Here is a 57,671-nt window from a genome sequence, read left to right as displayed (position 1 = left end):
AATGGAACCGAAAATATTAATTATAGATGACGACGACCTGGTAGCTTCCTCGCTTAAGAAAGTCCTTACCAAACAGAATTACAATGTTACTACCTGCCTTGATGCCGATGAAGCAAAGAGTATCACGGCAGAATTCCAGCCTGATGTGATTCTCCTCGATATTTATTTAACCACTCACAACGGTATAGATATTCTTAAAATTCTTAAAAAGAATTTCAGGGAAATTCCAGTTGTAATGATAACCGGCTATGCTGATGTTAAAATGGCTGTTACCTCTATTAAGTCGGGTGCTTTTGATTTTCTGCTTAAACCGATTGATCTTGAACAGCTTTCAATCGTTTTGAATAAAGCTCTTGAGAATGTCCGGCTTAAGTCGGAGGTTAACCGGCTCAATACTCTTCTGGAACCGGATGAAATGACCCGGGACTTTTTCGGTAAGGGTTCAAAGATACAGAAGCTTTTACAGTCTGTGGAAAAGCTCGCAAAAAGCAGCGATACTACTATCCTGCTCGAAGGTGAAAGCGGTACAGGTAAAGAAGTCTTCGCTAAATATATACATCAGAAAAGTCCACGCTGCTCAGCACCTTTTATTACTATCAATTGCGCAACTATTCCAAGGGATCTTGCGGAAAGTGAATTATTCGGTCACGAAAAGGGTGCTTTTACGGGAGCTTCTCAAAAAACCAAACTCGGGAAATTTGAACTTGCCAACGGAGGCACTCTACTCCTGGATGAAATAGGGGAGCTTAGCCTCGATATGCAGGTTAAATTACTTAGGGTTCTGCAGGAACGGAAATTCTACAGACTCGGAGGCGAAAAGGAAATCTCTGTTAACGTTAGAGTACTTGCTGCAACAAACAGAAACCTTGAAGATGAAATTGAAAAAGGGAATTTTAGAGAGGACCTTTATTACAGACTGAATGTAGCCAAAGTATTAATACCCCCTCTGAGAGAACGAAAGGAGGATATTCCTTATATAGCATATCTCCTGCTTAAAGAATTTTCTGCGAAATTCGGTAAGGAAATTCATTCCATCGATTCCTCTGCAATCGAGCTGCTCAAAAAATATCACTGGAAAGGAAACGTCCGCGAACTCAGAAACATTCTGGAACGTGTAGTTCTTCTATGCGAGGATAATGAACTAACCGAACATCATTTCGGATCGATCCTGGATCCTAAAAATTCCGACAAAGCCGCAGATGATAAATTTATACTTCAAATTCCTTCACAGGGGATTAAAATTGATACAGTACTGAAAAGCCTCATTCTTAAAACACTTCAAATTACTAACGGAAATCAGGTGAAAGCCGCCAAGGTGCTGGGATTGTCACGTTCCAAACTCCGTTACAGAATGGAGCAGCTTGGAATTGAAGTAACAAAACAGATTAATTAATAAAGCGCCTTTTTTCCACGATATTATCTAGTTTTTTCCCCTTCATAAAAAATTTTTTTCAAAACCCTAAACTTTCTTTTGACCTATACGATAATAAATCAGAGAATATTGTGTTGATGTTTTACCAAAAAAATTTACCCTAAAGCCCACATAAGCCCTTCACTAAAGACCATGTCTAAAACATGGTCTTCCTTTTTAAATGAAATTTTTTTTTGATTACTTCAGTTTGAGAGCTTTATTGAGTGTATTAATGAGATCTTCCCGGTCGAACGGTTTGTGTAGATAATAATTGAATCCTTCCTGGAGGAGATATTTTTCATCTTTCAATAGTGCGTATCCGGTTAAAGCAACTAATGGTGTGAATTCGTACCCGGGCATATTTCTTATTGCCTTTGCAACATCAATTCCGCTCGGTCCGTTACCTAGATTTATGTCGATTAAAAGGGCATCGTATTTATTCAGCCGGAGTTTTTCCAGAGCCTGTGCATAACTATTAGCACTGTCTACTTTAAAAAGATTTTTCAGAAAAAGATTGACTAATTCGGAGTTTAAGAGATTATCTTCAATGCTTAATATGTATGGTAATTTTTTGCCGGGAGTAGAAATTTTCGGACTGACAGGAGTACGCCGGAATTCAATATTTTTAGGTGGTTTAACCGCAATGGTAAGATCCGACTCGAACTGGCTCTTTTTTGTTCCCGGGAGAACAATACTGAAAGTCGATCCGTTGTTAACAATGCTCTCTACAAGAATATTTCCCTTCATCAATTTAATCATCTTTTTTGCTACGGATAATCCGAGACCGCTCCCTTCAAAATTTCTTCTGATTCCTTCGCTGAGCTGCCGGAATTCCCTGAATATCTTTGATTGATCCTCAATGTTTATACCGATACCTGTATCTATTACTTTCACTATGGCCGAAGTACTTCCCTGGTCGTCCTCACCGGAAGTAACTTCAATTCTTATACCCCCTGTATTCGTAAATTTGATTGCATTATCTACAATGTGCATCAATATCTGTTTGAAAAGATTTTCATCTCCAACCGCATTAATCTCGTCGTCCTGTATATTGATTTCAAATGATAGATTCTTTTCGGATGCCGTCTTATCGTAATTTGTAAGAAAGTATCTTGTATATGTACCAAGATTGAATTCCGTTAAACTGATCGGGTAATTACCGGATTCAATTTCGGCCAGATTCAGGACAGAGTTAAGTGTAACGAGCAGTCGCTTGCTCGACTTTAATATTTTATCTGTTATTTCAACGTGATCGGTTTCGCTCAACTCATCCCGCAATAGACTTGAAAAACCGATGATTCCGGTTAGTGGAGTTCGAAGTTCATGACTCATATTTGAGAGAAGATTAAACTTGAGCTTATTAGCTTCTTCAGCACAATCGAGAGCTCTTTTTAATTCAAGCTCCATTTCCTTTTTGAATGAAAGGTCGTCTTTCATGAATAAAATATGGTTCAGGTCCCCGTTTTCGTTCATAATCGGTGATATAAACACCGATTCCCAATAGTATTCCCCGTTCTTTCTTCTGTTTCTAACTTCACCTCTCCATGAATGTCCGTTGCGGATATTGTACCAGACTTCGTTTGCCTGTACTTCAGTTACATCTTCATCTCCAAAAATATTAACCTGTTTTCCGAATACTTCTTCAAAGAAAAATCCCGTTACATCGGTAAATTTCGGATTGGTATATTCAACAATTCCCGAAGGATTTGTTATTATTATCACGGATGAGGATTTATCTAGGACGTACGATAGTTTATTTATCTGGTCCTGGAGAGATTTTTTCTCTGTTATATCGTGAAAGGTCGCGAAGATAACCGGTTTACCCGAAACAAATTCCAATTTCAAAATAACTTCGGAATCAAATTCAATAGAGTTGCATCTCAAACACTTTACATCAAAATGGCTTGTCGAGTTTTTATCCTGTACTAAATCTTTCAGTTTTGTATTGAAATCATTTATGTAATCTATTGAAATTAATTCGAGTATCGACCTGCTGGCGGATTCCTCGGACAATTTAAATCCGAATAATGCTTTGAATGCATTATTGCAAAGAAGAATCTGTTCCCCTTCAATTATCGCAATAGCCTCTGAAATATTGTTAAACGCCGAATGAAATAATTTGCTGAGATTTTCAGGATTCTTAAAAACCTCGCCTTTCTGGAGAACTATTTCTTCTGGATTTCTCATATTTTCATCTATGCTAACAATGGAAAATTCAATCTAAATGTTGTTCCTTTGCCGGACTGACTTTCAAAACTGATAGAACCGTTGTGCCATTCCATCATTTCCTTGCATAAGAGTAGTCCGAATCCGGATCCCTCTTCTTCTTCTGTCCCTTTAGTAGTCGTATGGCCCGAGGGCTTAAAAAGATCGTGCTTTATTTCTTCGCTTATTCCCGTTCCCTGATCGGCTATTAAAACTGTTGCATATCCGTTGTTTACCTCACTCGATAGGGTTATTGTCCCTCTGCGGTTGGAGTATTTTATGCTGTTCGATATAAGATTTCTGAAGATTGCATTGATCATATTATCATCACCGAGGATCTCAATATTATCTGCAATAGAATTTATTATTTGAATCTCTTTAGTCTCATATTGTGTTTTGAAGTAATTGAGAGCATTCATCATTATATAGTTCAAGTTGCATCGTGTCTGATTGAACTTAACCTGACCTAACAGAAGCCTCGTCCATTCAAGTAAACCGTCAACAAGTGAATATAATCTTTTAACAGAAGCATGCGCATATGTTGTATAAGTTTTTATCTCGTCAACAGGCAGTTCATCAAAACATGTAGTTAATGCTGAAAAAGTACCGAGTATTCCCTGAAACGGGCTCTTAAGATCGTGAGCAATAATTGAAAGCAGAATCTCTCTTTCGTTTTTTTCTTTAATCAGCTTTTCAATTTTATTCTCAAGTGAAGTATTGATATTGCTGACCATCATCGATTTTTGCTTATAAAGCTGAATCTCATCCTCAACTGTTAAGATATCCGGAATTACACCCGCGCCCGATTTTTCTGTTATATCCCAGAAGATCCACTGACGGTATATACTCTGTGAAGAAGAAAGCGGGTGAGACCTTAGGGCTATCTCTTTTTTCTTTTTAAACCTGATTATGGTATTCAGAAGCTTATCTTCAGAATAAACCAGCGAGGACAAAGAAATCTTCAGATTATTATCGAATATACTGTTGTTCTGTATATGATTTATCAAATCGAAGACATTCTGTTTTGTAAAATCAGCAAGGTTCAAATCTAGAAGTTCCAGGGCAGTATTATTCCAGTAAACAAAATCACCGTTTGAATCGGAAATTATCAATCCAATTTCTATTGAGTTCAGGATTTTTTGCAAGAATCTCACACTGTGCTGTGGCAGGACCAGGTTATCCGCAGATTGAGAAAGACTCTGTAATTCATCAGTGTTCAGCATATTCACAGCAGAAAAATTGGAAGAATAAACTGTCCTCAAACAGTCCTTATTTAAGTCCTTTTTCAGGCTTTTACTAAAGGTATTATCGGAAGGAAAAGAGTTTTTTTTAGAGTTGTTTTCAAGCGGTAATAACAAAATCCCCCCTAAACAGAAAAATAGCAGGTATAAAATACAATTTTTTGTTAAATCTTTTCATCATTCATCCGATAATAATCTGGAGGAAAATTCGCAACTGGCTAATATTAAACAAACACATTTACAATTATTAATTGTTTTCATTCAATAATGGTATACTTTTTTAGGCATACTAATTGAATTAATAACCGAGCACAAATAGAAGCTGCTATATGGAAGAAAAAAAATTGAGCAAACCGGATATACTTAATCTGCTTGCAAGTCGGTCAACCGAAGCATTGTTGGATGCACTCGATTATCTAATGAACCTGGACAAAATTGATGATTTTGTTGAATCCGTCTGTAATGCCGTAAGTAATCCTGATAAAGGAGTAAGAAATGCCGCTTCACAATTAATTCTTACTCATAAACCCGATAAAGCTCCGGTTTATCTGGTCGGCTGCATTTCATCGAAGGATATTACTCTTAGAAATCTGGCCGGAGAATTACTGATTGCCCTTGGACATAAATCGGTTCAGACCCTCATCGATTACAATTGCGAAAAGAACAGCGACGACCAGAAATTTATTATCGATATTCTTGGACTTATCGGAAGCAATAAAACGGCAGATCACATTCTCGGAATTCTCGGATCGACCGAAGACGATAACGTTATTCTTGCCTGCATAGAAGCACTTGGAAATATCAGGAACCAGGAAGCTATCGATATTCTGCAGCTTTTATACGACAGGAGCGAGTTGTACAAACCCTTTATTGTGGAAGCCCTCGGCAAAATCGGCTCGCAGAAAGCATGCAGCTTCCTTCTCGAAAAATTTCTAAAAGAAGACGATTTAACAAAATATTCTATTCTTGAAAGCCTCGGCTTTGTTGGCGATGTGGATACTTATTTCTTCCTGCTGGAACAGGTCCCGAACATTCATGGGCCTCTTGTCTGGCCTCTCATTACTTCTCTTTTTATTCTAAAAGAAAAATACAGCCTGGATATTCCTTTCGACGATAAGATGAAAAATCTCCTGATGTATACGCTGCAGGAAGGTGCCCCCGAACATAAAAAAACAGCTCTATCACTTATAAATGTTTTTAATGACAAAGACATACTTGTAGAAAGTCTTAAGTTTCTCGGGGACGATGATGAACTGGATGAAATTATACGAACCAAGATTTATAGAAATCCGGAATACTTTTTCGAGGAATATCAAAGAATTCTGAGTAATTGTACTGATAAACTGAAGCAGGTTCTCAATCTCTTCTATTCTTTATTGTCTTACCTTATTTCCGAAATTGAAACTAGCGATCTTACTCTAATTCAAAAAAGAAACATGATCCATACTACAAGTGAATTCCTGAATCACCATGACGAAGAAGTCAGAAGATCCAGCATGGAGATCCTGTTTCTTCTCGATAGCGAATCGGCTCTTTTATTTATTGAATCGATGATTAGTGATGAGAATATATGGAACCGGTTACGGCTTGTCGAACTGTTGGAATTCATAAACAACAGTACTGCTAAAGAGGCTCTGATGAAATTATCCGAAGATGGCGAGGATATGATAAAAGAAAGAGTACAGGAATTACTTAATAATCAAAATATTAATGAAATCTATCCTATTTCAAAATAACGGGCTATGAATCAAATTACAGAATTGAAATTGCCGGATTTAAGCAGGAGCATGAATCCATCTCTACCCAAGCAGATGTTTATGTCTATTTCGTTATTTCAGGAGATAAGAAAGTATATATACGACAGTACGGGAATTTATTTCCAGGATAATAAAAAATATCTGCTGGAGAGCCGTCTTCAGAGAAGGATTACATTCCTGGGTCTAAAAAGTTTTGAAGAATATTTTGCGATTTTAAAATCGTGTGGATCGGGCTTCTCTGAAGAAAAAAGGTACTTTTACGAAGCAATTACCATCAACGAAACATTCTTTTTCCGGAACCAGCCACAATTGGATGCTCTGGTTTCCCAAATATTCCCGGCCCTTATAGCAAATAGGACAATCCTTAACAGGAATAAACTAAGAATCTGGAGCGCCGCAAGTTCGTCCGGCGAAGAAGCTTATTCTATCGCAATGGTATTTCAGGATCTTGTTAAACCGAAGTATCCCAATATGGAAATCGAGATTATCGGTACTGATATCAGTTCTGCAATTATCGAAACCGCAAATCAGGGAGTTTACAAGGATTATTCAATAAGGAATACACCCCCGTACTATTTGAAAAAATATTTCAAAAATAACGGAGGCCTTTTTGAAGTTGCTCCTGAAATCAAAAAAATGGCAACGTTTAAAATTCTTAATCTGTACGATGATTTTATGATGAAAACAATGATCAATTTCGATCTGATTTTCTGTGCAAATGTTCTTATTTATTTCGATACAGCATCAAAAATAAAAGTAGTTAATCACCTTTATAATTCACTTAACAGGGGTGGTTATTTATTCATAGGGTATTCGGAAACTTTACAGGGTATCTCTAAAGCTTTCAACCTTGTTAGCTTTCCTAAAACTGTAGGATATAAAAAGGAGTAGTAAATTCAATGAAAAGGGTAATTCTTGTTGCAGATGATTCCCCCACAATTCGCAAATTTGTTTCAGTGGCATTGACTGTTAAAGGATATGAAATTATTTCATGTTCGGACGGGATGGAAGCTTTAGAGAAAATTCCTAATAATAAAATCGATCTCGTGATTACCGACCTGAACATGCCAAATGTTGACGGATTTCAATTGATCAGTTCAATCAGGGAGAATATTGAATTCAAAGATCTTCCAATAATTGTTCTGTCGTCTCTCGGCAGCACCGATGACATTCAGAGGGGGCTTGAATGCGGTGCAAATTCTTACTTAATAAAACCGTTTGATCCTAAACGAGTTATTTACGAAGTAGCTAAATATTTGAACTAGAGGTAAAAATGACACTTAAATTCCTTGTTGTAGACGATTCGGTAACAATGAGAAGAATTGTTGCCAACTCATTAAAAGCCATCGGGTACGAAGCGTTTGTTGAAGCGGGGGACGGGAAAGAAGCTCTTTCAAAACTTTCCTCCGATGAGTCGATTAACTTTATTATAACTGATTGGAATATGCCTGAAGTTTCGGGACTCGAATTGGTTAGAAGTATTCGCTCCAGCGATAAATTCGCAAAACTCCCGATTTTAATGGTTACTACCAGAGGGCTTAAAGAGGATATCGTAGAAGCTCTGCAGGCCAAGGTAAATAATTATGTTGTAAAACCTTTCACTCCCCAGATTTTGAGGGAGAAAATCGATCAAATTATGGCAAGTGCTTAAACGGAGAATCTCAATGGATAATAATTCATCAATGGATCAGGTCTTTGAAAAACTGGGAGAACTTAAATCGTTCTTCGTATTCGGGCAGAAAATTGTTCCCGTAATTCAGAGCATAATCGATTTTATGCGAGATGTAGTTCCCCTAATGGAATATGTAAATAATTCCATTCAGGACAGCGCAAGTAAAATTCCTAAAGCTGCCAGCCAGATTAACAGCGTAACCAATGCTACCGAAATTGCAACCAGCGAAATTCTGGATATTGTTGATTCTATGTCGATGGACCTCTCAAAAATTAAAAATGAACTTGCTGACCTCAAAAACGGATTTTTTAATCAGCGTGTTGCACTCGAAAATTTCGGTAATCAGTTTGCAAATATGAACGGTGAATTCAGCTCATTACAGACGGGACTAAGTATAGATGAACTTGAGACAAAAGTTACCCTTATGGAAGGCATTGTAAATAAGATCGAAACGGATTCCAATAATATTACATTATCCCTTCAGGTTCAGGATATTACTTCCCAGCAGCTTGCTTCCGTTAATCACCTTATTCAGTCGGTTCAGAAGCGTCTTTCTAAACTGATGAGCGATCTGAGCCGCAAAAGTCCTGCTGAACTTAATGATAATGAGGAAGATTCTGATTCAAACCATGATGTAGCTTTTAATCCTGATGCCAGATACGAAAAAAATACTCACAAACAGGAACTCGCTAATCAGCTTTTCGATTCAAACCTGAAAACTTCGCAGGATGAGATTGACAAATTGTTCTCAAAATAATGGATAATATTATGCAAAACCCGATGCTCGTTGATCCCGAAATGAAGGAAATTGTTGAGAGCTTTCTCCTCGAAACAAAAGAAATTCTGGAAAAGCTGGATGTAGACCTGATTCTTCTTGAGAAGAGCCCTGATGATGTCGATCTGCTTAATAAGATCTTCCGTTCTTTCCATACTATAAAAGGGACGTCGGGATTCCTGGGACTCGAAAAACTGCCCGAGGTTACTCATAAATGCGAAGATATCCTTAATAAACTTAGAAAAGGTGAAGCCAAACTTTCCTCCTCCCTGATGGATGGAATTATCCTCGGTTACGATACAATTAAAGAACTTCTCCTTGTTATTGAGAACGATAAGAATGAAGAGATTGAAGTTGAAGATGTGATTGCAAAACTTGTTTCACTTTATGAAAATATCAATTCACCCGATCAGACTGAAATCAATTCTGAGATTCAAATAATTGAAGAGGCTCAGATCGGTGAATCTGTGACACCGGATGTGACTAAATCTGTTTTACCTGTTAAAGAAAACACTATCAGGCAAGTTCACCAGGATAATAAAAAGGCTGATAATACAATTCGTGTTGATATCGACCGGCTCGATGCTCTTCTTAATATTGCATCGGAAATTGTGCTTGGCAGGAACCGGCTTGCACAGCTGAATTCACAGTATTCACTCGAAAACGAAGGAAGCGTATTTGCTAAAGATCTTGGAGATGCAACCAAACAGATCGACCTTATGACGAGTGAGCTCCAGCTTGTTGTTATGAAGTTGCGAATGATTAAAATAGGTAAGGTTTTTAACCGTTTCCCGAGGGTCGTTAGAGACATGTGCAAAGACCTTAATAAGGAAGTGGAATTGATAATTAACGGCGAGGAAACAGAAGTAGATAAAAACCTGATTGAAGAAATCAACGACCCCCTTGTGCACCTGATAAGGAATGCAATTGATCACGGAGTTGAATCACCTGACGTTAGAGAATCCAAAGGTAAAAAAAGAAAAGGAACAGTAATACTTTCGGCCGAACATGAAGGAAATAATATTGCCATAAAAGTAATCGACGACGGAAAGGGAATCGATCCGGAAATGATTAAAGAGAAGGCCGTTTCCAAAGGATTTATTTCCCGTGAAAAAGTAAAAGAACTTTCCAGACAGGAGGCATATAATCTTATTTTCCATCCCGGATTTTCAACTGCCGAAGTGGTTACTAACGTTTCGGGACGCGGGGTCGGAATGGACGTGGTTAAAACTAACGTTGCAAAGTTGAGAGGTACTATCTCTGTTGAGTCCGAAGTCGGTAAGGGAACAACAATGATTTTACGACTCCCCTTAACGCTTGCGATAATTTCCGGAATGATAGTAAAAGCACACGGTCAGACTTTTGTTATTCCGCTCCATTCTGTAATTGAAGTTCTTAGAGTGAGTGTAAGCGATATTGAAACTATCAACGGAAAGGAGGTTGTACACTTAAGAGATTCAATACTCCCTATTATTTCGCTTGATGAGTTGATTAGTAATAACGGTAACGGTCACAATGATAGCGGTTGGCAGTATATAGTAGAAGTTGGAATTGCTGAAAAAAGATTCGGAATTAAAGTGGATCAGCTGGTGGGTCAGCAGGAAGTTGTTATTAAATCCTTGGGTGATTATTTAGGGAAGATTGACGGAATAGCTGGTTCTTCTATTATGGGGGATGGTACGGTTATAATAATCCTGGACATTAACGAATTATTCAATAAGCTGAGAAAAAGAATTGAATCGTAAAATTTCTGTTGTGATTGTGGACGATTCTGCATTTATGCGCAAGTCCCTCTCTATTATGCTGGAAAGCGATCCTGATATAAAAGTAATTGGTACCGCACGTAACGGTCAGGAAGGATTAGAACTGGTCAAAAACCTGAGACCGGATGTGGCAACACTCGATATTGAAATGCCCGTAATGGATGGTCTTACGGCTCTTAAAAAGATAATGAACGAGTGTCCCACTTCTGTAATTATGGTAAGTTCTTTAACAACAGAGGGAGCCGATTCAACTTTAAAAGCGCTTGAACTCGGTGCCGTCGATTTTATTCCCAAAGAACTTTCCTACGTCAATGTAAATATTACGAAGATCAAGGAAGATCTGATCTCCAAAGTAAAAGAGATCGTTAAACAGAAAGTCATTAAAGAGAGATTAAACCGGCTCAGATCTATAAGTAAATCAGGGCAGCAGGAGGTTGTAAGAAAACCTCAAAGTCAGATTCCGCAAATCGGATTTAAAGCAGTAGCTATCGGTATATCTACCGGAGGTCCGTTATCTCTTCAGAAAATTATTCCCGTTCTTTCCGAAAGGATAAATGTCCCGATTTTCATTGTTCAACATATGCCGCCGAAGTTCACAAAATCTCTTGCGGACAGGTTAAATCTATTATCCAAGCTGAATGTAAAGGAAGCTGAGAATGGAGAGCCCGTTCAGAACGGAACAGTCTATATTGCACCCGGCGGTTTCCATATGACTATAAGAAAAAATGGAATGGCTTCCAATCAGATTGTAATTTCATCTGAACCCTCTACAACTCTTCACCGGCCTTCGGTCGATGTAATGATCAATTCGGTTGTCGGTTTGTACGGCAAACATACTCTCGGTGTTATAATGACAGGGATGGGGAAGGACGGATTTGAAGCCATAAAAAATTTGAAAAGTCTGGGCGGTTATGCAATTGCTCAGGATGAACCGACCTGCATTGTCTATGGCATGCCCAAAGCGATTGTAGATGCCGGTTTTGCTGATAATATTCTACCATTAGAAAAAATTCCAGAAATTATTAATAAGGTGGTTTAAATGGCTAATCATTTCGAAGATGTTTTGTTAAAAGATATATATACAAAAAACTCAATCCAGAGCGGCAATCTGATTAAAGCAAAAGACCTGGACCTTAAAGGGCATACCAGGATTTCACTGGAAGAGGATGAACATGATGGGGTTAAAATCTATCTTAAGAAAGACGCTGCCGATAACGTAAAAGAGATTAAATTTGTCTGTTCCTGCGGTCAAACCAAGAGCATTATCCTGGATTACTCTGAGTAATAACTTACAAGTGTTTATTATTAGCCAATCCCGGCCTCTAAAACACCCGCATTTCAACTAAATTCACCCCTTAATTGTGGCATTCCTTTTGGGTAGTTATAATAAAAAAATCCAAGAGGATTATGTCATCTGTAAAATTACTTCAAAACCTTTTAGACTATTGCGCGGTAAAGAATAAAGTAATTTCTAAGAATATCGCAAATGTAGGAACTGAAGGTTACCAGCGCGAGGATGTTGAATTCAAAAATCTTCTCGATGAAAAAGTAAATTCCGGCCTAAGGACTTCCAGTACAAAACATTTTTCAGCTCTCAATAGCCCGGTGGAAAACCAGTCCAATTTCAATGTAGTTATGGATGAAGACGGGGAAATGTCGACCGGTATCAATAATGTAAACATTGATCGGGAAATGTCGGAACTGGCCGAGAATACACTCCGATTCAGGTTCGCTTCTAAGAAAGTGGGCGATTATTACAGGGGGATTCAAAACGTAATTAAAGGAGGAGGTAGATTTTGAAAGAATTCGGAAGTCTATTCGGACTTGGAATTAGCGCCCGCGGAATGAGTATCCAGCGTAAAAAAATGGATCTTATTTCGCAGAACATTGCCAATGCGGATTCAGTCAGAACCGCCGACGGCCAGGCATATCAGAGAAAAGTTCTTAATGTTAAAGAGAACCAGAACAGCTTTGCTACTAATCTTTCTATGGAAGGTCAACTCCTTAAACTCAATACAAAAAACTCGAGCCACATGAGCGCAAATGATCCAAAATCAGTTTCTTTGCCTTCTGTATCGGGCGGTCTGGAATTAAATGAAACTGTTGATTCAAAACCGGGCGAAGTGATCTTCATGCCCGAGCATCCCGATGCCGATGAAAAAGGTTACGTCCAGATGTCGAATGTTAATGTGTTGAACGAGATGGTTGAAATGATAGCCGCCACCAGAAGCTACGAAGCAAATCTTACTGCACTTAATTCATCCAAACAAATGATCAAAGATTCACTGGAGATATAGAATGAAAATTAATACCAATTCCTTCGGTAACTACAACGCATCTTACATTGATAGAACTCAATCCAGGACAAACATAGAGAAACCTCAAAATGCTCCGATAACCGATTCCGAAAAGAACTTCTTTGCGAAATTGTATCCTGAAAAGAAGAGCGAAATAATTAACTATGAATTTTATAATCCGAAAGGTAAAGCCGCAGGTATTACGGTTGGTTCATTAATAGACAGAAGAGGATAAAATGAAAATTGAATTACTCGGCAAGTTTAACCCGGATCCGTTAAGCCAGCTAAAGAAAAATAACGCTGTCTCTGGTTTCGCTGAAACTCTTAACGACCTGGTGGGTGGCGTTAATAGTGCTCAGAAAGCTTCCGAGCAGTCGGTAAAAGATTTTGTCTCCGGCAGCGGTGTCGAACTCCACGAAGTTATGATCGCCGGCGAAAAAGCCAAAACCAGTCTCGAACTGCTTCTGGAAATAAGAAATAAAACAATCGATATGTATAAAGAATTAACAAGGATGCCTTTATAATTATGAATAATAATCCAATTCAAGTTCTGTTCGGAATCTTCAATAAGTTGAATCCAAAACAAAAGTTCATGATGGTTGGCAGTGTCCTGCTTACAATTGCATTGCTTATAATTCTCCTCTTTTTTATGAATGAACCGAGTTATTCAACTTTATATTCCGGATTATCCGCAGAGGATGCTTCAAAAGTAGTCGACTATCTGGGAGGTCAGAAAATCCTTTATAAGATCGACGATAATGGCCAGACTATCAAAGTACCTAAAGAAAAAGTTTACGAAGCGCGACTGGCGCTTGCCGGCAGGGGAATTCCAAGCTCCGGTGTTATTGGGTATGAAATTTTTGACAAGTCGACTATGGGTATGTCGGAGTTTATGCAGAAGATTAATTATAAACGCGCTATGGAAGGGGAGCTCGCACGTACCATTGCGCAGCTTGATGGAGTCTCTGGCGTTAGAGTTCATATTGTTATTCCTCAAAAAACAATCTTTAAGGAAGAAGAAAAATTTCCATCGGCTTCCATCGTACTGAAACTTAAAAATAATGCCGCCATTTCTAAGGAAAATATAACTTCTATTGTAAATCTTGTATGCGGAAGCGTGGAAGGGTTACCTGCAAGCAAAATTTCAATTATCGATACACAGGGCAGGATTCTCTCCAACGAAAGTGAGGACGGGCCGCTCGCGTATGCCTCTTCCAAACAGTATGAAATTAAACAGTCGGTCGAAAATCATCTGGCAAAGAAAGCTCAATCGATTCTCGATAATGTGCTCGGATATGGAAACGCAATGGTTCAGGTTAATGCGGATCTTAATTTCGATCAGGTCGAAAAAACAATGGAACAGTACGATCCCGATTCTCAGGTAGCCATAAGTGAACAGACTATTAAATCGAATAATTCCGGTGTTACAACCAGCGATTCGTCAGCAAATGCCAACGAGAACTCGCTTACTAATTATGAAATCAGTAAAACTATTCAGAAAGTGATTGAAGGATCAGGAAATATTCAGAGATTAAGCGTTGCCGCGGTTGTAAACGATATACCCAAGAAAATTACTAAGGATGGAAAGACCGAAACTCTCTACGAACCGCGCCCGCAGGATCAACTTAACAAACTTGAAGAGATTATTAAAAATGCCGTCGGTATTAATGTTAACAGGAACGATCAGTTCTCGCTAGTAAGTATTCCGTTCGAAGAAAAACAGGTGGACGAAATTGTACTTGATGAGTCGCATTCATTAATGCCTAATACGGATGAGTGGATTAAACTGGCGATGATTCTGTTTGCTATTCTCTCCTCTCTGTTTGTACTGAAGAGTCTTATGAAAAAATTGAAGAACGAGAAAATTGTTATCGGAACATTCAATCCAGGCGAACTTGCAGTAGCAACACCGGCACCGGTTCTTACTCCCAAGCAGGAAACTGTATTCAATCAACAGCTTAATTTACCTAAGAAAAAAATCCTTCCGCTCGGCGATATTGAAGATGAAATATCGGACGAAGCTTTATTAAAGAAGAATCAGCACGATAAAATAATTAACTATGTTGCCAAGAATCCTCTCGACGCAGCTAAACTAATAAATGCCTGGATGCACGAAGATGAAATCTAATGCAGTAGTAAAAGACGAACGATTAAAAGATATCTCCGGTATGCAGAAAGCCGCAATGCTGATGGTTGCACTCAACATTGAAGCCGCCTCCGCTGTCTTTAAGTATCTGGATCCGACTGATATCGAATCTTTGTCCGCTGAAATTACAAAGGTTAAAAACATTCCCTCTAAAACGGTGGATAATGTAATTGATGAATTCTATAACATGGTTACGGCCAGGGAATATGTTCTTGAAGGAGGCCTCGATTTTGCTCAATCCCTACTCGAAAAATCCTTTGGTATTCCTAAAGCTCATGAAATAATAGATAAAGTTAAACGGCTCACGACTTTAAAGGGTTTTGACGTTCTTAAAAAAGCCGAACCGGCACAGCTGATCAATTTCTTGAATAAGGAACATCCCCAGACAATGGCTCTTATACTTTCGCAGCTAAGTCCGGATCAGACTGCAAACGCCCTTAAAGAATTGCCGGAGGATCTGAGACTGGATGTTGCTCACAGAATCGCAACCCTTGGGAAAATTGCTCCTCAAACACTCAAACAGATTGAACACGTTGTTGATGATATTGCCGGCCTCTCTATGAGCCAGTCTGTCGGTAAACTCGGCGGACCTAAATGCCTTGCAGGTATTCTGAACAGACTTAATGTTACAATAACAAAAGATATTCTTATTAAACTGGAGGAAAAGGATCCTGATACTTCTTATCAGGTGAAGAGACTTATGTTCATATTCGATGAGATCGTAAATATTGCTGATAAAGATATTCAGAAAATTCTTAGGGAGGTTGACAGAAAAGATCTTGCCCTATCACTTAAAATTGCTGACGAGCGATTGAAAGAAAAAATATTTAAGAATATGTCCGAACGTGCAGCCGACCTTCTTAAAGAAGAACTGCAGTATATGGGTATGGTAAAATTGAAAGAAGTTGAGGATGCTCAGGCCAGAATTATCGATATTATTAAAGCACTTGAAGAAGCCGGCCAGATTTCATTGAACCTGAGAGGCGGACCGGAGGAAGTTTATGTCTAGTACTCTCCGGCTAAGTTCTGCTCCAAAACTGAATGTGAAATCGAACGCAATATTCGAAAACAGCACTGATTTTGAAGACTCCGTACCTCTGCAAAAGCAGCTTGAGGAGGCCTATAACAAAGGATTTTCAGATGGACAGCAGAAACTAAGACGGGACCTGGATAAGGATTATTCCGATAAGCTCTATAAAAAATACGAAGAGGTTTATCATCTCTTCGAAGCATACGATCAACGTCTCAAAGAATATGAACAAACTTATGAGCGGCTTGCTATCGGCACAGCCGTTGAACTCGCACGGAAAATAATCCAGAGAGAGATTAAGGAAGTTACCATAATCAATCAGGTCGTTAAAGACGCTATTGCTAAAGTTGTAGGCGCAAATGAAGTAAGAATAAAATTCAATCCTTCAGATCTTGCTCAACTCAATAGTTACAGCAGGAATCTGATTAACAGCAGCTCCTTTAATAAAATAAAATTTGAAGAGGATGAAAAAATTGAATCGGGCGGCTGCCTTATCGAAACAGAAATCGGTAATGTTGATGCCAGAATTTCAACCCAGCTTGAAGAATTAAGAAGAAAACTTGATGAAAGCATTGAAACCGGATAAAGAATGACAATTGCAGACGAAATACTGGATCGATACCAGGCTGTAATAACCGCATCGGATCCTATAAAAGTAAACGGAAAGGTTCTGGATGTTGTGGGACTTGTAATTGTTTCTGCCGGTCCTAATGCTGTTATGGGGGAGATCTGTTCGGTTATCGATCAGAACGGTAGAGAACTCTGCAAAGCCGAAGTGGTTGGTTTTAAGGATGGAAAAGTTTTATCGATTGCTATCGGCGAGGTAAACAGCATTTCGCCGGCGTGTGAAATAAAAGCTTCCGGAAGAAAATTTGTTGTTGGATTGGGCAAAGAGCTTCTCGGCCGTGTTATAGACGGACTCGGAAATCCGATCGACGGCAAAGGTGAAATCAGATACTCATCAGTTAGAGATGCACACAGGGAACCGCCTAATCCGCTCGAAAGAAAAAGAATTACTACTCCGATCCAGACAGGTGTTAGAGCGATCGACGGACTTCTCACGATCGGAAGAGGTCAGCGGATCGGTATTTTCGCCGGTAGCGGAGTGGGCAAGAGCGTTACTCTTGGTATGATAGCAAGAAATTCAAGCTCGGATGTCAATGTTATTATTCTCATCGGTGAACGGGGTAGAGAAGTAAGAGAGTTTATTGAACGCGACCTAGGCGAGGAGGGTATGAAACGTTCGGTTGTTATCGTTGCTACAAGCGATAAATCTCCTCTTCTAAGAATGAAAGCTGCCTATGTCGGAACAACCATAGCTGAATACTACAGGGACCTCGGCTTGAATGTAGTTTTGATGATGGATTCTGTTACCCGATTCGCAATGGCTCAACGTGAAATCGGTCTTACAATTGGAGAACCTCCCACTTCGAAAGGCTATACTCCCTCTGTATTTGCGCTGCTTCCTAAACTTCTTGAAAGAACGGGCAATTCCGATAAAGGCTCAATTACCGGAATTTATACTGTCCTTGTTGATGGCGACGATATGATTGAACCGATCGCAGATGCTGTAAGATCAATACTCGACGGGCATATTGTACTCTCCAGAAAATTGGCAAATAAAGGTCACTATCCCGCTATCGATACCCTTCAGAGTGTAAGCAGAGTTATGCCCGATATAGTGGACCAGGATCATTATTCGAGGGTGATGAACTTTAATGAGATTCTGGCCAACTACAGGGAGGCAGAAGACCTTATAAATATCGGCGCTTATGTTAAAGGGAGTAATCCGCATATCGATAAAGCGATTTCTAAAATCGGTCATCTTAAATCTTTTCTGAAACAGGAAATCCTGGAAAAGGCCGCCTATAACGATACTGTGGAAAAATTATCTCACATTATTGAATTAAAAAATCATTGATGCGTTGTGTCGAAATTTATTTTCAAATTCGATCAGATAATCAGAATAAAGGTAGTTCTTGAAAAAAAAATATTAAAAGAAATCTCGCTTATTGATAGAGAGATTGAAAACTCAATTAACAAAAAAAAATCTTTTATTGATAAAAAGAAAAATCTTTATGAAACCATTACCAGCGGACAGATAAGGATTTACGAATTCAAAAGTGCAAGTGCTCACATAAAAACAATTGAAAAAGAGATATCGAACATCGACAAAAAAATAATGGAACTTGAGCATAGAAAGGAACAGAAACAATCCGAACTGATTCAGAAGAAGAAAGAGCTTAAAACATTCGAAACGCTTAAGGAAAATAAAATGGAAGAGTTTTTATTCGATAGCAGCAGGGAAGAATTAAAGCAAATGAATGAAATAGCAATAAGTAATTTTATAAGGAAAGGATGATGAAAGACAAACTGATTTATGTGCTGATTTTACTGATTGCCTTTTTTATGGTAACGGGCGCAATGTATTACGGTGCTTCGACTTATAAAAATATTTTTGTACTCGATTTTACACCAGTCGATTCCGGCCTGGAACCGGCTAAAAAAGATTCTACTATTACTGATGTAACCCGGGAAGCCGAAACTCCAGAAAAACCGGCTCCTCCCGATTCTTCAATTGCAATGAATCAGACCGGAGCCTCACCAGCGGATACGGCCGACCTCAAAATCAGTGCTTCAACTATTACAGATAATACAGATGTACTTGCCGAGCAGATTAATAAACTGAAGGAACAGGTAAGTCTTTTAAGTGAAAAATCGGTTTCCCCGGATAGTCCTGAAAATATCTCTCAGTCTGTCATAAGTGTTAACGACAGTGTCTACAATAAATGGGTAAAAAACTCTGTAAAGCTATATGAAGCTATGGATTCGAAAAAAGCCGCTAAAATAATTCAGGGTTATAACGATAATATAGCCAGAGACATTATTTACTCGATGAAAAAAAAGAAAGCAGCCGAAATAATAGCAGAATTTAAACCTGAACTGGCAAATAGAATTATTAATCTAAAATGAATTTGAATCCTTTATTTTTTGATAAACTTACTAATGATGCTGGATTACTTAATGCATTGAATAGCTCAAATCCAGAGACGACTCATCTCTTTGCGGATATAATTAATGTATTTGCCGAGGAAAATTCTCCGGGAGTTAATAATTCCAACAAGTACTCACTCGATCAATTACTTGCTAATATTAACGATTTAGAAATTACCATTCCCGTAAACCATGAGCTTCTTGAAGAACTGGCCGGTATTATTCACAAATCCTCCGGCGAAAATCTTCTTTCACAGGATCTTTATCACCTGCAGGATATAAATATTACTGCCACTAAACAGTCCGTAAATGAAGAAGAACTGATCGCTTTTATAGAAGGTTTGCAGAATATCTTGAATAATAGTATTGATATTAATAGTCCCGGACAAGAGCCTCCAAAATTATCAGACAATTTAGAACAGCCGGGCGATGATGGTGATGGGGATTCAATTGAGCGGACAATTTCATTAGAAACCATTAAATCCGCTTTAATTAATCATGATGCTGTAAAATTCGTGCTGAAATCCGGCGGCGACAAAATCTCTTTACAAGTGTCGGCAATTGAAAACAACCTTATTGCAATTCCCAATAATAAATTTAATACTCCCATAAACTCAACTGAACCGTTAACTAGTCCGGATAAAGTCTCAGTTGAAAATACTGATTCGACTTTGCAAAATCAGTTAAATATACCACAAGACAGTATTCAGCCGGAAAATTCAGTATCGGAAAATCAAGTACTTAAAAGCCATGAAAATATCGAAGTAAATAGAAATCGATACGATGAATTATCTGATACTGTAAACGAAAAAGGGGAAACAGCAAGACTATACCGTATCGAAGTGATTCAATCCGAATCGAATAATAAATCAGAAACATCAATTCCTAAGCATAAAGGACCGTTTATTCTGGATATTAAAACATCCAAAGAGATCAGCAGCTTCTTGAGCAAATACAATTACGAAGAAGGGGAATTTAAGGTCCAGGGAAATCTTACTGAAAATTCAGCCGAAGAATTGAATCTCAGCAAAACGTCCGGCACAAATTCTGAAACCATAAACGATGGTGAGGAGAATTCTATAAAAGAAAGCAAGCTCATTCTAGTTGATAGCAAAAAACAGAATAAGGAAAATGATCTATTTAGAACAGAAAGAATTAATGGTGCAGAATACCTCAGGGCAATAAAAATAGAGTCTTCAGGAAAGATTACAGAACTCAATTCATACGGCTCCCAGTTACCTGAAATTAAAACCGCTTCTATTGTAAAAGATAATTCCGATCAGGTAAAAAAATCAGTCGATAATAATTTAATATTTACCGAAAAAGATTTTGTTGAAAATGCAGGAAATGTTTTCTCCGGTATCCGGGAATTCAGTTCCGGCAAAAATAATGTAAAGCCCGAACCGGTTAATAGTTCTGTAAAAAAAGAATCAAGTTTAGCAGGAAAATCCGAAAATGTTGATCCTGAAAAATTTCCCAATCCTCCAAATGAAAGTAAAACGTTTATAGAAAAAAATCATTCTGCAATGAGTGATTATCAAGAACGGGTATCCGATCCGGAAATGGAGTCAGGTGATAAGGCATTCTCCAGGCAGGAAGATAATAATTCTAAATCGACTGATACCGATCAAAAAAACAATACAACTAATAAAGTTGAAGGTAAGCAGAATTTCGAGCACATAATAAAAAATGATGCCTGTGCGGGAATTAAGCAGGAATCGATGAAATCACATGAGAATGTTAGCACAGTTGCTTTTGATAAGGGTGTTAATAAAATTGAAAATCCCGTAGGTGAAAAGATTATTTCGGAAGCAGGATTGTTTTCGGAATCAGTCAAAAAAATCAAGTCGAACGAAATCATAACAGAGATAAACAAATATCTTAATACAAACGAAAAACAGAGCATCACTTTTCATATTACACCGAAGAATCTCGGAACTGTGAAACTGGTAGTGGATTATGTGGAGAGTAATTTGCAGGCAAGTATAGAAGTTGAAAACGAGCAGGTTAAACAGGCTATTCAGTCAAACCTCGACCAGCTTAAAAATAATTTGCAAAGTAACGGTATAACAGTAAGTACTATCAATATCAATTTGGGCAGCGGTGAATCAAGAGCCCAAAAAAGCTTTACCGGTAAACGGAAAAACTATTCAGGCCAAACGGGGCCAAAGATTGAAAGTGGCGAAGACTTGTCCGGCACTAAAAAGATGGGTTATAACACATACGAGTATTTAGCATAAGGAATTTGCGATGGTTAATTCAATTATAAATACATCTGCAACAGGAACAGTTAAGGAAAATAAAGGGACGCTAGGTAAAGATGATTTTTTAAAACTGATGATTCAGCAATTGAAAAATCAGGATCCTCTTAATCCGCTTGATGGTACCGAATATGCATCACAGCTGGCCCAGTTCAGCTCGCTTGAACAGCTGGCTAACCTTAATTCTTCTATAACCAAAAGTATGGACGTAAATTATTTGCTGACCCAATCGATAAATAATACAATGGTTGCAAACCTGATCGGAAAGGAAGTTAAGATAAGTGGAAATAATATCAGCGCGGTTGGTCAGGAGAGTATCGATATCGGCTATAATCTACCGGTTCAAGCAAAATCGGTTGTAATTAAAATATCCGATAAGAATGGAAATATTGTCCGGATGATTGACGGATCTGTTGAAGCCGGCACCTGTAAAGTTTCCTGGGATCTTTCCGATAATAATGGTAACAAAGTTAATAATGGTGATTATACGTTTGAAGTTGAAGCATATAATATCGGCGGTGAAAAGATGACTCTCTCAACATACAAGCTCGGACTTATAGATGGAGTCAGGTTTACCGAAAACGGTTCGATGCTCTTGGTTGGGGGAGCCGAATATTCAATATCAGATATTCTGGAAATATTAAATAGATCAAACAATGGAGGTAATGAATGACAGAGATCAATGGGGTATCTGTCCCTTTTATCCCGATTGTTGGTAACCAGGAAGTTGTAAGAAAACAGTTCGATCCGGTCTCCTCTTCATTCGATTCTATTTTCAAAGAGGAACTGGAAAAGGTCAAATTTTCCAATCATGCCATTAAAAGACTTGAATCAAGGAATATTCAGCTAAGCGAGACAGATATTGAAAAAATTCAATCCGCTGTCGAAAAAGCCGAATTGAAAGGATCCAAAGATTCGCTGGTAATGATGGATAATACCGCCTTTATCGTAAATATTCCGAACAAAACTGTAGTTACTGCTATGGAAGTTAGCGGTTCGAATGAGAATGTTTTTACCAACATCGACAGTGTAGTATTTGCATATTAACTAAACAACAATAAACATAACGGAGCGGGACCTTCCAAGGACGCTCCAGATCCGGCCGACTGACAGACGCCGGGTCAATCCTAGGAGGAAAAAATGGCACTCTTAACTTCACTTTTCGCAGGTGTATCCGGTTTACGTAATCATCAGTCCATGATGGATGTAATCGGCAACAATATTTCCAACGTTAATACAATCGGCTTCAAGGGCTCGCGCGTAACATTCAGCGATACTTTTAATCAATTTGTTAAAGCAGGTACCAATCCGACCGAAACAACAGGCGGTACCAACTCATTCCAGGTAGGCCTTGGTATGAAAATCAATTCAATCGATCGCAACTGGAACCAGGGTACATTTGAAAGAACCGGAATTACAACTGATCTCGGTCTCCAGGGTTCCGGTATGTTTGTTCTTAAAAGCAACGGCCAGAGCTTCTTTTCAAGAGCAGGCGCATTTATTTTCGACGCAGACGGAAAACTTGTTAGTCCGCAGAACGGTGCTGTTGTTCAGGGTAAGGTTGCAAGCGCAGAAGGCGTTATCCCTCCGGGCAACAATCTTGAAGATATTGTTATCGATACTAACCTTAAATTGCCGGCAGTTTCAACTACCAACATCAAATGGGGCGGTAACCTTAAAAGTAATTCCGAATTAACACGCACTCAGAGAGTTATCCAGAGAGGAAATATCAACTCTTCAGCTCTTGATGTTGGCGATTCAACTTCTCCTATCGTTGCTACAGTTTATAACGAATACGGCAATCCTTTTACTTTCGATATCACCTATGAAAAAACGGCTGATAATACTTACGACCTGAACTGGTCATTGAAAGATGAAGAAGGTACCGAATTAGACAGCGGCTCAATTGAAGATCTGGTTTACGCAGACGACGGAACCGGTGTTTTCACTCTTAATGCCGCTTCGCTTGCTGAATTCGACGGTACAAACAACAGAGTTAATATTCCAACTTCAAATATCGACTTTGTATTCGATGCAACAACTGTAACTCAGAATTCAAGTACACAAACACTCAGCGTTTCCGCAGACAATAACAGAATACCAAACGTTGTTAGTGGTTCGGTTACGATGTTTGATTCTCTGGGTACTTCACACCAGGTAACCTTGAAGTTTACAAAGATCGACGATAATTTATGGACATGGACAGCAGGCGTACCCGGTCAGAGCACAATAGACGGAAAGCCCCTTTCTACTTCCGGAACTATCCTATTTAATGCAGACGGTACCATCGACCCGGCAAATATTTCTCCGAATAACCCGCAGTTAACATTTGTACCTAAAGGCGGTGCAAATACCGCGGTAATCGATCTCGATTTCGGTTCTGGTTTCGGCGGTGTAACTCAGACTTCCTCCAGCTCCGTTGTTAGTGCATTATCGCAGAATGGTTCTCCTTCGGCTTCTCTATCGAATATAAATATCGATCAGTATGGAAATATAGTCGGTATTTTTTCGAACGGTAGTTCAAGAAATTTAGCACAGGTAATGGTTGCAACATTCAACAACCTGAACGGTTTGATTAGCGTTGGTGATAATATGTACTCCGCCTATGCAAACAGCGGCGAACCTAGAATTACCAGTCTCGGCGAAGAGAGCGGTACTACTGTTCAGTCGGGTGCGCTTGAACAATCGAACGTTGATCTCTCCGAGGAATTCACACGTATGATCGTATCTCAAAGAGGATTCCAGGCAAATGCGAGAGTCATTACAACGGCCGATAATCTTCTTCAGGAAATCACAAACCTTATCAGATAATTCTAAATGATCCCTTAGCCCCTCTGCCGGTTTAATACCGGGAGGGGGGCTTCCTAATAAACCTCTCGAAATTCAATCAATTGTTCAATATTAGCCAGATTTAACTTCCTTTTTCGGTTTTTTTGAGGATTTTAAGGGTTTTGCTGTGGCATTATAATTGAAAAATTATGACCACTATGGAAAACACAAAAGAAGAAAAAATCGTAGAGCAGCCGGAAGAGAAGAAAATTGAAGAAGCCCCTGTTAAAAAAGGGTTTAGTATTAAATTCCTAGCCATTGGGCTTCCGTTATTTATTGTTCAGCTAGTTGGTGTTTATTTTATCACTGCTAACATACTTATACCGAAAATTCAATCACACTCAACTCCGGTTGAAACCGACTCCGTTGCGACCAGTATTCCGGCGGAAGATACAATTTCCAATCCCGATCTGGGAAAATATATCTATGTTGTCGACGACCTTATAATTAATCCCGCGGGTACAGATGGAAAAAGACTGCTTCTTTCTTCACTCGGTTTTGACCTTCCAAGTGAAAAATCCCATTCAGAATTGAAAGACAAAGAAATTCTTGTTAAAGATGCTATCATTTCCGTACTCAGCAGTAAAGATATGATTCAACTTGGGAATTCCGGATATCGTGATACTTTAAGAATGCAGATAACGCAGAAATTAAACCGTTTGATGCCTCATATAAAAATAAACAACGTTTATTTCAGTAAATATATTCTACAATAATTATGGCAGAGATTTTATCACAGCAGGAAATTGATGCGCTGCTTAATAATATTAAAAGCGGCACCGATCAGAAAACGGAAACACCGGTTGAAAAGGAAATTGTTCTGTTCGATTTCAGACTCCCCAACAGAATCTCGAAAAATCAACTCCGTATAATCAGAAATATCTGCGAAAACTTTGCCGAAAGTTTTTCCCAGTTCCTAGTTACTAAACTTCAAAACGCAGTAAGTATTAATGTTGCTTCGGTAGACCAGATCTATTATTCGGAATATATGCTTTCTGTTTCCAATCCCGCATGTCTCTTTACGTTTGATATTAAAGATACCGACGTCAAAGGAATACTTGAAATTAATACCGACCTTGGATTTCTGCTTGTTGATAAACTGCTCGGGGGAAGCGGTATCGGCTCCAAACAGTTAAAGGTAATTACTCCGATTGAACAGAAAGTACTAAGAGTAGTAGTTGACCGAGTGATGTTCGATCTTAAAAAGGCATGGCAGACCGTTGATAACCTTGAATTTGTATTCGACCGGTTTGAACAGGATATCGATTTTGCTCAGATTACATCGCAGAGTGAATCCGTCCTCCTGATCTCATTCGAAATAATGATCGGTGAACAATCCTATCTGATGAATGTATGCTTCGCTACATTCGCTTTCGATAACATTCTGGCTAAGATCAATACCCAGAAGCTGTCAACAATACGTGCCACCAAATATTACGGAGTTACTTCTAAAGAAGTGATTACAAATCATCTTACAAAAACACATATACCAATTCAGGTTGAATTCGGTACGGCAAGACTTTCCATAAAAGAATTGATGAGTCTGGAAAAAGGCGACGTAATAAGACTTGATACAAAGATTGACGACGAACATAAAGTGAAAACGGAAGGCCGTATTCTTTTCACCGGCAGATCGGGTATTGTAAATAATCATAAGGCAATTAAAATAATTCGTAAAATTTTAGAAGAAAAAAAATCATACTGAGGAAGTTATGAACGAAATCAATAACGAAAATCAATTATTGGATGAGAACAACGAAGATAAAGGGAAATTAAACGGCTCCCTCGCAGAATTTGAGGAGTTCGACAGTTCAACCCGTTCCATTCCGGGCGCTGACGAGAAACTCGGATTTCTGAAAGATCTTCAGATGAATATCTATATAGAATTGGGTAGAACCCAGATGCAGATTAAGGATATACTCGAACTCGAACGCGGATATGTGATTGAACTTGAAAAACTGGCCAGCGAACCTGTTGATGTATTCGTTAATAATAAAAAAATTGCTGAAGGGGAAGTTGTTGTTATCGATAAGCACTTCGGTATTCGTATAACCAGCCTGGTTGACCCGGCTCAAAGAATAAAGGATATCTATTAATGTCATTTATGGATATTGTAAATACGATTCTACCGCTTCTGTTAATTCTGGGCCTCCTTTTTCTCGCCCTTATAATGATACGGAAGTACTCGTTCTCTATTAACCGTAACAAGTCGAATCTTCTTAAAATCGAGGTGATGAATAATCATCTTATTCTCCCGAAGAAATACCTGTCTGTTGTGAGAGTTGAAGATAAACTACTTCTTCTCGGTATTAGCGAGGGAAATATCTCGTTGATTAAAGAATATGACTTTGATTCATCTGATGAAATTCAAGCTCCTCAAAGTGAATTAAAACAGACATTCAAAGAGATATTAAAACAGAATCTGGGAATGCGATGAATAAGAAACTGATTCTGTATTTACTTGTTTGTCTTATAGCATTTCTTTCACAGGATATAGCCGCTCAGCAGAGCACATCAATTCCGTTTCCAAAGATTGATCTTCAGGTCGGTACCGCTCAGGATGGAAATGATGTCTCCACTACTCTTCAGATACTGCTCTTGATGACTATTCTTTCGCTGGCCCCGTCGATTGTAATTATGACGACAGCATACCTTAGAATAATAATTGTTTTTCATTTTCTTAAAAATGCGCTCGGTACACAGCAGATGCCGCCGTCACAGCTCCTTGCCGGTATTGCACTCTTTGTTACATTTTTTATTATGGCTCCAACCTGGAATAAGGTGAATGACGAAGCTCTCCAACCGCTTATGGATAATAAAATTAAAGTAAGCGAAGCCTACGACAAAGGAATAGAACCGATTCGCGAGTTTATGTTTAAAAATGTCCGGGAGGAAGATCTCGAATTGTTCGTAGGACTTGCTAATATCGAAAGACCTCAGAACCGTGACGAGTTACCAACTTACATTCTTATACCGGCATTCGTTTTGAGCGAGCTGCGAACCGGTTTCATAATCGGGTTCTTTATGTTCATTCCCTTTATAATGGTTGATATGATTGTTTCGAGTATTCTTATGTCGATGGGTATGATGATGATGCCGCCTATGATGATATCGCTTCCGTTCAAGATTCTGCTTTTTATACTTGTCGATGGCTGGAATTTAATTATCGGATCATTAGTTCGGAGTTTTCAGTAATGACGGAAGAATTGATCATAGAAGTTCTTAAAGACGCATTCTACACTGTGTTTATAATTCTGCTTCCGGTACTTGGCGTTTCTCTTATAGTGGGTATTTTCGTTTCAATTTTTCAAGCAGCCACTTCAATACAGGAAATGACGCTTACATTTGTACCAAAACTGATTGCTACGGCGGCCGTTATTATTCTGCTTCTTCCGTGGATTATCGATAAACTAGTTTCATTAACCACCAGAATGTTCACACTGTTTCTTACGATTCTAAAATGACCGAAATACTGGTATACGATTTTGTGATATTTCTTCTCGTTTTTTTGCGAATTTCATCGATGCTTTTCGCAGCGCCGATATTCGGTCATAAAACCATTCCGCCTCTTGTTAAAATCGGTTTATCCCTTATAATCGCTTACATTGTTTTTTTTACAATTGATAAAAGTTCTGTCCGGTTCGATATAAATATGGCTACTATTGCAATTTACTCGATTAAGGAAATTATCACCGGTTTGATTATGGGATTCATTCTGAATTTCGTTTTCTGGGGAATCTCTTTTGCGGGTCACCTTATCGGGTTCGATATGGGGCTTATGTTTTCAGAAGTTTTGAATCCTTTTGAAGACAGCCAGAATAATGTTATTGGAGAGGTTCTGTTTTTTGGAACGGTTCTTTTATTCATTCTTATAAACGGTCACCACTATATTATCACTGGGCTGGTTGCATCTTTTTCAGTAATCCCGATTGCAAAGTATACGATCAATGAACCGGTATTCACTCTTATAACAAAATATTCGCTTGCAGTTTTTACAATAGCAATAAAAATAGCATCACCTGTTCTTGTGGCATTCTTCCTGGTTCATCTTGCAGAGGGAATTATTGCACGTGTGATACCGAATATTCAGATATTTTTTGTTTCGCAGCCGCTTAAAATAGGGCTCGGTTTTACGATGCTTATTACTCTTGTCCCGTTCTATGTTTATGCAATTAAAAATCTTTTGCAGGGATACGAGAGCCGATTAATGGAAATGATAAAAGGTATGAGCATATAGTATGGCAGAATTTGACGGACAGGAAAAAACCGAAGATCCGACCTCTAAGAAACTGATCGATGCCCGCAATAAAGGTCAGGTTGCAAAAAGCACCGAGATAAATTCTCTCGCCGTGTTCGGGTTCGGACTTCTGCTCATTTTCCTCACAAAGAATTTTACCGGTGAGCTCCTCGGGGATTTTACAAAAGGTATTTTCAGTTCTCTCAATTCTCTGGAATTATCCAAGACAATTCTGCAAACCTATGCTCTTAAGTGGGCTCTCTTCTTTTTCACTTTTATGCTTCCGATCCTTGCAGGAATTGTTATAATATCTTTAATAAGTAATATTTCACAGATCGGATTTAAATTTGCACCGAAAGCGTTTAAGCTGGACCTCTCCAAGTTTAATCCGTTTAGCGGAATTAAGAGAATCTTTTTCTCGTCTCATTCCTATGTTGAAATCACTAAATCGGTTCTTAAACTTGTAATTATTTCTCTCTTTACTTATTTCATCATCGCACAAATGATCGAAGATACTACCTATCTTATAGATTTAAGCATAGAAGATACTGTTGAGTTCATGTTCGATTCGGCCTTTACTCTCGTCTGGAAAATAATTCTTTTCTTTGCTGTTATTGCGTCGGTCGACTTTTTATTCCAGAAGTATAAGTTCAAAAAACAGATGATGATGACAAAGACCGAGGTAAAAGAGGAATTCAAACAGCTTGAAGGTGATCCGCAGATCAAATCGAGAATCCGCAAACAGATGGTTCTTGCGGCAAGAAGCAGAATGATGAAGGATGTTCCTACAGCGGATGTGATTATTACAAACCCGACCCACGTAGCGGTTGCTTTAAAATACGATATGAATAAAGACGCGGCTCCCAAAGTAGTTGCAAAGGGCCTTGATGAACTTGCCCAACGGATTAAGAAAATTGCCGCGGAAAATAATGTTCCGCTGTACGAAGATGTAGATCTTGCCCGCGCATTATATAAAACATGCGACGTGGGGGACTTTATACCTGCAAAATTATTTAAAGCTGTTGCGCAGATTCTTGCATACCTGTTTCAGGTTAAGAAAATGAAGAAAAAATCGAGTATTGTCTGATATGCAGTTAGTTGGTAAAAATAGTGATATCATTCTTGCATTAGGACTTATCCTGATGCTCGGACTTATGCTTATTCCGCTTCCACCGGGATTTCTAGATTTTCTGCTTTCGATAAACATTACGCTTGCGATATTAATTCTGATAGTATCATTATATATTCAATCGCCGCTCGATATTTCTGTATTTCCGGGTTTATTGCTCGTTACTACTCTTTTCCGGCTCGGACTTAATATCAGTTCCACCAGGTTGATTCTAATTGACGGTTATGCAGGCCAGGTAATCGAATCATTCGGCTCTTTCGTTGTTGGAGGCGATTACGTAGTTGGATTTATAATCTTTATTATTCTTCTTGTTATTCAATTCATAGTTATTATCAAAGGATCAGGAAGAATATCGGAAGTAGCAGCAAGATTTACGCTCGATGCAATGCCCGGCAAGCAGATGGCAATTGATGCCGACCTTAACACCGGATTAATATCTGAATCGGATGCCCGCAAACGGCGCGACTTAATCTCACGCGAAGCCGAATTTTACGGAGCGATGGATGGTGCTAGTAAATTTGTAAAAGGAGACGCTATTGCCGGACTTATTATTAATGGTATCAATATCATCGGCGGATTTATTATTGGTATTGCCCAGAGGGGAATGGATTTTACCGAAGCGATTCAAACATATACCATTTTAACGATAGGTGATGGACTTGTTTCTCAGATACCGGCATTGATAATTGCAACAGCTGCAGGTTTGGTTGTTACAAGAAGTGCTTCCGGTTCAGCACTCGATTTTCAGATAAAAACTCAGCTCTTCTCAAATCCTCGTGTTCTCGGTACAGTCTCAGGAGCAATATTTCTGTTCGCATTTATTCCGGGTATGCCGACGGTTCCATTCATGGTATTGTCGGGTGTTTTGGGTGCTTCGACATTTGCCGTTAAAAAAAGTAAATCTGTGGCCGAAGGTTCTGCCGCTATTGCAGAACAGAAATCCGCCTCAGCGGAACCGGTTGAGGAAAAAGTTGAACAGTATCTTCAGGTTGATCCGATCGAAGTTGAAATCGGGTATGGACTGGTTAGTCTTGTCGATGAACAGCAGGGCGGTAATCTTTTTCAGAAAATTTCATCTACAAGAAAAATGATCGCCCTTGAATACGGTGTATTAATTCCACCTGTTCGTGTGAGGGATAATCTGCAGCTTTCCCCGAATGAATATATAATAAAGATTAAAGGTAATGTTGTAAGCGGTTTCGAAATTTATCCGGACCGTTATCTCGCAATGAATCCAGGCTCGGTTGGCGAACAAGTTACAGGAATACCTACTACGGATCCTGCTTTTGGAATGCAGAGCTACTGGATAATTTATGAGGAAAAGGAAAAAGCCGAGTTGCTCGGTTACACAGTAGTGGATTGCATTTCGGTTCTGGCAACTCATCTTCAGGAATCGTTGAAGAAAAATTTTGATAAGATACTTTCACGCCAGGAAGTAAAGCAGCTTCTGGAGAATATTAAAAAGGAATATCCTGCTGTAGTGGAGGATGTAAATCCGGATGTCCTAAATCTGGGAATAATCCAGAAAGTACTGCAGAATCTTTTGAAAGAGAATATTCCTATAAAAGATTTTGTAAGAATTCTTGAAGCATTGATCGATTATTCTAAAACAACCAAGAATATTGATGTCCTCACCGAATATGTACGGCATACTATTGGCGATACAATTTCGAATATTTACAAGGATGTAAACGGTATTATTCACGCTGTTACTCTCAGTGAACATCTTGAATCCCTTATTACAAATTCATTGCAGGCTCAGAAGGATAGTGTGGTTACACTCGGTTTGAGCACCAAAGTTCTGAGAGAGCTAAACACAAGCATTCAAATAGCAAATGAGAAATTCAATAAACTCGGGTATCCGCCGGTGTTAATTACTTCGGCCGCAATTAGACCGTATATCTACCGGCTGGTAAATTCAAGTTTCCCTGAACTTGCTTTATTATCTTTCAGCGAACTTCCTGCAAATGTCGAAATTGAATTCCTTGGTAAACTAGAGGTGGAAAATGCAGATTAAAAAATTTCTGGCTCCTACATTAAAAGAAGCTACTGAGCAGATGAAATCGGAATTGGGAAACGATGCAGTAATCCTCGGAACACGTGTCATTGAAGGGGACAGAAGATTTAATGTAAAGAAAATGTTTGAAATTACTGCTGGTCTGGACAGAAAAACTATTAATAAACCCTCGCCGGCTCTTACAGAAAAGCTTCAGGCAAAACCGAGTCTTGAAATAGAAATTGAAAAGCTTCAGAAAAAAATATTTAAGGATGATGAACCGGCCAAAAAAATAATTGATAAAAAATTGACCCGGAAACTTCAAGTTGGTTCGGATATTGAATTTGAAATTAAAGAGCTCGGCGATGTGCTTACTCAACACGAGGTTCAGAAAAATATTGTAAAGGAGTTGACCTCACAGCTCGAAAATTATGACGGGATTGTAGATCCTGCAAAACTTGAAGGATACCTTATTTCCGGTATGGCATCCCTTATTACAACAAAAGAGTTTAATGTAAAAAAGAATAAACTGACAAAGGTTGCTTTAGTAGGCCCTACTGGTGTCGGAAAGACAACCTGCATTGCGAAACTGGCAATTATTTCTAAGATAATTCACAAACTGAAAGTCGGTTTGATATCGATTGATACATACAGGCTTGGTGCTATCGACCAGCTCAGGATTTTCTCTGAAATAAGCGACATCGAAATGGCAGTTGCTTATGAGCCGGAAGAGATGCCGCGGCTACTTAAAAAATTCAAAGATAAGGATCTGGTATTCATCGATACGATCGGCAGAAGTCAGAGAAATGCCGATAATCTCTCCGGCATTAAAGCTTATCTGGATACCGCGGAACCCGACGAGACTGTACTTGTTGCCAGTTCAACTACCTCATCCAGGACTTTGATCGACATATCTCAAAAATTCAAGCCGCTCGATTATTCATCGGTTATCTTCACAAAAGTTGATGAGGCTGTCTCTTACGGCAATATTCTCAATTTTGTTTATAACAGCGGTGTTCCGGTTATGTTTTTAACGAACGGGCAGGTAATTCCGGATGATATAATTTCAGTTAATCCGGAATTGTTGGCTAACCTCGTTTTCTCGGGGAAACTTTACTGATGAATGAACAGATTTCCAGACTGATAGAATTAAGAAGACTGGAAGAGAAAAGCAGGAGTAATCATCTTTCCAGAATTATTTCGGTTGTTTCCGGCAAGGGGGGAACCGGAAAAAGCTTCTTTGCAATAAATTTTGCCTACCAGCTTTCACGTCTCGGAAAGAATGTTCTTGTTGTTGATCTGGATTACAACTTTGCTAATATCCACCTGTTGATAAACCACGCTTCCGACTACACATTAGCAGATTTCTTCCTGCAAAGAAGAGTATTAAGAGAACTTGTGTATAAGTATTCGGACAACCTTAGCATAATCTTTGGCGATTCCGGTACTTCGGACTCACCTAAACTCAGCAGAGACCTTCTGGAATATTTTTTTATTCACCTTTACAAAATATCCCCTCAGTACGATTATATAATTCTGGATAGTTCTGCGGGGGCAGACGAATTAACAATTGAACAAATAAAAAAATCGGATTATAATTTCATTATTTCTACTCCCGAACCAACCTCGGTAATGGATGCTTATGTTGTTTTCAAGATCATAACCGAGTATACGGAATCGAACAAGAATTATATTGTGTTCAACAAATCAGAAAGTAAGGAGGACAGCGATTCTGCCTTCCAAAACCTAAGTACCGCTGTTCGTCATTTCCTCAAATCCGACATTAATCTGCTCGGGGTCATCGGTCTGGACAGGTTGGTAAACCGTTCGGTAATGGAACAGGAATTACTTATTAAATCCTATCCCAATTCGATGTCTGCGCTTGAGATAAGCGAGCTTGTAAACAGGTTCATTAAAATTGCCCAGGTGGCTAATAATAACCAATCCCTCTTCAAGACTCGGATCTAAAACCTTCAAAACAGTACGTTTTCGAACCTTTTTGTCCAAATTAATTAAATCCTTTCTGGTATAGTGTTTGCAATTGTACCTGTAAAAAGGAGAAAGGATGAACAAAATAATTTTTCTGACCGGTCTTTTAGTCTTCTTCTTCTCGATTATTTATTTCACACAGAAGGGCGCCGGACTGGAAGTTATACTTCTTAATTCCTTCGTTATTTTCATTATGCTGACCGTACTACTAAGTCTAATAACACTCGGGCTAATCAAATCCATCAATAAAAATTCATTCGACAAACTAAACAGCTATTCAAACGATTTAGCGGGAACCAATAAAAATGAATAATGATAATATCTGGGCTTCGTTCAAAAACAATCCCACAACAGAACTGAAAAAACAGATCATAATGAATTACGTTAATCTTGTTCATTACGTTATCCACAAATCGAATTTCACACAGCACGATCTGTTCGATCGCCGCGATTATTTTCAGTTCGGCATCGAAGGATTGAGCGAAGCTATCGACCGGTTTGATCCGGATTACGGAACAAAGTTCGAAACATATGCTATCCAGAGAATCCGCGGAAAAATCTACGATGAACTAAGAAAATATTCCCCTAAGTATGAGACCGTCTGTGATTCTGAAGGCGTAATGGTTCCTGTCTCCTCATCGGTCTCACTTAACAGTCCTGTGGTTGAAGACGAAGGAATACAACTCTATGAAATGGTTTCTGGAAATTATGATGAACCGGACGACCTCCTGGAAAAAAATGAATTGAAAGAGAAACTGGTTGAATTGATAAAAGTACTGAACGAAAGAGATAGAAATATTTTGAGTCTATATTACTATGAAGAACTGAATTACCAGGAAATCGCAAAGCTCCTTAATATAACGGTATCAAGAGTATCTCAGCTCCATTCCAAAATAATTAAATCGTTAAAACAGAAACTGGTTTTATATAATGCTGGATAATACCTCGATAGAGATTAAGCAGAGGATAAAGAAACAGTTATCGGTGGTCGGGAATCTTCCATCAATTCCTCATATCATATCGGAAGTATCTGATATGCTGGATGATGAAAAGACAAGCGCCTCGGACCTCTGCAAGGTGATTTCACAGGACCAGTCGATTGCCACCAAGATTCTATCCGTTGCAAATTCTCCTATGTATGGATTGCCGCGCAGAGTTGCCACAATAGAATTTGCTATCGTTATAATCGGACTCGAGCATATCAGAAGTCTTTTACTGGCGTTATCTATGATGGAAGTCTTTAAAGCTAAGAACACACCCGACTGGAATCATAACAGTTACTGGAAGCATTCTTTGATGGTTGGAACTTCTGCTAAAAGGATTGCCGATGACCTGCACTATCCGAAGTCAGGAGAAGTTTTTACAGCCGGATTGCTGCATGATCTCGGAATTGTTGTAATGCAGAAATACATGAAACCGGAATTCAAAAAGATTATTGAACTCGTTAAAAACGAAAATGTAACACACTTGGCCGCAGAAAAAATGGTTCTCGGTTATACTCATGAAGATATAGTTGAGTTTATGTTTGAGAAATGGAATTTTCCTTCGTCAATAAATGAAGCTGTCCTTTATCATCACCGTCCCTCGTTTTCAGAAAAGAATCCGGTTCTCGCATCTCTTGTTCATCTGGTTGATTTTATGACACAAAAATCAGAAGCCGGCGTATTCCAGTGGGATTCTAATTATCAGCTCGATTTTAATATAATCAACATTCTCGGTTTCGGCAGTATTGAAAATTTTGAGCAGTTCGTTTTCAGGTACGACAATCTATTAAAAACACATTTTGAATCACTAAACTAAAACAAACTATGTACATAATGTCATTCGACCAGACCCAAAAGAAAGAGAGAACAGAACTCATAATGAAAAGAGTTACCAATCTCTCTCCGGCACCCAGAATTCTTACTGAGGTTCTCGATCTGCTAAAAGATATTAATACCAGTCCTCAAAACCTGGCTAAAGCGATATCAAAAGACCAGAGCCTGGTAGTAAAGATTCTTGCAATTTCAAACTCACCTTTTTACGGATTATCTAAAAGAGTTGCATCCATTGAATATGCTATTATGATTCTTGGATTCAATGAGATTAGAAATATTGTTACAGCTCTCTCGCTTATGGAATCGTTGAAAAACAAGAGCGACCAGTATTTAAATCAGAAAGATTTCTGGATTCATGCCTATATTACTGCTACTATCAGCAAGAAGATCGCAGACGATATGGGTCTGCGTCAGAGCGGCGATGCTTTTATAGGAGGATTGCTCCACGATCTCGGCATATCGGTTATTCACCGTTATCTCCATTCGGATTTCGTTTCTATCTGCGAATCAGTAAAGACAGGAATGAAATATAGTGAGGCTGAGAATACTACTCTCGGAATGGATCACCAGGTAATCGGTTACATGCTTCTTAAAAACTGGAATTTCCCGGATCATTTCTGCGACCTGGTTAAATACCATCATACTCCTCATCTCAACGGCAACCTGAAAGTAATCGGATCAATAATTCACTTTGCCGATTACATGACACAGCGACTTAAACTCGGATCATTCACCTGGGATGATGATTTGGTGCTCGATCATGAAGCAGCTTCAACTCTTCAGTTTAAAGACCAGGAAGGCGTGGATAAATTCATTGAGCTGTATCGCGAACCGCTCGAAGCTCAATTAGAATCTGTGAGGAACCTGACTTGAGACTATTAAAAGAAAATACTGTTGCTTACGAATCCTTTACAAATTCAGTCCAATATCTTACAAAGGGATCGTCTCCTTCCGGAGATCTGAAACTGATTAGTTTCGAAACTCACAATAACAGATTTAATCAACTCGAAAAATATAATTTCCTGATCAATAATCTTTCGGGTTTTCAAAAAAGTATCGGCGAGTTGAAAGATTCTGAAGAGATCCACAATTTACTCTCGGGCTATGTCAAAAAAATAATTGTTGCAAAGGAAGTCGACTTGTTTTTGTTTGATGAGTCTAAAAGCAATCTGATTGCTGTCAATCCAAAAGTATCCGTTGCACAAAATAATCTTGTGAGTAAGGCAAAAAGGGATGGAATTATAGATTGGTTGTTCGAATCTAAAAAACCTACTCTAATTCCCGAACTGAACTTTAATACCGGTAATGGATTAAAGCTTTGTCAGACTTTATTCCCGGTCGTATATAATAACACGGAATTCGGTATTCTTTCTCTGCTTGGTCCTGCCAATAAAGTACCGGAGGATTCACTTGAGAATCAGGCAGTTCAGGTACTTCTGGGGATCGTTATTCCTAAAATGATCCTGAATAAACAAAAGAAAGAAATCGGAAAACTATTAAACGAAGTCCAGGTATATCAGTCAAAATTGAATAACCAGTTGCGTATTTATGCCGTTGGTGAATATGCGGAGGGAATACTTCAGGATATTCAGAATGCGCTACAGATGATATTAAGCAGCGTCGATTTTATGGCAGGCGACGATAATTATGCTGACCCGCTGATAATTGAAAAGATAAAGGAAAGAATCCATCATATAAAAGAGCTTTCTCTCAGGTTGATGAAATTTAACGAAGTAAAATCGACCGGCGAAGCCCAGAATATTCCCTGCAATCTGAATTCAGCTTTAAAAGAAATTTATGGAATAGCAGAACCGACATTAAAAGGAATTCAGCTCGAATGCGAGCTCGACCTTGAACAGGAATTACCTCAGGTGGTAAGCAGTCAGAAGCATCTTAAGCAGATTACAACAAATATTTTTTCACTGATAAAAAGAAAAGCCAAGCGGGGCAGCGGATTGTTCATTCAATCAAGATCTGTTAACGATACCGTAGTACTTTCATTTTTTCTAACTGATTACTGGAAAGATATAAATACAAGTTCGGATCCGATAGTCAACCTTACCGTCCGGATTGTTAAGGAATTGATGAAGAAAAATGACGGTGCGGCGGAATTCGATTCGCTCCCGATGAAAGGGACCACAATACATCTTCTATTTCCCATAAAAAGGAAAATCAAAGGATGAATAAGATTCTAATTACAGTTTTTCTCTTCCTTGCCGGTGTTAATTCTGCTCAGGTGAATATTGATAGTGTTCTCAGTTCTATTAATTATCTGGAACCGGATTCTGTGAACATCAGCAAAATTGTTCAGGCCCAGATTGAATCCGCTAAATTGAAAGCTATTCAGGATGAACTTAAACCTGTTGAAAATAAAAATACTGAGGAAACTGGCCGGATTTCGATTCCGGTTATGAATATTAAAAAAACTGAAAAACCAGGCTTGATCGATTATTTCAACTCTCTTAAACCGGAGGTAATCATATTCATTTCTGTTTCAGCACTGCTCATTGTTGCTGTGATATCGAGAAGAATTGCAATCGGGGCGAAGAAAAAAGTTAAAAATAGTTTCAAACAAAAGATTGCTATGATTAGAGAGGAAAACTTAATTCTGAAACCTGACAGGAAAAGGAGAAAAGTCCGTTTGTTACTACGGAAAAACAAATTTGTAGAAAAACTTGCCGGACAAAATATTAGTTCACAAGCTAGAGAGCTCGAAATTTCCAAAGGGGAAATTCTTCTGGCCTCCAGAATTAAAATATTGGAATACGGCAAATAGTTGAAAGGAAAATTATGATTAAAGGAATTTTTACCATAGCAAGGAGTCTGGAACAGCGTACCAAAAATATCGATATAATCGCAAACAACCTGGCGAATATTAATACAACCGCTTACAAAAGAGAAATCCCGTTCGCGGAATATATCGATGAGTTCGGTAACGGGGAAATAAAAAAAGTTACAAGTCAGAATCAGGGTGAAACTATACTAACCTCCAATCCTCTCGATGTTGCTCTTTACGGGGAAGGATTCTTCGTTCTTAAAGGCAACGACGGTTCAATAGAACTTACGCGGGACGGAAGATTCAAACTCTCTGATGAAGGTTTCCTGGTAGATACCAACGGCAAGAAAGTAATGGGTCAGCATGGATCCATAAACCTTGAAGATACTCTACTCGAAAAAGGTGCGGTCATTAATATCTCCAGTTCCGGCGAAATTAAAATTGGCGATCAGATAATCGACTCGATGATGATTATAAAAGCCGATTCGCCCGAAACACTTGTAAGAAGCGGCGGTTCCAATTTCCTTTTACCCGAAGAAAACTACGTTTATGCTAATGAAAACGACTTTAAAATTTCCCAGGGATATCTTGAACAATCGAATACCAATCCGATTCTGGAAATGGAATCTATGATTCAGATGAATAAAGCTTATGAGACTTCTCAGAAAGTAATTGCAGCGCTGGACCAGTCACTCGACATGGCCAATCAAATTGGAAAAATTTAATAAGAGGTAAAAGATGCCAACAAGAGCATTAAGAACAGCAGCTTCCGGAATGTATGCCCAGCAGATTAATATAGAAGTAATCTCCAATAATATTGCCAATATCAGTACAACCGGATTCAAGAAAAACAAGGCGGAGTTCCAGGACCTGATGTACCAGGAAGTAAACATAAATCCGCTTTCAACTTCAACACCGGGCATTTATGAAAATTCGACTAATAAAATACAGGTCGGTAACGGTGTAAAACCTGCTTCCACACAAAAGATTTTTAAACAGGGTGATATTACGCCTACTAACAATCAGTTCGATATTGCTATCCAGGGAGAAGGTTTTTTCCAGGTAAGAAAAAGCGACGGAACTTATGCTTATACACGCGACGGATCCTTTAAAGTAAATGCGGAAGGAAAAATGGTTACTGCAAGCGGGTATATACTTGAACCCGACTTCACGCTGAACTCTGATGTTGTGGGAATCTCAATCGGAAAAGACGGCAATGTGGAAGTTTTGAATTCGGATCAGAGTACCATATCCCTCGGTTCAATTGAATTAGCACGCTTTATGAATAACGGTGGACTCATTGCATTGGGAGATAATCTCTACGCAGAAACACCTTCCTCCGGCCAGCCGATTCTCGGAACCCCGGGAAGCCAGGGTTTTGGGGAACTGCATCAGGGTTTTCTGGAATCCTCTAATGTGGATATAGTCGAAGAAATGATCTCTATGATTGCATCCCAGAGAGCATATGAAATTAATTCTAAAACAGTTAAAACTGTTGAAGAAATGATGACTATGGCAAACAATCTGAAACGCGGATAAGAAAAGTGATAGCCGCACTTCTCATATTGCTTAATATTTTCCAGGGCTCTTTTCAGTCCGGTAAAGAGATCAGGATTTATCTCGAGAAAACTTTTCCCGATTACGAAAGAATTGAATATGTAATTGATGATAAAACCGCAGGTTCGCAGAAGTATTTTATAGACGAAGAGAGAGAAGCTCGACTAAGCAAAAACCTCCTTCTCGTACCGGTAAAGATTGTGGATCGAAAGGGTAACGCGAGTAAATCCTTTATTACACTTAGAGTAAAACTCTATAAAACAGTGCTCGTTGCCAATCAGGAAATTAGCAGGGACGAGATGCTCTCTTCGATTCAATTCAGAAAGGAATTAAAAGATGTTGCGCTGCTGAACGGTACACCGGTTTCGGAAACAGATCAGCTTACAGGATCGCGCAGCAGGAACAGATTGAAAAACGGAACTGTACTTGTAAAGGAAATGATGGAAACTATTCCGGATATACTTCCTGAAGACCGGCTTCTGCTTCATGCCGGCGGAAACGGTGTAGATATTACAACCGAAGTTACTGCACGCGAAAAAGGAAATATTGGCGATGTAATCAGAGTCATCTCTGAACAGAAAAAGATATTTACAGCAAGAATAATCGATAAGTATAATGTATTATTAATCGAGTAGGGACATGAAAAAACTTTTTTTAATAATATTGTTTTCAGCAGTATTAATTAACGCCCAGGATATGAGAAGAAATGCGGCATTTTCGCTTTTCTCAGACAATAAAGCAAACCAGAAAGGTGATGCTGTTACAATTATTGTGATGGAATCCTCCCAGGCAACAAACAATGCGGAAACATCCGCAGGAAGAAGCAGCGACCTTGGTTTCGGACTTTCCGGCGGGATCGATAAGTCATCTCTTCCGAACGTTGATCTTAACATTAACAGCGGAAATTCATTCAGCGGGTCTGGTTCAACAAAAGCTACCGGTGTTGTTAGAACAAAAATAAGTGCTACAGTAGATTCTGTCCTTGCAAACGGAAATATGCTGATTAAGGGGAGTCGTAAAATTGTTATCAACGGCGAAGAACAGCTCGTTAATATAAAAGGAATAGTAAGACCCAGCGATATAGGTGCTGATAACTCGGTTCTCTCATACAATATTTCGGATGCGGAAATATCCTTCGAGGGTAGCGGTATTATAGATGATTCGCAGAAACCTGGATGGTTAACAAAATTTTTCCATTGGATTTTTTAGGAACAGATATGAAAAGAAATATTTTTATTCCAATTCTTTTATTTATTCTAATTCATAATTTAATTTCTGCACAGAGAATAAAGGATATTGCCTACCTTAACGGAACCGGGTCAGAGCAGATAATCGGGTATGGCCTGGTTGTCGGACTGGCAGGAACAGGGGATAGTTACAGATCCTCATTTACCATTCAATCGGTTTCAAGCATGCTTAAGAGATTCGGAATCACTGTTCCTCAAACAGATCTTAAAACTAAAAATGTTGCTGCGGTTATTGTAACGGCAACACTTAATTCAAGTCTGAAAGCAGGCGCTGAATTTGATATTGTTGTTTCATCGATGGGAGATGCAACAAGTTTGCAGGGAGGCACGCTGCTTATGACTCCCCTATCCGGTATTTCCGGAAGAGTCTACGGATTCGGACAGGGTCCTATTTCTGTTGGCGGGTATGATATTAATACGATTACCGGGAACCGGATCTCAAAAAATCATTCGCTTGCCGGAAGAATTCCGCGCGGTGGCTCACTTAAAGAATCGATTAATCTTGAACCTGCTTCCTTCGACGAAATCTCCATCTTCCTTAAAGATCCGGATCTTACTACTTCCAACAATATTATGCAGGCATTAAATACAAAGTTCGGTGAAAATTCTGCAAGAGCAGTTGATGCCGCCGAAATTCTAATCGTAATACCCGCAGACCGCCAGAATAATCTGATCGGCTTTCTTGCAGAAGTAGAAAATCTTGAAATTCAGGTTGATGATGTTGCCAAAGTTGTTCTGAATGAAAGAACCGGAACTGTAGTTGCCGGAAGCACTGTAAAAATTATGCCCGTGAGTATAACGCATGGAAGTCTGAATATTCAGATCCGTTCCTATCCGGTTATTTCACAACCCGGTGCTTTCTCAAGAGGAAATACAGTACTCTTTAACAATCTTATCCCGAGTGCTTACCAGGATTCAACCAATACCGTTGCTATCCAGGGTGCAACTAATGTACAGGAAGTTGCGGCAGCTCTTAACTCGCTCAAAGTTTCGCCAAGAGATATAATTTCAATATTCCAGGCGCTCAAAGAAGCCGGGGCACTAATTGCAGAACTGGTGATAATGTAACATGAAAGAGATATCCCTAAAAGTCAGTAATAACGAAAAGCATCTTTCGCAGATTACTCAAGCGAAATCGAGGTTCGATGATAAGCAGAAAGCCAAGATTGCTAATGCCGCTAACGAATTTGAAAGTCTGCTTACTTCTATGATGCTTCGCTCGATGAATTCTACTACCGGCGGTATTCTCGGTGATTCCGGTTACGGTAATGATATGTTCGATACGATATTTGAACAGCAGATTGCATCCCAGATTTCAAAAAGTAAAAATCTCGGAATTGCCGAAGCAATCTATAGAAAAGTTACCGGCGAGGAACTATCGCCCCTTCTAAATTCCATTCCGTCCCGTTCAGTTGAAAGGATAAATATTGACAAAGTTGATGCGGACACTAAAATAAAACCGAGCAGCGAAGCTTTAAAAAGATTAAATAAGTTCGATATTATGATTGACGAGGCTTCAAATGAATTCGGGCTGGATAAAAACCTGATAAAATCGGTAATTCTCACAGAATCAGCCGCCAATCATAAAGCCGTTTCTTCGGCTAAAGCCAAAGGATTAATGCAGTTAATTGATTCCACGGCTTCGGATATGGGAGTTAAAAATGTCTTTGATCCCAGACAAAATATCCACGGCGGAACTAAATATTTATCCCGGATGCTTCGACAATATAGTGGGGATTTGAAGCTTGCTCTGGCTGCTTATAATGCTGGCCCCCAGAATGTAGAAAAATTCAATGGCGTTCCTCCATTTGATGAAACGAAGAATTATATCGAAAAAGTAATCGGTTATTTAAATCATTTCAGCGAGAGTGAAATATGACAGTCCGAGATTTGATATCATCCATTGAAAATCAGCAGAAGAATTTCGACCTTCTTCTTAATACTCTGGTTCTTAAAAAAGAAGCCATTGTTGCGGATAATTATAATCTCCTCGAAGATGCAATTAGAACAGAACAGAAAGTGCTCATTGTTATTGATGAAGAAGAAAAACGGAGAAAGGGATTAATTGAGGAATTTGCAAAAGAAAATTCGGTTAGCTTAAAAAGTTTTACATTCGACGAATTGCTTGGTGCAGCACATTCCCTGTTCGAAAAAGAGAAAAAGTATCTAGATAAAGTACGGGCTGAGTTGAAGGAAAAAGCTCTGCGAATTGCTCACGTCAATTCACAGCTTTCCGTATTGATTGAAGTCTCCCGGAATATAATTAAGGAACGGATGATATCCCTTTTGGGAAATGGAAAACGAAAATTAGTCAATAAGAGAGTTTAATATGGGTATCGGCAGGTTGCTCGACATATCAGTCCGCTCTATGGCCGCTTATCAGCGTGCCATTGATGTTACTTCTCAGAATATTTCGAATGCAGGGAATCCTGAATATTCGAGACAAAAGACAGTCTTTTCAACTGAGGAGACACAGGCCGGGATCGGACTTGGAGTTAAAATTCAGGATGTTGTAAGAATAAAGAACGACCTGCTCGACAGTCAGGTCAGAAAATACCAATCCTCGCTTTCAGATGCCGAAAAGAGATCCGAACTGTTGCAACAGCTCGAATCAATTATTGCCGAACCATCAGACTCCGGATTGAGTGCCTATATCGGGGAGTTCTTCAATTCCTGGTCTGAACTTGCCGTTAATCCAAATTCTACTCAGCTTAGATCACAGGTGATCCAGAAAGCCCAGAGGTTCAGCGAAAGGTTCACCGAAATCTTTGAAGGATTCGCGAATGTTCAATCGGTACTCCAAAGAGAAGCGGTTGTTAAAACCAATGAGATGAATGGATATCTGAAAGAAATTGCCGAACTGAATCATAAAATTTATGAGTCCGAAGCACGCGGTATTAAAGCAAGTGAATTAAAGGACAAAAGAGATCTCCTTATTGATAATCTGAGCAAACTGACTAATGTGTCAGTTCAGATGAATCAGTTCGGAGCTGCTATTGTTACTGTTGGAGGTGTTCAGGGTGCCGATCAGAATGTTCATAATGAGTTTGAAGTTGCATTCGTAAATAATAAGATGAGAATAGTTGCAAAGAATGATAAGAATGCTGTTGCACTTTTAAATGGCGGCGAACTCTATTCCATAACCGACCTTTATTCCAATAAAATACCCGATTACAAACAGGGTCTGGAAAATCTTGCTTCAACCTTCATCAATCGGGTTAATCAGTATCACATGCAGGGATATACATTAACTCAGAACGGTGTTTCTTCTACGGGAATTCCGTTCTTCGGAAACCTGGATGTAAACGGTAATGTGGAAAACGCATTCGTCAATGGGGTAATTAAAATCAATCAGAATATAATCGATAACCCTAAAAACATTGCAGTATCTGATCAGGCCGGAAACGATGGTAACGGTTCGGTTGCAAATCTGATTGCATCATTAAGCGATCTCAAATTATCGGAGCTTGGCGATCAATCTATACTTGAAAACTATTCCGGTATTCTAAACAGTTTCGGAACTGACAAAGTTGTTAGTGATAACAAGGTGGAATCGAGCGGTCTTGTTCTTCAGCAGCTGATGAATCAGAAATCGTCCTATTCGGGAGTTTCCATCGACGAGGAAATGACGAATGTTATTAAATATCAGAGATCGTATGAAGCCGCAGCAAAACTGATCAAAGTAGTAAATGAAATGATGGAAACAATTATCCAATTGGTGTAATTATGAGAATAACCGAAAATTTATTGTCGGAAAGATATCTTTATAATCAGAACCGTATTAACGAAAAGAAACTCAAAATCCAGAGCCAGATTACAAATAATACCAAGCTGGAAACTTTATCGGATAATGTAGGCGACTCGCTGGAGGCGATTAAACTTCATTCCGCAATAAAAAAGATTGAGACTTATCAGAAGAATATTATTAATGCCAGGGACTATCTGAATATTACAATCGCATCGATTGAAGACATCGCCGGTCAGACACAAAAAATAATTTCTCAGGTGATGAATCTGGAAAATGCTTTGAACACCTCAAATCTTGAAACGGTTAAAGAATCGATCAAAAGTTCTATTAGCGCAGTTGTAGATAGTCTTAATGAAAAAAGAAATGGAATGTACATTTTCGGAGGAACCGACTTCAGCGATTCACCTTATGAAATAGATCCCAACGGCAGGGCCGTAAGAAATGCCACCACAAATACCGGTGAAATCAAAGTTCAGCTGACACAGAATATTAAAGATACAATCAACCTAACTGGTGATAAAATTGAAGATACGGACCTTATCGATTCATTGAATGATCTGCTCGATTCCCTCGATGCAGGCAATATTCCCGATAATACTTTGAAAGAACGTCTCAACAAAGCTTATAATTCTGTTATCGCGCTTCAGTCGCTCAACGGCGATAAACTTAACCGCATTGATGATATCAGCGAATTACTCGAAAAACAATTACTGAACACGCAGGATCTTCTTTCCAAAAAGCAGGATATCGATCCTGCTAAACTGATTGTCGATCTTCAGTATCAGGATTATGTTCTTCAGATGTCTTATAAACTCGCAGCTACCATTCTGCCAAAATCGCTATTAGATTACTTATGATTAAAAAGTACGGTACAATATCGGGTTTGATCTTAGGTGTCTTTTCGATTTTCGGGGCATTTTTCCTCGAAGGCGGATCTATTAAAGCTCTCTTTATAGTTTCATCGCTCATTATTGTCTTCGGCGGAACTTTTGCAGCTGTAATAATCGGCTTTGGGCCCGATAAATTCAAAGATATTTTCAGACTGATGTATATGGCTTATTTCCCCAGGAATTTTGAGCCTCTTAGAATTGTTGATGTGTTTATTGAACTGGCAATCAAATCCCGAAACGAAGGTTTGCTTTCAATCGAGAAGGACCTCTATAAATTCGGGCATTATTTCCCGAGGAAAATGGTAAAGTTTGTAATGGACGGAACAGATCCGGATTCACTCTATAATCTTGCTCAACTCGAAATGAAAGCAATGCAGGAACGTCACTATTCAAACATTTTTATATTTACAAAAATGGGGGGCTATGCACCCACCATGGGAATTATCGGAACGGTTATGGGTTTAATAATGACACTTGCAAATGCGGGAGCCGATCCGAATTCGCTTATTAAAAACATAGCTACTGCCTTTATTGCCACATTGTGGGGAGTATTCAGTGCTAACATTATTTGGTTACCTATTGGGGACAGATTAAAAAAATGTCATTTAGAGGAAAAGAATTTAATGGAGATCTCTTTGGAGGGAGTTCTAACTCTTCAGAGCGGAGAAATTCCGTCGGTCATGAAAGCCCGATTGCTCGGAATGCTTCCGCAAAAGGTTCAGCTAAAAAGGCTAAACCAGTAGAGACTGAAGATTCAACCTTCCATGAAGACGGGGATAAGGACCGTTATCTTATTACTTATGCGGATCTTATAACGCTCCTACTCGGTCTTTTTATAATTCTCTATACCATGTCGAATATCGATGTGAATAAATATAAAGGTGTCGTTTCGGCAATGGGAAGTATTTTCGGAAGCGAATCGGGTGTAACCTCTCTTAAGAATTCATCCCCTGTCATTCCTAAACCGAGCGATAAACTTGCTGAGGATCTTTACAGACTTGTAGAACAGTATAATTATGGTAACTCAATCCGACTGGAGCAGAATGAAAGGGGAGTCACAATTCATATACTGGACGATATTCTCTTTGCGCCGGGGAGAGCTGTTCTTAATGAAAATTCGAAAACCGTTTTGAGCAGAATTGCCGAGGTAATTAAATCTTTGCCTAACGATATCAGGATTGAAGGGCATACAGATAATGTTCCTATAAATACTTTACAGTATCCTTCCAACTGGCATCTTTCTGTCGATAGAGCCCTAAGTACCGGATATTATCTTATTCAGGAGGAAGGAATCATGGCCGATAAAGTTTCTGTTGTCGGTTATGCCGAATACAGACCGATTGCGTCGAATGATGACGCGCAATCAAGAGCATCAAATAGAAGAGTAGACATTGTAATACTAAAGAAGTGAGTAATATGAAGATCAAAACACAAAAATTCGGTGAAATTGAATTCCCTGAAGATCTGATAATCAGTTTTAAGGATGGCCCTTTCGGATTTGAGGATTTGAAGAAATTCGTTTTTATTAAACCGGAAGAGAGCGTTTTCTTCTGGCTTAATTCAATCGACCGGCCGGAAATTGCATTCCCGTTGTTCGGTCTTAGGGTGATTGATGAAAACTATCCCCAGGAGGAGAATCAGGAGGCATTCGGAATTGTTACTCTCAACCCCGATCCTCTTAAGATTACTATCAATATGAAAGCCCCGGTTTTTATCAACCAGTTTGAAAAGAGTGCCTATCAGACAATTCTCGATAAGGATAGCTACTCCCTTTACTATAACTTATTTACAGAGTAGAACATGTTAATACTGACAAGAAAAATTGAAGAAGAAGTTAAAATCGGTAGCGACATAACTATAAAAATTCTGTCGATTTCCGATAATCAAATAAAGATAGGCATCGATGCGCCGAATAATGTGCAGATTTTCCGGGGTGAAGTCTATAATAAGGTTAAACAGAATACTCTGGATGCTTCTAAATCGGTTTCTAGTTCTATTGTCGATCTGTCGAAATACAAAATCAAAAAGGTTGAGTAATGTCGGATCTTTATACTGATAAAATTACGATTCTTGTAATTGACGATTCGGATATAATCAGAAATTCATTGAGAAATTTCCTGAGCGAATACGACCTGGAGGTAATTACCTGCAACGATGGCCTTGAAGGAATTCAGAAAGCAATTGAGTTCAGACCAAAACTTATCTTCCTCGATCTTATGATGCCGAATCTGGACGGTCTGAGAATGTTAAAAGTGATTAAAATTCTTGAGGGAGTAAAGAGTATTCCGGTAATAGTAATAAGCGGGCATACGGATAAAAATAATGTTATTGCCGCTATGCAGTCCGGCGCCGCAAAAGTAATCTCTAAACCGCTCAGTAAAGAAGTCCTTATTAAGGGTATTAATGAAGTACTGGGAAAAGACTTTTTGCATAATGCTAAAAGAGCACGGTATTTAACCGATATTGAAAAAGAGGAGATTGCAAATCAGTTGAAAAAATATTTCTTCAATTCTCTTCCTCAGAAAAAAGGAACGATTAAAGAAGCCCTTATCTACCATAATGTTGATCTTCTGATTACTATTATGCACGAATTAAAAGGCTCGAGCGGAATGATCGGTTATCCGAAAATCTCGGATATGTGCCGGGAGATTGAATTGAAACTCTCCTTAATAGATATCGACTGGAGAGAGATCGAAAGTAAATGCGAATTATTAATCAATGAATTTGATGTGCTTGAAATTCTTAATTCGAAATAGGTAAAAAATGTTTGCTATTGTAGGCCTTGTTGTAGTTATTGTCTCGGTTGTCGTTGGATTTACGATGGCAGGCGGAAATCTGGTCCTTCTGATTCAGATCTCAGAATTTGTAACTATTGGCGGTGCGGCAATAGGAAGTCTGCTTATCTCTTCACCGGCAGCCCTTATTAAAAAAATTACATCGCAGATCGGCCAGATCTTTAAAAGTCACAAAAATTCAAAGGAAGATTACATAGAACTTTTAAAAGCAATCAATACTCTTTTCTTAACTGCGCAAAGGGAAGGACTTTTAACAATTGAAAAACATATTGAAAAACCCGAAGAGAGCGATATACTCTCAAAAAGCAAATTACTAATACATGATGAGATGAAGAAGAATTTTTTCTGCGATACGATGAAGGTTATGCTGGCCGGCTCAATGCCGCCGCATGACCTGGAAGGTCTTATGGAAACAGAAATTGAAACCTTTCAGATAGAAAACAAACCCGTTTCGGAAACCATCGGCAAAGTCGGCGATGCTCTCCCCGGGCTTGGTATTGTTGCAGCGGTTCTGGGAATCATAGTAACAATGGGTTCAATAAATCAGGGTGCTGAAGCTGTAGGTAAACATGTTGCGGCAGCTCTTGTGGGCACTTTTCTAGGAGTACTTCTGAGTTACGGGTTTGTGAATCCAATTGCAAGCAATCTTCACCATATCATAGAAGAAAAAGTTCAGGATCTGCAAATAATAAAGACTTTCATTCTTGGATTTGCAAAAGGAAATCCCCCGCTTGTTGCCGCTGAAATGGCGCGCCGTGTAATATTCTCCGATGAAAGGCCAACTTTCCAGGAACTCGAGACTGCTTTAAGAGGAAAAAAATAGTTGGCTAATGAAAATTTAAATAGCGGGAATAATTCGTCATCTCCTGAAATTCAATTTGATCAGGCGCCGATTATTAAAAAAATTAAAAAAGTACATGGCGGGCACCACGGAGGTGCCTGGAAGGTAGCATATGCGGATTTTGTTACGGCGATGATGGCGCTCTTTATAGTGCTCTGGGTACTCGGTCAGAATGATGAAGTAAAAGAGGCGGTCGCGGGTTATTTCAAAGACCCTGTCGGATTCTCAACCAAAGGTCAAAACCTGCTTGAAGGAAAAAGTTCTCAGCTTATCGATCTTAACATAGAAGAAGAGATCAGGAAGCAGGAAGTGGAGAAAGCTGAACTTGAAAAAATGGGGGATAAGCTGAAAGAGGAAATTACCAGCGATACCGAGTTGATGAATATTTCCGACCAGGTCAGGATTGAAATTGTTAAGGAAGGTCTTAGAATTGAACTGGTTGATTCCGAAAGGGATGTGTTCTTTGAAGTGGGTACTTCAGAACTTAAATTCGATGCGAAGAAATTAATTCAGAAACTTGGTCTGGAAATTTCCAAACTTTCCAACAAAATTATTGTTGAAGGGCATACAGACTCCCGCCAGTATAAGAACGACGGAAGCGGATATTCAAATTTCGAGTTGAGTACTGATAGGGCTAATTCCGCCAAACGGGCTTTGGTTTCCGGCGGCGTTTCAGAAAAACAAATTGATGAAGTACGAGGATTTGCAGATACACGACTCCGGGATATTGAAGATCCTTTCAGCTTTATGAATAGAAGAATCAGTATAACAGTAAAGTACACTACTAAATGAATTCCGAAAAGAATATATTGATTGTGGAAGATGATTCTATGCTTCAGGAGTTCTATAAAGTACTCTTTAAACGGCTCGGTTATAAATGCAGCATCTCGGAAAACGGTGATGAAATTATCGATAATATTGTTAACCGAAAGGTTGACCTGCTGATTGTGGATTTAAATCTTAAGAATACTTTTTTAAACTCAAAAGCAATTGATGGAGTCTCTCTCGCGAGGTATATTAAACAAAATTTTTATACATTAAGAATACCAATACTGGTTATAACAGCATATTCTGCAAGTTATTTTGCGGATGACCTGTTAAAAGAAGGATTTGCGGACGATTATATGCTAAAACCGATCGTCAATTTCGATTTATTAATTCAAAAAGTGGATAATCTATTATGTCAGAATTAAAAGACCAGGTTCTGGTCGTAGAAGATGAGAAGGATACCAGATTTATTCTCGAAAAATTACTTACTAGAAATAATTATCAGGTGGCTATGGCCGTTAATGGAGAGGAAGCCCTTGAAATATTAAAAACATTTACTCCGAAAGTAATTTTAGCTGACTGGACGATGCCTGTTCTTGATGGTATTGCACTCTGCAATATTCTGAAAAGTGATGAACGTTATAAGACTATTTTTTATATAATACTTACCGCCAGGTCTTCTCTTAAAGACCGGGTTATGGGTCTTGATATCGGGGCCGACGATTTTCTGGTTAAACCGATTGAGAATCAGGAATTACTTGCACGAATCAGGTCGGGTATTAGAATCTATAATCTTCAGAGTGAATTGCGGAATATTGAGCATAATAAAGCTGTGGTTGAAATGGCTTGTACTATAGGACACAAAATAAATAATCCTCTAAGCAGCCTTACACTTTCCATCCAGGGAATTGAAAATGAAATAAGTCCTGCCGAATTTGCCAAAATTTCGGAGGATATCAAGATTATGAAAGAATCGACTGAACGGATCAGCAAATTTGTTCAGGAATTGATTCATCTTCAAAATCCTCAGCTTGTCGACTATGTCGATAATAAGAGAATGTTAAAGACTGAATAGGGTAAAGAACTTTTCTTTTCCTTCGATAATACAGATAGGAGAAGGAATGTTAGAAAAGGTCTTAAATATAAATCCCGGCTCGGATTACAAGAAATCTGCGGGTAATCCGAAGTACTATAAAAAAGTTAGCAGCTATAGTTTTTCATTGAATTCAGCTAACGATTCGCTTTATATCTCACCGGCAACATCTCTTCTTGCACGGCTCGGATGGAAAATTAAAAAACTGAATTCCGATAATGAAAAAATTCAGATCTTATTTGAATTGGACGGGTTCGATTTTGAAGCGAACATCTATATCAATGAATTAAACCACAATCCCAGAATTGATTACAGAACAAAGAAGAGTCTCGATAGGTATTCTACAGAAATTACAGTAACCGTTTCATTATCCGCACCAATTATTTCCGCTTCTGCAGGAATTAAAACCGATATCAAACTTGCCGGACTTCATAAGTTCTTTAGCCAGTTTGAGTCAGCACGATTCAAAAAACCGAGTATTATAAACGAGTCCGGTACTATTGAACTGCTTATTTATGATCTAAGAAGGGAAATAAATACCGAATTCAATCTGATAAATTCCTGCTTTGTAAATTTTTTAGAAAAATATATTTCAATTAAACCGGTGTTTCAACAAAATACGGGTGATGAGGGTGTAGTCATTAAAAGTATCCATATTCAATAGAAAACTTGATGCGAAATTGGTTCGATTATACACAGAATATTGCTAATACTTCAACAGAGTTCGGCACTTATAAAGAATTACCCAATAACAGGGCGGTGGTTATTGTTAATCCTGAAATGGATATTACTTACTGCAACGATACATTCAGCCGCTATTTTTTCCTTTTCCCGAACGACAACCTTAACAGACTGAATCCGAATTCGGAATTGTTCTACCTGATTAAAGGATTCATTGAAAAAAAATATCTGAATCTTGTTTCGGATATAAACATTTCGCTTCCGGGTAATGAAGCAATTCAGATTTATCAGGTCGTGATGGAACGGGTTCTCATTTCATCAAAAGAATTTCTTATCATTTCTATCGAGTCCCAGGAACACCGAAAATCCGTTGAAAGAAAAATTAATGCCCTCCATAATGCTCTCGATCACGGAAAGGTACCAATCCTAATAACCAACACCGAAAATCAAATTGTTTATGTGACCCGGTCATTTGAGGAGATCTTTTCTAAGGAGATAGATTCACTTTTCAATCTTACAATAACGGAACTCTTTTATGAGCACCTGAGATTCGACGAGTTTGAGGAATTCAAATCTGCTATTATTAATAATAGAAGCTGGAAAAAGCTGATATCGATTAAACGGAACGGCGGACTTGAATACTGGGAGTTTACTTTAAATCCTTTTGTTCTGGATGAAAGCTATAAAATATTCCTGATCTTAAGCGCTTCGAATCTCACTGAGCATATTCATCAGACCAAGATAATTGAGAGTTCCGATAAAAGACAAAAACTGATTATAGAAAATATATCCGATCTTCTCCTTATTCTGAAACAGTCCAGAACCAGCCTCTTATTCGAAAACGCTAACGATAACTTCTGCAGATTTTTCAAAATCGATAAGCATTCGGCCCATTTAGAATCTGTCGATAAGATACTCCCTGCTACATTGACCAGGGAAATCATTAATTCGATAAAGGAATCCTGCGGAACTGACAAAACTGATTCCGAATTCAATTACATATTCAATGAGGAACAGCAATATCTCTGCAAAATAACTTCTACTTCAGGTTATGATGCTGAGAGTATTATCTATATAATAACGATGAAGGATATAACCGAAGAAACACGGCACCGCGTTCAGCTGGAAAAAAATTACCTGAAGGAACAGCAGCTGAATAAAATGAAGTCCGATTTCCTTGCGAATATTTCACATGAAATCCGTACTCCGTTTAACGGAATTATCGGTTATTCGGAAATTATTGACGATTGTCTTGCTACAGGCGATTATGATACCATCCAGGAATTGATTATAGCGATGAAAGAAGTGATGGGGCGCGCCTTGAATCTGTTTACCAATCTCGTTGAGGTATCCCAAATTGAATCGGGCGAAGTGGAAATTGAAAAAGTTGAGCTGAACTGTAACCAGGTTATTAATAAGATTTACCATAAGCGACTTAGTGAAGCCCAGAAAAAAAATCTCGATTTCAAGCTCGAACTCTGCCAGGACGAATCTTTAATTGAAGTCGATTGGGTAAAACTAGAAAAGATTATTGACGTACTTATCGATAATTCAATTAAATATACTCTAAACGGATTCATTTCCGTTTCCACCAATGTAAATGATGGTCGGGTTCTAATTTCAATAAGTGACACCGGAATTGGAATCGATAAATCCCAAACCGAGCGTCTTCTTACTCCTTTTACTCAGGAAGTTGAAGGTTATGCAAGGCCATACGAAGGCGTAGGGTTAGGATTAACTGTAGCTTACAAATTGACAAAGCTATTAGGCGGCGACTTCTTAATCTCCAGTGAAAAGAATAAGGGGACTGAAATAAAGATTTCATTTCCTCAATACATTCCGTCGCGCAATCTTTCGGGAGCCGTCCTCTAATGATTGAAGTAAACGAAAAATATAATCACACGGATTTTGAAATTGAAGCCGATACTTCAAGATTCTTCAGTCTTGGACGTCATCATTTCGATATTAATTTTAAAAATGAATTCGACTATCTGAATATTGTAAAAGATTATTTAAAATTATCCTCTTTCAATATTCCGGAAGAGTTCAAAGAGATTTTTATACCGAGATCGAATGCACCTGTCTACTGGATAAATGATACCTGGCTTTCGAACCAGATTGAAGAATATATGAAATTCAATTTCCTGAGAGCCAAAAATGTAGATCTCTTCAGGGGAATAAAAGAAAATTACAGCAAATGGGTAACAACAAAACTCAGAAATGAAAAAGAATACTATGCCAATAATGTTCTCACGCTTATTGAGCGTGACATTTACAAGCAGAATTTTTTCAAATATATCATCCACGGTATAATTCTATTGTCGCAGCCGGGACTTTATAATTTCCCGAGAATTATAACTTCGTTTACAACGGCAAAGGAATCGATTGCATCATCACGACTTCCTGATAATGCCAAACAGGAATTACTCTATATCCTTTCACTCTACATCGGTTTCGCATATTTGAGGGAAAATGATAATTTATCTGCGAATACCGCGTTTAGAGAGTCGCTGGATCTTAAAAACACCGGGGTTACTGCAAAAATTTACTGCGCTCTAACCGAATTGCGGAATGGTAATATTGAAAGTGCGGCCTCGTTTTTAAATGATGTCCTTATGCTTGATTTCAGCCGATTTGCTCTTGCTTTAAGTATGAATAGTGCCGAAATGCTTAGCATATTTATCAAATCGGCCTACTTCCCAAATATCTTTTTTGAAAATGAATTTGGGAGAATGACAGACGAAATCGACAGGATGATTAACCGTTACTTTTCACCTTCGGGAAATCAGCTTAAAGCTATTCAGAAAAACCTTAGCGAACTGAAGGAGAAGAAATTAGGGGATCAACTTACGCCTGAGATATCGCAAAGTATCCGGATGCTTGAGAGAGTATCACAGGTTTATTCAGAATCGGAAAATATATTTATTGTTGGCTTATCCCCTGAACTTAATTCTAAGTTCAACAGCATATTAACACAACTGACCGGCAGACTGAGGGAAAAACTGTATGAAGAGATTAATCAGAAGCTGAGTAGCCTTGATAAAGCAATTCTTGAAAACCAGAATGCCGAGAATCAGGTATTGAGTGAGATCGAAAATTTTAAAATAAAATTGAAAGATAATCTCGAAAAAACTCTGCAAAACATTAATGATAATTATGATGCACAGATAAGATTGCTGGAGGAGAAAATCGAGAATATCCCGTATGTGGAAAAATATAATCCCCAAAGATCCTTCTCTGTCAATATGAGTAATAATCTCATCGTTGCTTTTATCGTCTTGATTATCGGTGCGCTTGCAGACAATTCCGGTACGGAATCATCAGGATTAAACTCTTTCTTTTCCGGACTGGTAACAACCGGTATTAAATGGGGATTAATCAGTTTTTTTATGGGTACTTTAGTTTCCTTGATAATTTCTGGTCTGGTGTTGATTGAAAAATCCGATGAAAAGCAGAAGCTGATCAGAAAAATTAATGGATTCAAAACACAAAAATCGAATGCTATAAATGATGCCAAGGACTATTCCGCCCACAGAGAAAAAGTAACACTCGAAAATTATAATAACAATCTGCTGCAGTATCGAAAAAACATTCATGACGTAAAGAGTCAGAGGGACTCTGAGAAGTCGAAACTTTTCAACGAAGCGGAAGAAAAGATTAGAGAATTCATGAATGAATTAGCACCCCTTCAGAGCGCCATTTCTGCATAATATTAGCCAATCTTTTAACTATCAACACTTATTCTTAAAAATTTCGTAAAAAACACATCTTTTTACTGGTATAAATCTTGTCCTTTTGCTGGAAAATATTGGTGATTATGAGAATAGTTACGATTACGGGAATTCGCCCCGATTTTATACGGATGAGCAAAGTCTTTGAAAAGCTCGACCGGAATTTTGACCATATAATGATTCACACCGGTCAGCATTACGATGACGAACTGAGCCGCATCTTTTTTAACGAGCTTAAAATCCGTAAGCCCGATTTTACACTTGCTGCCGGATTGAACAGTTCGAATCACTACGAGCAGCTTTCCTATTTATCTAAAGAAGTGATCTATCTGCTCAAAAAGAAAAAAGTCAATCCGGACATCATTCTTTTCCTCGGCGATTCAAACTCTGCTCTTGTAAGCGCCCCTCTCTTTAAAGAAGGTTATAAGATCGGTCACATCGAAGGCGGAATGCGTTCGTATGACAGGAGAATGCCGGAAGAAGTTAACAGGGTTATTTGCGATTATGTCTCCGACCTTGTCTTTGTCTATACCCCTCTTTATAAAGAACGTTTAATTAATGAAAACAAAAGTCCCGATCAGATTTTTGTAGTCGGTAATACAATCGTAGAAATAGTTGAGCAGTATATGCCTTCAGGTTTGCGCAGCAGGGATTTTATTCTTGCCGATATTCACCGCAGCGAAAATCTTAAGAGTGCCGGCCAACTGAATCATATTCTGAAATACCTTAACCGGCTTGGTAAAAAGACAGGTCTGGAAGTGCGGCTCGTTAAATTTAACCGTGCGGTCAGGTTGATTCAAGAAAACGGTCTGCTTGATGATAAAAAGAATATAAAACTTATAGGGCCTTACGGATTCCTTGATTACCTGAACCTCCAGTACAATGCTTACGGAATTGTCTCCGATTCAGGTACGAGCCAGGAGGAATGCCCTCTGCTTGGTGTTCCAGTTGCGGTTCCAAGACTGAAAACAGAGAGACCGGAATCGGTCGAGAACGGTAACAGCATACTTATCGGCGAAACAGAGCCAGTTACGAAAATGGTTGACCGAACAATTTCTTTTTTCGAAAACTATTCTATTTCGCGAAAACAGACCAGATGGCTGGGAGACGGAAAAACGTCCGAAAAAATTATTAACATTCTAAAGAGGAAATTATAAATGAAAAATGTATTGATAGTTGGCGGTGCCGGCTACGTCGGCGGTGCAATTACAGATTTGATTCTGCAATCTAATTATAACGTTCGTGTTTACGATGCTCTGTTGTACGAAGATTCATTCAGAAAACCTGTCCATTTTGTTTACGGTGACGTGAGAGATCATGAAAAATTGCTGCCGCAGCTTAAATGGGCAGATGCGGTTGTATGGCTAGCTGCAATAGTGGGCGACGGTGCCTGCCAGCTTAATCCTGAATTAACAAGAACAATTAATCAGGACTCTGTAGCATGGCTGGCCGATAATTATGACGGCAGAATTATATTTATGTCAACCTGTTCTGTTTACGGTGCCCAGGATAAAGAATTGAATGAAACTTCATCTACAAATCCTCTATCAGTTTATGCCGAGACAAAACTAAACGCAGAAAAATTTCTTAAACATAAAAATGCAATAATCTTTAGACTCGGAACATTATTCGGTGTAGGCGATCTCTATTCAAGAATCCGTCTCGATCTTGTGGTGAATATTCTTACGGTTCGTGCATATCTCGAAGGTCAGATCAGCGTATTCGGCGGAGATCAGTTCCGGCCTCTCCTTCATGTAAAGGATGTGGCCAGAGCCGTTGTTATGAATCTTGAAAGCGAATATAAAGGTATCTTCAATCTTGCACGGCAGAATGTCCGAATAAGTGATCTGGCTTATCAGGTTAGGATGCACTTCCCGGATCTGATGATTGAAACAACGGATATGCCGTTTCAGGATACCAGGAATTACAGGGTCTCCGCCAAGAAAGCCGAAGATACATTCGGATTCAAATCGGTTCATTCGGTTGATGAAGGTA

The 57,671-nt window shown here is 38.7% G+C and carries 65 protein-coding genes (1 of these 65 running past the window's edge); 63 read left to right on the top strand and 2 right to left on the bottom strand.

What is annotated here, in order from left to right; translation table 11 throughout:
* The first annotated feature begins 1 nt into the window (after position 1).
* Positions 2-1,393, top strand: a complete 1,392-nt coding sequence (locus PLZ15_01705) for a sigma-54 dependent transcriptional regulator (protein ID HOI28446.1) — start codon at positions 2-4, stop codon at positions 1,391-1,393.
* Between the two features lie 216 nt (positions 1,394-1,609).
* Here PLZ15_01705 and PLZ15_01700 read toward each other — a convergent pair whose 3' ends face one another.
* Positions 1,610-3,598, bottom strand: a complete 1,989-nt coding sequence (locus tag PLZ15_01700; protein ID HOI28445.1) for an ATP-binding protein — start codon at positions 3,596-3,598, stop codon at positions 1,610-1,612.
* An 8-nt stretch (positions 3,599-3,606) separates the two neighbouring features.
* The gene (locus tag PLZ15_01695) at positions 3,607-4,839 is read right to left on the bottom strand and encodes an ATP-binding protein (GenBank protein ID HOI28444.1); all 1,233 of its coding nucleotides are present in this window, start codon (positions 4,837-4,839) and stop codon (positions 3,607-3,609) included.
* A 347-nt stretch (positions 4,840-5,186) separates the two neighbouring features.
* Here PLZ15_01695 and PLZ15_01690 point away from each other — a divergent pair, with 347 nt between their 5' ends.
* The 62 genes from PLZ15_01690 to PLZ15_01385 all read left to right on the top strand — a co-directional run.
* Positions 5,187-6,593 (top strand): hypothetical protein, encoded by a 1,407-nt coding sequence (locus PLZ15_01690; protein ID HOI28443.1) that lies wholly within the window; start codon positions 5,187-5,189, stop codon positions 6,591-6,593.
* Between the two features lie 51 nt (positions 6,594-6,644).
* On the top strand, positions 6,645-7,505 hold the full coding sequence (locus PLZ15_01685) for a protein-glutamate O-methyltransferase CheR (GenBank protein HOI28442.1): 861 nt from the start codon (positions 6,645-6,647) through the stop codon (positions 7,503-7,505).
* Positions 7,506-7,513: 8 nt separating this feature from the next.
* Positions 7,514-7,879: a response regulator gene (locus PLZ15_01680; GenBank protein ID HOI28441.1), complete on the top strand. Its 366-nt coding sequence runs from the start codon at positions 7,514-7,516 to the stop codon at positions 7,877-7,879.
* Positions 7,880-7,887: 8 nt separating this feature from the next.
* A complete protein-coding gene (locus PLZ15_01675; GenBank protein ID HOI28440.1) occupies positions 7,888-8,265 on the top strand; it encodes a response regulator in 378 nt (125 codons plus the stop codon).
* A gap of 13 nt (positions 8,266-8,278) precedes the next feature.
* On the top strand, positions 8,279-9,043 hold the full coding sequence (locus PLZ15_01670) for a protein phosphatase CheZ (GenBank protein HOI28439.1): 765 nt from the start codon (positions 8,279-8,281) through the stop codon (positions 9,041-9,043).
* Positions 9,044-9,054: 11 nt separating this feature from the next.
* The gene (locus PLZ15_01665) at positions 9,055-10,806 is read left to right on the top strand and encodes a chemotaxis protein CheA (GenBank protein HOI28438.1); all 1,752 of its coding nucleotides are present in this window, start codon (positions 9,055-9,057) and stop codon (positions 10,804-10,806) included.
* Positions 10,796-11,863: a chemotaxis response regulator protein-glutamate methylesterase gene (locus PLZ15_01660; GenBank protein ID HOI28437.1), complete on the top strand. Its 1,068-nt coding sequence runs from the start codon at positions 10,796-10,798 to the stop codon at positions 11,861-11,863. The genes PLZ15_01665 and PLZ15_01660 overlap by 11 nt, the downstream gene beginning before the upstream one ends.
* A complete protein-coding gene (locus tag PLZ15_01655) occupies positions 11,864-12,109 on the top strand; it encodes a hypothetical protein (protein HOI28436.1) in 246 nt (81 codons plus the stop codon).
* A gap of 122 nt (positions 12,110-12,231) precedes the next feature.
* Positions 12,232-12,624 carry a flagellar basal body rod protein FlgB gene (gene flgB / locus PLZ15_01650; protein ID HOI28435.1) on the top strand — a complete coding sequence of 131 codons (393 nt, stop codon included), beginning with the start codon at positions 12,232-12,234 and terminating at the stop codon, positions 12,622-12,624.
* Entirely contained in the window at positions 12,621-13,121 is a 501-nt protein-coding gene (flgC, locus tag PLZ15_01645) for a flagellar basal body rod protein FlgC (GenBank protein HOI28434.1), read from the top strand. The genes flgB and flgC overlap by 4 nt, the downstream gene beginning before the upstream one ends.
* Position 13,122: 1 nt before the next feature.
* Positions 13,123-13,356, top strand: coding sequence for a hypothetical protein (locus PLZ15_01640; protein ID HOI28433.1), 234 nt, complete (start codon positions 13,123-13,125; stop codon positions 13,354-13,356).
* A gap of 1 nt (position 13,357) precedes the next feature.
* A complete protein-coding gene (gene fliE / locus PLZ15_01635; protein HOI28432.1) occupies positions 13,358-13,645 on the top strand; it encodes a flagellar hook-basal body complex protein FliE in 288 nt (95 codons plus the stop codon).
* 2 nt (positions 13,646-13,647) lie between these two features.
* Positions 13,648-15,249 carry a flagellar basal-body MS-ring/collar protein FliF gene (gene fliF / locus PLZ15_01630; protein ID HOI28431.1) on the top strand — a complete coding sequence of 534 codons (1,602 nt, stop codon included), beginning with the start codon at positions 13,648-13,650 and terminating at the stop codon, positions 15,247-15,249.
* Positions 15,239-16,276: a flagellar motor switch protein FliG gene (gene fliG / locus PLZ15_01625; GenBank protein ID HOI28430.1), complete on the top strand. Its 1,038-nt coding sequence runs from the start codon at positions 15,239-15,241 to the stop codon at positions 16,274-16,276. Before fliF ends, fliG begins: the two co-directional genes overlap by 11 nt.
* Positions 16,269-16,883, top strand: coding sequence for a FliH/SctL family protein (locus PLZ15_01620; GenBank protein ID HOI28429.1), 615 nt, complete (start codon positions 16,269-16,271; stop codon positions 16,881-16,883). Before fliG ends, PLZ15_01620 begins: the two co-directional genes overlap by 8 nt.
* Positions 16,884-16,886: 3 nt before the next feature.
* Positions 16,887-18,218, top strand: coding sequence for a flagellar protein export ATPase FliI (gene fliI, locus PLZ15_01615; GenBank protein HOI28428.1), 1,332 nt, complete (start codon positions 16,887-16,889; stop codon positions 18,216-18,218).
* Positions 18,219-18,224: 6 nt separating this feature from the next.
* Positions 18,225-18,659 carry a flagellar FliJ family protein gene (locus PLZ15_01610; protein HOI28427.1) on the top strand — a complete coding sequence of 145 codons (435 nt, stop codon included), beginning with the start codon at positions 18,225-18,227 and terminating at the stop codon, positions 18,657-18,659.
* On the top strand, positions 18,659-19,270 hold the full coding sequence (locus tag PLZ15_01605) for a hypothetical protein (GenBank protein HOI28426.1): 612 nt from the start codon (positions 18,659-18,661) through the stop codon (positions 19,268-19,270). Before PLZ15_01610 ends, PLZ15_01605 begins: the two co-directional genes overlap by 1 nt.
* 2 nt (positions 19,271-19,272) lie before the next feature.
* On the top strand, positions 19,273-21,531 hold the full coding sequence (locus PLZ15_01600; GenBank protein ID HOI28425.1) for a flagellar hook-length control protein FliK: 2,259 nt from the start codon (positions 19,273-19,275) through the stop codon (positions 21,529-21,531).
* Positions 21,532-21,541: 10 nt separating this feature from the next.
* On the top strand, positions 21,542-22,225 hold the full coding sequence (locus PLZ15_01595) for a flagellar hook capping FlgD N-terminal domain-containing protein (GenBank protein ID HOI28424.1): 684 nt from the start codon (positions 21,542-21,544) through the stop codon (positions 22,223-22,225).
* Complete coding sequence (locus PLZ15_01590) at positions 22,222-22,599, top strand: TIGR02530 family flagellar biosynthesis protein (GenBank protein HOI28423.1); 378 nt, start codon at positions 22,222-22,224, stop codon at positions 22,597-22,599. The genes PLZ15_01595 and PLZ15_01590 overlap by 4 nt, the downstream gene beginning before the upstream one ends.
* A gap of 93 nt (positions 22,600-22,692) precedes the next feature.
* The gene (locus PLZ15_01585) at positions 22,693-24,363 is read left to right on the top strand and encodes a flagellar hook protein FlgE (GenBank protein HOI28422.1); all 1,671 of its coding nucleotides are present in this window, start codon (positions 22,693-22,695) and stop codon (positions 24,361-24,363) included.
* A gap of 176 nt (positions 24,364-24,539) precedes the next feature.
* A complete protein-coding gene (locus PLZ15_01580) occupies positions 24,540-25,097 on the top strand; it encodes a flagellar basal body-associated FliL family protein (protein HOI28421.1) in 558 nt (185 codons plus the stop codon).
* A gap of 2 nt (positions 25,098-25,099) precedes the next feature.
* A complete protein-coding gene (gene fliM, locus PLZ15_01575; GenBank protein HOI28420.1) occupies positions 25,100-26,086 on the top strand; it encodes a flagellar motor switch protein FliM in 987 nt (328 codons plus the stop codon).
* 7 nt (positions 26,087-26,093) lie between these two features.
* Complete coding sequence (gene fliN, locus PLZ15_01570) at positions 26,094-26,477, top strand: flagellar motor switch protein FliN (protein ID HOI28419.1); 384 nt, start codon at positions 26,094-26,096, stop codon at positions 26,475-26,477.
* Positions 26,477-26,818, top strand: coding sequence for a flagellar biosynthetic protein FliO (locus PLZ15_01565; protein ID HOI28418.1), 342 nt, complete (start codon positions 26,477-26,479; stop codon positions 26,816-26,818). Before fliN ends, PLZ15_01565 begins: the two co-directional genes overlap by 1 nt.
* Entirely contained in the window at positions 26,815-27,576 is a 762-nt protein-coding gene (gene fliP / locus PLZ15_01560) for a flagellar type III secretion system pore protein FliP (GenBank protein ID HOI28417.1), read from the top strand. The genes PLZ15_01565 and fliP overlap by 4 nt, the downstream gene beginning before the upstream one ends.
* Positions 27,576-27,845, top strand: a complete 270-nt coding sequence (fliQ, locus tag PLZ15_01555; GenBank protein ID HOI28416.1) for a flagellar biosynthesis protein FliQ — start codon at positions 27,576-27,578, stop codon at positions 27,843-27,845. The genes fliP and fliQ overlap by 1 nt, the downstream gene beginning before the upstream one ends.
* Complete coding sequence (gene fliR, locus PLZ15_01550) at positions 27,842-28,618, top strand: flagellar biosynthetic protein FliR (GenBank protein HOI28415.1); 777 nt, start codon at positions 27,842-27,844, stop codon at positions 28,616-28,618. Before fliQ ends, fliR begins: the two co-directional genes overlap by 4 nt.
* Position 28,619: 1 nt before the next feature.
* Positions 28,620-29,705, top strand: coding sequence for a flagellar biosynthesis protein FlhB (gene flhB, locus PLZ15_01545; GenBank protein HOI28414.1), 1,086 nt, complete (start codon positions 28,620-28,622; stop codon positions 29,703-29,705).
* Position 29,706: 1 nt separating this feature from the next.
* Positions 29,707-31,764 carry a flagellar biosynthesis protein FlhA gene (gene flhA, locus PLZ15_01540; GenBank protein HOI28413.1) on the top strand — a complete coding sequence of 686 codons (2,058 nt, stop codon included), beginning with the start codon at positions 29,707-29,709 and terminating at the stop codon, positions 31,762-31,764.
* Complete coding sequence (gene flhF / locus PLZ15_01535) at positions 31,754-32,863, top strand: flagellar biosynthesis protein FlhF (protein HOI28412.1); 1,110 nt, start codon at positions 31,754-31,756, stop codon at positions 32,861-32,863. Before flhA ends, flhF begins: the two co-directional genes overlap by 11 nt.
* Entirely contained in the window at positions 32,863-33,711 is an 849-nt protein-coding gene (locus PLZ15_01530; GenBank protein HOI28411.1) for an AAA family ATPase, read from the top strand. The genes flhF and PLZ15_01530 overlap by 1 nt, the downstream gene beginning before the upstream one ends.
* A gap of 97 nt (positions 33,712-33,808) precedes the next feature.
* A complete protein-coding gene (locus tag PLZ15_01525) occupies positions 33,809-34,045 on the top strand; it encodes a hypothetical protein (protein HOI28410.1) in 237 nt (78 codons plus the stop codon).
* Complete coding sequence (locus PLZ15_01520) at positions 34,038-34,673, top strand: sigma-70 family RNA polymerase sigma factor (GenBank protein HOI28409.1); 636 nt, start codon at positions 34,038-34,040, stop codon at positions 34,671-34,673. Before PLZ15_01525 ends, PLZ15_01520 begins: the two co-directional genes overlap by 8 nt.
* On the top strand, positions 34,663-35,532 hold the full coding sequence (locus tag PLZ15_01515; protein ID HOI28408.1) for an HDOD domain-containing protein: 870 nt from the start codon (positions 34,663-34,665) through the stop codon (positions 35,530-35,532). Before PLZ15_01520 ends, PLZ15_01515 begins: the two co-directional genes overlap by 11 nt.
* A gap of 62 nt (positions 35,533-35,594) precedes the next feature.
* Positions 35,595-36,422, top strand: a complete 828-nt coding sequence (locus tag PLZ15_01510; GenBank protein ID HOI28407.1) for an HDOD domain-containing protein — start codon at positions 35,595-35,597, stop codon at positions 36,420-36,422.
* Positions 36,419-37,732 carry a hypothetical protein gene (locus tag PLZ15_01505; protein HOI28406.1) on the top strand — a complete coding sequence of 438 codons (1,314 nt, stop codon included), beginning with the start codon at positions 36,419-36,421 and terminating at the stop codon, positions 37,730-37,732. Before PLZ15_01510 ends, PLZ15_01505 begins: the two co-directional genes overlap by 4 nt.
* Positions 37,729-38,325, top strand: coding sequence for a hypothetical protein (locus PLZ15_01500; GenBank protein HOI28405.1), 597 nt, complete (start codon positions 37,729-37,731; stop codon positions 38,323-38,325). Before PLZ15_01505 ends, PLZ15_01500 begins: the two co-directional genes overlap by 4 nt.
* A gap of 14 nt (positions 38,326-38,339) precedes the next feature.
* Positions 38,340-39,050, top strand: coding sequence for a flagellar hook basal-body protein (locus PLZ15_01495; GenBank protein HOI28404.1), 711 nt, complete (start codon positions 38,340-38,342; stop codon positions 39,048-39,050).
* Between the two features lie 13 nt (positions 39,051-39,063).
* Positions 39,064-39,864: a flagellar basal-body rod protein FlgG gene (gene flgG, locus PLZ15_01490; GenBank protein HOI28403.1), complete on the top strand. Its 801-nt coding sequence runs from the start codon at positions 39,064-39,066 to the stop codon at positions 39,862-39,864.
* A 5-nt stretch (positions 39,865-39,869) separates the two neighbouring features.
* Positions 39,870-40,517: a flagellar basal body P-ring formation chaperone FlgA gene (gene flgA, locus PLZ15_01485; protein ID HOI28402.1), complete on the top strand. Its 648-nt coding sequence runs from the start codon at positions 39,870-39,872 to the stop codon at positions 40,515-40,517.
* 4 nt (positions 40,518-40,521) lie between these two features.
* Positions 40,522-41,091, top strand: a complete 570-nt coding sequence (locus PLZ15_01480; protein HOI28401.1) for a flagellar basal body L-ring protein FlgH — start codon at positions 40,522-40,524, stop codon at positions 41,089-41,091.
* 8 nt (positions 41,092-41,099) lie between these two features.
* Positions 41,100-42,197, top strand: a complete 1,098-nt coding sequence (locus tag PLZ15_01475; GenBank protein HOI28400.1) for a flagellar basal body P-ring protein FlgI — start codon at positions 41,100-41,102, stop codon at positions 42,195-42,197.
* A gap of 1 nt (position 42,198) precedes the next feature.
* Entirely contained in the window at positions 42,199-43,008 is an 810-nt protein-coding gene (locus tag PLZ15_01470; protein HOI28399.1) for a transglycosylase SLT domain-containing protein, read from the top strand.
* On the top strand, positions 43,005-43,457 hold the full coding sequence (gene flgN / locus PLZ15_01465) for a flagellar export chaperone FlgN (GenBank protein HOI28398.1): 453 nt from the start codon (positions 43,005-43,007) through the stop codon (positions 43,455-43,457). Before PLZ15_01470 ends, flgN begins: the two co-directional genes overlap by 4 nt.
* 1 nt (position 43,458) lies before the next feature.
* Positions 43,459-44,853, top strand: a complete 1,395-nt coding sequence (gene flgK / locus PLZ15_01460; GenBank protein HOI28397.1) for a flagellar hook-associated protein FlgK — start codon at positions 43,459-43,461, stop codon at positions 44,851-44,853.
* A 2-nt stretch (positions 44,854-44,855) separates the two neighbouring features.
* Positions 44,856-45,734 carry a hypothetical protein gene (locus tag PLZ15_01455; protein ID HOI28396.1) on the top strand — a complete coding sequence of 293 codons (879 nt, stop codon included), beginning with the start codon at positions 44,856-44,858 and terminating at the stop codon, positions 45,732-45,734.
* On the top strand, positions 45,731-46,510 hold the full coding sequence (locus PLZ15_01450) for a MotA/TolQ/ExbB proton channel family protein (protein ID HOI28395.1): 780 nt from the start codon (positions 45,731-45,733) through the stop codon (positions 46,508-46,510). The genes PLZ15_01455 and PLZ15_01450 overlap by 4 nt, the downstream gene beginning before the upstream one ends.
* On the top strand, positions 46,459-47,178 hold the full coding sequence (locus PLZ15_01445; GenBank protein HOI28394.1) for an OmpA family protein: 720 nt from the start codon (positions 46,459-46,461) through the stop codon (positions 47,176-47,178). The genes PLZ15_01450 and PLZ15_01445 overlap by 52 nt, the downstream gene beginning before the upstream one ends.
* Before the next feature lie 5 nt (positions 47,179-47,183).
* On the top strand, positions 47,184-47,564 hold the full coding sequence (gene fliW, locus PLZ15_01440) for a flagellar assembly protein FliW (GenBank protein HOI28393.1): 381 nt from the start codon (positions 47,184-47,186) through the stop codon (positions 47,562-47,564).
* Positions 47,565-47,567: 3 nt separating this feature from the next.
* Positions 47,568-47,804 carry a carbon storage regulator CsrA gene (csrA, locus tag PLZ15_01435; GenBank protein ID HOI28392.1) on the top strand — a complete coding sequence of 79 codons (237 nt, stop codon included), beginning with the start codon at positions 47,568-47,570 and terminating at the stop codon, positions 47,802-47,804.
* Positions 47,804-48,523 (top strand): response regulator, encoded by a 720-nt coding sequence (locus tag PLZ15_01430; GenBank protein HOI28391.1) that lies wholly within the window; start codon positions 47,804-47,806, stop codon positions 48,521-48,523. Before csrA ends, PLZ15_01430 begins: the two co-directional genes overlap by 1 nt.
* Positions 48,524-48,530: 7 nt before the next feature.
* Positions 48,531-49,385: a flagellar motor stator protein MotA gene (motA, locus tag PLZ15_01425; GenBank protein HOI28390.1), complete on the top strand. Its 855-nt coding sequence runs from the start codon at positions 48,531-48,533 to the stop codon at positions 49,383-49,385.
* The gene (locus PLZ15_01420; protein HOI28389.1) at positions 49,386-50,195 is read left to right on the top strand and encodes a flagellar motor protein MotB; all 810 of its coding nucleotides are present in this window, start codon (positions 49,386-49,388) and stop codon (positions 50,193-50,195) included.
* Positions 50,192-50,596, top strand: a complete 405-nt coding sequence (locus tag PLZ15_01415) for a response regulator (GenBank protein HOI28388.1) — start codon at positions 50,192-50,194, stop codon at positions 50,594-50,596. Before PLZ15_01420 ends, PLZ15_01415 begins: the two co-directional genes overlap by 4 nt.
* Positions 50,584-51,246 (top strand): response regulator transcription factor, encoded by a 663-nt coding sequence (locus PLZ15_01410; GenBank protein HOI28387.1) that lies wholly within the window; start codon positions 50,584-50,586, stop codon positions 51,244-51,246. Before PLZ15_01415 ends, PLZ15_01410 begins: the two co-directional genes overlap by 13 nt.
* A 46-nt stretch (positions 51,247-51,292) precedes the next feature.
* Positions 51,293-51,928, top strand: a complete 636-nt coding sequence (locus PLZ15_01405) for a hypothetical protein (GenBank protein ID HOI28386.1) — start codon at positions 51,293-51,295, stop codon at positions 51,926-51,928.
* Positions 51,929-51,936: 8 nt separating this feature from the next.
* Positions 51,937-53,817 (top strand): PAS domain-containing sensor histidine kinase, encoded by a 1,881-nt coding sequence (locus tag PLZ15_01400; protein HOI28385.1) that lies wholly within the window; start codon positions 51,937-51,939, stop codon positions 53,815-53,817.
* The gene (locus PLZ15_01395) at positions 53,817-55,655 is read left to right on the top strand and encodes a hypothetical protein (GenBank protein ID HOI28384.1); all 1,839 of its coding nucleotides are present in this window, start codon (positions 53,817-53,819) and stop codon (positions 55,653-55,655) included. Before PLZ15_01400 ends, PLZ15_01395 begins: the two co-directional genes overlap by 1 nt.
* Before the next feature lie 107 nt (positions 55,656-55,762).
* Positions 55,763-56,833 carry a UDP-N-acetylglucosamine 2-epimerase (non-hydrolyzing) gene (wecB, locus tag PLZ15_01390; protein ID HOI28383.1) on the top strand — a complete coding sequence of 357 codons (1,071 nt, stop codon included), beginning with the start codon at positions 55,763-55,765 and terminating at the stop codon, positions 56,831-56,833.
* Positions 56,834-57,671, top strand: the 5' portion of a protein-coding gene (locus tag PLZ15_01385) for an SDR family oxidoreductase (protein ID HOI28382.1). It continues 137 nt past the right edge of the window; the window shows 838 of its 975 coding nt (coding positions 1-838); the start codon lies at positions 56,834-56,836; the stop codon falls past the right edge of the window. It abuts the gene before it with no gap.

This window comes from Melioribacteraceae bacterium (genome assembly GCA_035362835.1).
In the GTDB taxonomy this organism is placed as follows: Bacteria; Bacteroidota; Ignavibacteria; order Ignavibacteriales; family Melioribacteraceae; genus DSXH01.
Note: the sequence above shows the minus strand (reverse complement) of the source record. Positions and strands in the feature narration are given on the sequence as shown.

What these genes read in the sequence shown, in the direction of transcription:
- PLZ15_01470 (HOI28399.1), top strand. Translation starts at nt 42,199, where the DNA reads ATGAAAGAGATATCCCTAAAAGTCAGTAATAACGAAAAGCATCTTTCG.
- PLZ15_01520 (HOI28409.1), top strand. Translation starts at nt 34,038, where the DNA reads ATGAATAATGATAATATCTGGGCTTCGTTCAAAAACAATCCCACAACA.
- fliM (HOI28420.1), top strand. Translation starts at nt 25,100, where the DNA reads ATGGCAGAGATTTTATCACAGCAGGAAATTGATGCGCTGCTTAATAAT.
- PLZ15_01405 (HOI28386.1), top strand. Translation starts at nt 51,293, where the DNA reads ATGTTAGAAAAGGTCTTAAATATAAATCCCGGCTCGGATTACAAGAAA.
- PLZ15_01450 (HOI28395.1), top strand. Translation starts at nt 45,731, where the DNA reads ATGATTAAAAAGTACGGTACAATATCGGGTTTGATCTTAGGTGTCTTT.
- PLZ15_01455 (HOI28396.1), top strand. Translation starts at nt 44,856, where the DNA reads ATGAGAATAACCGAAAATTTATTGTCGGAAAGATATCTTTATAATCAG.
- PLZ15_01585 (HOI28422.1), top strand. Translation starts at nt 22,693, where the DNA reads ATGGCACTCTTAACTTCACTTTTCGCAGGTGTATCCGGTTTACGTAAT.
- PLZ15_01475 (HOI28400.1), top strand. Translation starts at nt 41,100, where the DNA reads ATGAAAAGAAATATTTTTATTCCAATTCTTTTATTTATTCTAATTCAT.
- PLZ15_01515 (HOI28408.1), top strand. Translation starts at nt 34,663, where the DNA reads ATGCTGGATAATACCTCGATAGAGATTAAGCAGAGGATAAAGAAACAG.
- flgG (HOI28403.1), top strand. Translation starts at nt 39,064, where the DNA reads ATGCCAACAAGAGCATTAAGAACAGCAGCTTCCGGAATGTATGCCCAG.
- PLZ15_01395 (HOI28384.1), top strand. Translation starts at nt 53,817, where the DNA reads ATGATTGAAGTAAACGAAAAATATAATCACACGGATTTTGAAATTGAA.
- fliR (HOI28415.1), top strand. Translation starts at nt 27,842, where the DNA reads ATGACCGAAATACTGGTATACGATTTTGTGATATTTCTTCTCGTTTTT.
- PLZ15_01705 (HOI28446.1), top strand. Translation starts at nt 2, where the DNA reads ATGGAACCGAAAATATTAATTATAGATGACGACGACCTGGTAGCTTCC.
- PLZ15_01530 (HOI28411.1), top strand. Translation starts at nt 32,863, where the DNA reads ATGAATGAACAGATTTCCAGACTGATAGAATTAAGAAGACTGGAAGAG.
- PLZ15_01620 (HOI28429.1), top strand. Translation starts at nt 16,269, where the DNA reads ATGTCTAGTACTCTCCGGCTAAGTTCTGCTCCAAAACTGAATGTGAAA.
- PLZ15_01400 (HOI28385.1), top strand. Translation starts at nt 51,937, where the DNA reads ATGCGAAATTGGTTCGATTATACACAGAATATTGCTAATACTTCAACA.
- PLZ15_01500 (HOI28405.1), top strand. Translation starts at nt 37,729, where the DNA reads ATGAATAAGATTCTAATTACAGTTTTTCTCTTCCTTGCCGGTGTTAAT.
- PLZ15_01525 (HOI28410.1), top strand. Translation starts at nt 33,809, where the DNA reads ATGAACAAAATAATTTTTCTGACCGGTCTTTTAGTCTTCTTCTTCTCG.
- PLZ15_01430 (HOI28391.1), top strand. Translation starts at nt 47,804, where the DNA reads ATGTCGGATCTTTATACTGATAAAATTACGATTCTTGTAATTGACGAT.
- fliQ (HOI28416.1), top strand. Translation starts at nt 27,576, where the DNA reads ATGACGGAAGAATTGATCATAGAAGTTCTTAAAGACGCATTCTACACT.
- flgK (HOI28397.1), top strand. Translation starts at nt 43,459, where the DNA reads ATGGGTATCGGCAGGTTGCTCGACATATCAGTCCGCTCTATGGCCGCT.
- PLZ15_01685 (HOI28442.1), top strand. Translation starts at nt 6,645, where the DNA reads ATGAATCCATCTCTACCCAAGCAGATGTTTATGTCTATTTCGTTATTT.
- PLZ15_01595 (HOI28424.1), top strand. Translation starts at nt 21,542, where the DNA reads ATGGTTAATTCAATTATAAATACATCTGCAACAGGAACAGTTAAGGAA.
- flhA (HOI28413.1), top strand. Translation starts at nt 29,707, where the DNA reads ATGCAGTTAGTTGGTAAAAATAGTGATATCATTCTTGCATTAGGACTT.
- PLZ15_01695 (HOI28444.1), bottom strand. Translation starts at nt 4,839, where the DNA reads ATGCTGAACACTGATGAATTACAGAGTCTTTCTCAATCTGCGGATAAC.
- PLZ15_01480 (HOI28401.1), top strand. Translation starts at nt 40,522, where the DNA reads ATGAAAAAACTTTTTTTAATAATATTGTTTTCAGCAGTATTAATTAAC.
- fliG (HOI28430.1), top strand. Translation starts at nt 15,239, where the DNA reads ATGAAATCTAATGCAGTAGTAAAAGACGAACGATTAAAAGATATCTCC.
- csrA (HOI28392.1), top strand. Translation starts at nt 47,568, where the DNA reads ATGTTAATACTGACAAGAAAAATTGAAGAAGAAGTTAAAATCGGTAGC.
- PLZ15_01410 (HOI28387.1), top strand. Translation starts at nt 50,584, where the DNA reads ATGTCAGAATTAAAAGACCAGGTTCTGGTCGTAGAAGATGAGAAGGAT.
- PLZ15_01605 (HOI28426.1), top strand. Translation starts at nt 18,659, where the DNA reads ATGAAAGACAAACTGATTTATGTGCTGATTTTACTGATTGCCTTTTTT.
- PLZ15_01655 (HOI28436.1), top strand. Translation starts at nt 11,864, where the DNA reads ATGGCTAATCATTTCGAAGATGTTTTGTTAAAAGATATATATACAAAA.
- PLZ15_01700 (HOI28445.1), bottom strand. Translation starts at nt 3,598, where the DNA reads ATGAGAAATCCAGAAGAAATAGTTCTCCAGAAAGGCGAGGTTTTTAAG.
- PLZ15_01510 (HOI28407.1), top strand. Translation starts at nt 35,595, where the DNA reads ATGAAAAGAGTTACCAATCTCTCTCCGGCACCCAGAATTCTTACTGAG.
- fliN (HOI28419.1), top strand. Translation starts at nt 26,094, where the DNA reads ATGAACGAAATCAATAACGAAAATCAATTATTGGATGAGAACAACGAA.
- fliI (HOI28428.1), top strand. Translation starts at nt 16,887, where the DNA reads ATGACAATTGCAGACGAAATACTGGATCGATACCAGGCTGTAATAACC.
- fliW (HOI28393.1), top strand. Translation starts at nt 47,184, where the DNA reads ATGAAGATCAAAACACAAAAATTCGGTGAAATTGAATTCCCTGAAGAT.
- flgN (HOI28398.1), top strand. Translation starts at nt 43,005, where the DNA reads ATGACAGTCCGAGATTTGATATCATCCATTGAAAATCAGCAGAAGAAT.
- PLZ15_01580 (HOI28421.1), top strand. Translation starts at nt 24,540, where the DNA reads ATGGAAAACACAAAAGAAGAAAAAATCGTAGAGCAGCCGGAAGAGAAG.
- PLZ15_01495 (HOI28404.1), top strand. Translation starts at nt 38,340, where the DNA reads ATGATTAAAGGAATTTTTACCATAGCAAGGAGTCTGGAACAGCGTACC.
- flhB (HOI28414.1), top strand. Translation starts at nt 28,620, where the DNA reads ATGGCAGAATTTGACGGACAGGAAAAAACCGAAGATCCGACCTCTAAG.
- fliF (HOI28431.1), top strand. Translation starts at nt 13,648, where the DNA reads ATGAATAATAATCCAATTCAAGTTCTGTTCGGAATCTTCAATAAGTTG.
- flhF (HOI28412.1), top strand. Translation starts at nt 31,754, where the DNA reads ATGCAGATTAAAAAATTTCTGGCTCCTACATTAAAAGAAGCTACTGAG.
- PLZ15_01415 (HOI28388.1), top strand. Translation starts at nt 50,192, where the DNA reads ATGAATTCCGAAAAGAATATATTGATTGTGGAAGATGATTCTATGCTT.
- PLZ15_01670 (HOI28439.1), top strand. Translation starts at nt 8,279, where the DNA reads ATGGATAATAATTCATCAATGGATCAGGTCTTTGAAAAACTGGGAGAA.
- PLZ15_01675 (HOI28440.1), top strand. Translation starts at nt 7,888, where the DNA reads ATGACACTTAAATTCCTTGTTGTAGACGATTCGGTAACAATGAGAAGA.
- PLZ15_01680 (HOI28441.1), top strand. Translation starts at nt 7,514, where the DNA reads ATGAAAAGGGTAATTCTTGTTGCAGATGATTCCCCCACAATTCGCAAA.
- PLZ15_01690 (HOI28443.1), top strand. Translation starts at nt 5,187, where the DNA reads ATGGAAGAAAAAAAATTGAGCAAACCGGATATACTTAATCTGCTTGCA.
- fliE (HOI28432.1), top strand. Translation starts at nt 13,358, where the DNA reads ATGAAAATTGAATTACTCGGCAAGTTTAACCCGGATCCGTTAAGCCAG.
- fliP (HOI28417.1), top strand. Translation starts at nt 26,815, where the DNA reads ATGAATAAGAAACTGATTCTGTATTTACTTGTTTGTCTTATAGCATTT.
- PLZ15_01665 (HOI28438.1), top strand. Translation starts at nt 9,055, where the DNA reads ATGCAAAACCCGATGCTCGTTGATCCCGAAATGAAGGAAATTGTTGAG.
- PLZ15_01590 (HOI28423.1), top strand. Translation starts at nt 22,222, where the DNA reads ATGACAGAGATCAATGGGGTATCTGTCCCTTTTATCCCGATTGTTGGT.
- wecB (HOI28383.1), top strand. Translation starts at nt 55,763, where the DNA reads ATGAGAATAGTTACGATTACGGGAATTCGCCCCGATTTTATACGGATG.
- PLZ15_01640 (HOI28433.1), top strand. Translation starts at nt 13,123, where the DNA reads ATGAAAATTAATACCAATTCCTTCGGTAACTACAACGCATCTTACATT.
- motA (HOI28390.1), top strand. Translation starts at nt 48,531, where the DNA reads ATGTTTGCTATTGTAGGCCTTGTTGTAGTTATTGTCTCGGTTGTCGTT.
- PLZ15_01565 (HOI28418.1), top strand. Translation starts at nt 26,477, where the DNA reads ATGTCATTTATGGATATTGTAAATACGATTCTACCGCTTCTGTTAATT.
- flgB (HOI28435.1), top strand. Translation starts at nt 12,232, where the DNA reads ATGTCATCTGTAAAATTACTTCAAAACCTTTTAGACTATTGCGCGGTA.